Here is a 55,509-nt window from a genome sequence, read left to right on the forward strand (position 1 = left end):
TGATGGGGATGCGCGTCGTCACCGCGCTGCGCGCCGGCGAGTATGAGGTCGGGCGCTTCAAGGCGAAGAATGACGCCTTTGTCGGCGCGATGCTGCGGATGCAGGTCGCCTCCTACATGACCGGGGCGCTGCCGGGCACGCTGATGACTGGGGCGACCTCCGCCGTGATCCTCTATGGCGGCTGGCGGATCATCGAGGGCGACATGAGCATCGGCACGCTCGTCGCCTTCATGACCTATCATATGCGGCTCTTGTCGCCGATCCAGACGTTGATGGGGCTGACGTCGGGACTGGCATCGGCGCGGGTGTCGCTAGGGCGGATCTTCGAATTGTTCGATACAAGGCCCGATGTCGAGGAGCGCGCCGATGCCGCGCCGATCGGCCGGGTGCGCGGCGACATCCGCTTCGAACAGGTGGCGATGCGCTATGATCGCGATCCGGTGCTGCGTGACATGGACCTGACCATATCCGCCGGCAGCATCTGCGCGATCCTGGGGCCGAGCGGCGTCGGCAAGTCGACCATGGCCGACCTGATGGTGCGGCATGCCGATCCGACCGGCGGGCGCCTGTTGCTCGACGGGCATGATCTGCGCGACTTGCGGCTCGACGACCTGCGGCGCGAGGTGATGCTGGTCGACCAGTCGCCCTGGCTGTTCAATGACAGTATCGCCGCCAATATCGGCTTTGCCCTGCCGGATGTGCGCATCGAGGATATCGAGGCCGCCGCCCATGCCGCCGGGCTGGACGCGTTCCTGGCGCGCCTGCCCGAGGGGCTGGACACCCGCACCGGCGAGCGCGGGCTGGCACTGTCGGCGGGTGAGCGGCAGCGCATCGTCATCGCCCGCGCGCTGCTGCGCCGGCCATCGGTGCTGATCCTGGACGAACCGACATCGGCGTTGGATGGCGAGACCGAGGCACTGGTGGCGCAGCGGCTGCGCGGTGCGCTACCGCAAGCGACGATCATTCTCATCACCCACAAGCCGGCCCTGGCGCGGATCGCCGACCGGATCGTGACGATCATCGACGGGCAGGCGCAGGTGGCGCAACAGCCCGAGCCGGCTCATGCCTGATCTGCCGCCTGATGCGCTGCGCATCGCCGTGATCGACAGCGGCGTCCATCCCGATCATCCCCATATCGATGCCGCTCGGCTGTTGCCCGGCTATGCCATTGCCAGGGATGGGCGTGACAGCGAAGCTGACACAGGTGACCGGCTTGGCCATGGCACCGCCGTGACCGCCGCGATCCAGGATCAGGCGCCCGATGCGCTCTGCCTGCCGATCCGGGTGTTTCATGATGCGCTCAGCACCACGGCGCGGGCGCTGGTCGCGGCGATCGACCGGGCGGTGGCGGCACGGGTGGACCTCATCAACCTCAGCCTCGGCACGGTCAATCCGGCCCATGGCGAGGCGTTCGCGTCAGCGGCGGATCGTGCGCTGGCGGCCGGCATCCTGATCGTGGCGGCGCGCGATAATGACGGCACGCCCTGCTATCCCGGTAGTCTGGATATGGTGCTGGGCGTCAGCCTCGACTGGGATTGTCCGCGTGACGATTTTCGACTGCGGGCGGGGCTGGCCTTCGCGTCGGGCCATCCCCGGCCGATCCCCGGCGTGCCCCAGCGCCGCAATCTCCATGGTGTCAGTTTCGCTGTCGCCAACATGACCGGCCTGATCGCGCGGCAGGGGCGGGCGGGGCTGGCCCGCTGGATGCCGGCCGGCGCCCGCGCAGAGGCAGGTTGATCAGACGCCCGGTTCGCTGAGCGCAATATCCATGTCGGCAAAGGCCAGGCGCAGCAGTTCGGCCATGGCGTTGCGCGCGGCGGCCGTATCGCGCGCGGCGATGGCGCGATGCACCGCCTGATGATCGGGCAGGGGATCGCGCGGCAACAGCTTCTTGCGATGCTTGAAGGTGGTGGTCCAGCTGACCGCCGCGCCGACCGAACTGGCCAGTGCCTCCAGCGCGTCATTATGGGTGGAGGCGAGGATCGCATTGTGGAAACGCTGGTCGGCGGCGCGCCCCTCGGGCGTGGACAGGCCATAGCGTTCCATCTCGGCCAGCGCCGCGTCCATGATCGCCAGCTGATCGTCGGTGCGGCGGCGCGCGGCAAATTCGGCGGCGGCCGGCTCGATCACGCCGCGCAGCTCGAACAGGTCGCGGATGAAGGCGCGGTCGGGTTCGCCGGCGAACATCCAGGCGAGCATTTCGGGGTCGAGCACGTTCCAGCGTGCACGCGGCAGGACGCGGGTGCCGGCCTTGGGGCGGCTTTCCAGCATGCCCTTGGCGATCAGGATGCGGATCGCCTCGCGATAGGCGGTGCGCGATACGCCAAGGCGTTCCGACGCCTCGATCTCGCCCTCGAACAGGTCGCCGGGCTTGTGCTTGCCGGTCAGGATGGCGGTGCCCATGTCGCGGGCGATCGCCTGATGAATGCGGAGCGAGCCTTCGTCCGACGCGAACTTGCGTTCCGGTCCGTCCTTGCGCTCGCTCCCCATTCTACCTCCGTTGAATTTAGTCCTCAAAATCAGCCGTAGGACAATGCCGGCCACAAAGGAAGGCATCGGCCACCAGGCGCAGCGGTGCGGTGTCGGCGTCGATCGCCTTGTCCGCCACCAGCCCGACGAAGCGCCGATACATGGTCGGATATTCCTCGTCCGGCGCCTTCAACTGGACTTCGCCGTCCAGCGTCAGCGTGTTGCCGCCTTCGGACAGGAGCAGCTTGCCATTGCTGGTTTCGACCGCGATGTCCCAGGTCTGGGGACCGGTCTGGCGCCAGTCGAACACGGTATCGATCGGCGCACCCGAAGCGGTCGCCATCGCCAGCGTGGCGCCGATCGGCGCCTGCTTGTTGGACGGCACTTCCAGTTCGGCCGACAGCAGGGTGATCGGCTCGGCAACGATTTCGGTCAGGATCGACAGGGCGTTGATGCCCGGATCGAACACGCCAAAGCCGCCCGCTTCCCAGATCCAGGGCTGGCCCGGATGCCAGTGACGGACATCCTCGCGCCACTGGATCGAGATGCGCTCGACCGTGCGCGATGCCATCCACTCCTTGGCCTGGGCGACGGCGGCGGCATAGCGGCTGTGCCAGCTGGCATAGAGGGTGACGCCATTCGCCTTGGCCAGTGCGATCAGCGCATCCACTTCCGACACGGTCGCGCCCGGCGGCTTTTCCAGGAAGACATGCTTGCCGGCCAGGATCGCCTGACGGGCCGCCTGATAGCGGACCTGCGGCGGCTGGCACAGGATGACGGCGTCCATGTCGGGCTCGCCCGCCAGCATCGCGCCGAGATCGGGATAATTGTTCACCCCTTCGCCCTGCGCGTTGCGGCTGGCGACGGCGACCAGATCGATGCCGTCGATCTTGGCGATCGCGGGCAGATGCTGGTCGCGGGCGATCTTGCCCAGGCCTACGAGGCCGGCCTTGATGCTCATAGCGCCTTTACCTTGGTCTTGCCCTCGTCCGCTGCGCGCGTGAGGCCATTGCGGACCGGCAGGGTGAAGGGCTTGGCCTCGACCTCGAACACATCGCCTTCCTGCGTGGCGAAGCCATCGGAGAAGGAGAGGGTGGCGGTGCCGAAGAAATGGACATGAATGTCGCCGGGACGGCGGAACAGACCATATTTGAAATGATGATGCTCCAGGTTCGCGATCGTGTGCGACATGTTGGTCTCACCCGACAGGAACGGCTTTTCCCACACCGTCTCGCCATTGCGGACGATGCGGCTGGTGCCGCGCAGATCCTGCGGCAGGTCGCCCAGCAGCAGTTCCGGGCCGAGCGAGGCCTGGCGCAGCTTGGAGTGGGCGAGCCACAGATAATTGCCGCGTTCGGTGATGTGATCGGAAAATTCATTGCCGATCGCAAAGCCCAGGCGGACCGGCGTGCCGTCGGCGTCGATCAGGTAGATGCCGGCAACTTCGGGCTCCTCGCCACCATCCTCGGCAAAGGCCGGCATGGTGAAGTCCTGGCCCGGATCGACCAGGATCTGGCCGTCGCCCTTGTAGAACCATTCAGGCTGCGCGCCGATGCCGTCATCGGCGGGCTTGCCGCCCTCGACGCCCATCAGGAACATGCGCATGCTATCGGTCAGGTCGCCCGAGGTGGCGGCCTTGTGCATCTTGTCGCGGCCTTCGGCCGAGCCGAGATGGGTCGGCCCGGTGCCGGCGACCAGCAGATGCGCCGCATCCTCATGGTCGATCGGCGACAGCAGGGCGACGGTGGACAGGTCCACCGTATCGCCCAGCTTGCCTGCCGCAAAGGCGGCCAGGCCCTGGCCCGCCGCGATCGCGTCCAGCGCCAGCTGGCGGGTGGAGCTTGCGCCCGTCACCCGCTTCGCCGCGCCGGTCTGGTCGAGGGCAGCGACGCCGCGCGCGCCACCCTCGTTGAACTGAACCAGCGAAATGACGGTCACTGCGCCAGCTCCAGCTTGCCTTCCATGCGGCGGTTGAGCTTCCAGGGGTTGGCCGCCTGCAGCGCCGGCGGCAGCACGGCGTCGACGACGTCCTGATAGCAGACCGGGCGCAGGAAGCGCATCATGGCCAGCGTGCCGACCGAGGTGGTGCGGCCGTCCGAGGTCGACGGGAAGGGACCGCCATGGACCATGGCATGGGTCACTTCGACGCCGGTCGGCCAGCCATTGGCAAGCACGCGGCCGACCTTGCGCGACAGCGTCGGCAGCAGCTTGGCGGCATTGTCATTGTCGCTTTCGTCCATCTGCAGCGTGGCGGTCAGCTGACCTTCCATCTGGGCGATGGTGGCGATCACTTCCTCGATCGTGGCGCACTTCACCAGGATCGACGAGGAACCGAACACTTCATGCGACAGCGCCGGGTTGGTGCGGAACTGTTCGCCGCTGGTGGCGAACAAGGCCGACTGGGCCAGGTTCACGCCTTCGGCTTCGGCGCCGCGCGCCACGGTGGTGACGCCTTCCGCGCCGGCCAGTGCCTCGACGCCCTTTTCATAGGCGGCGTGGATGCCCGGCGTCAGCATGACATGGGGCTGGTTGGCCGACAGGGCCGTTGCCGCCGAAGCGACGAAGCGGTCGAGATCGGGGCTGTCGAGCGCGATCACCATGCCGGGGTTGGTGCAGAACTGGCCAGCGAAGAGGCTCAGCGAACCGACGAAGGCAGTGCCCAGCGCTTCGGCGCGGGCCGCGAGGGCGCCCGGCAGCAGCACGACCGGGTTGATCGACGACATTTCCGAATAGACCGGGATCGGCTCTTCGCGGTTGGCGGCGATCTTCATCAGCGCAATGCCGCCGCCGCGCGAACCGGTGAAGCCGACCGCCTTGATGCGGGGATCGGCGACCAGCGCGCCGCCCAGATCATTGGTGGTGCCGGGCAGGTAGGAGAAGACGCCTTCATGCAGGCCGCTGGCCTTGACCGCGGCGGCAATGGCGCGGGCGACCAGTTCGCCGGTGCCGGGGTGGGCCGGGTGGCCCTTCACGACGACCGGGCAGCCGGCGGCGAAGGCCGATGCGGTGTCACCACCCGCGACCGAGAAGGCGAGCGGGAAGTTGGACGCGCCGAACACGGCGACCGGGCCGACGGCATGGTTGACGCGGCGCAGGTCGCTGCGGGGCAGCGGGGTGCGTTCCGGCAGCGCCTTGTCGATGGTGACGTCGAGCCAGTCGCCCTGGCGGACATAGGAAGCGAACAGGCGCAGCTGGCCGACGGTGCGGCCACGCTCGCCCTCCAGGCGGCCACGCGGCAGGCCGGTTTCGCTCATGGCGGTGGTGATCAGCAGGTCGCCGATTTCCATGATCTGGTCGGCCACGGCTTCCAGGAAGGCCGCGCGGGTTTCGGGAGACAGGGTCGAGAAGCCCTCGAACGCGCTGTCGGCCAGCGCGCAGGCGTCGGCGACATCGGCGGTCGAGGCGTTGTGGAAGGCGACGTCGCCCTTGGCGCCGGTCGACGGATCGACCGCGAAGAAGGGCTCACCACCGGTGCGCTCGGCAGCACCGACCAGAATGGCTCCGTTGAACATGGATATCTCCCGAAATGTCGTGGAAAGGGGGTAATATTTGCCGGAACGGCGCGCCCATCAGATGGGGACGAGGGGACGCAATTTCGAGCATCGCTGCACGGAAATTACGTCCTGTTGCCTCCTTTGAATGACGCGCCGTTGACGGCTCTGATGATTAATGGTTGTCGCGCGGCAGGCCCATGGTCTGGGCGATGCGCTGATATTTCTCCGCGCCTTCCAGGATCGCGCCGGTGTTCATCTGACCGACGACCGACCGCTGGATTTCCTGCCAGGGGGTCTGCGAGGCGGGGTATTTGTAGCCACCATCGGCAACCAGCTTGGCCCGGCGGGCTTCCAGTTCCTCGTCGGAAATCAGAACGTTCACCACGCCCTTCTTCAGGTCCATGCGGACGCGGTCGCCGGTTTCCAGCAGCGCGAGGCCGCCCATCGCCGCCGCTTCGGGCGAAGCGTTGAGGATCGAGGGGCTGCCCGACGTGCCCGACTGACGGCCATCGCCGATGCAGGGCAGGGCGGACACGCCTTCGGTGATCAGATAGGCCGGCGGACGCATGTTCACGACCTCGGCCGCGCCGGGATAGCCGATCGGGCCGGCGCCACGCATGAACAGCAAAGTGTCGGCGGTGATGCCGACCGACGGATCGTCGATGCGGTGGTGATAATCTTCCGGACCGTCGAACACGACCGCCGGGCCTTCAAAGGCTTCGGGATCGTCGGGGTTCGACAAATAGCGCATGCGGAATTCTTCGCTGATGACGCTGGTCTTCATGACCGCTTCGTCGAACAGGTTGCCGGTCAGCACCAGGAAGCCGGCTTCCTGCTTGAGCGGCTGGCCGAAGGGACGGATGACCTTTTCATCCTCGATCTCCACGCCCTTGCAATTCTCGCCCATGGTCTTGCCATTGACGGTCATCGCGCCTTCCTTGATCAGGCCCTGGTCGATCAGCTGGCTGATGACGGCGGGCAGGCCGCCGGCGCGGTAATAATCCTCGCCCAGATATTCGCCGGCCGGCTGCATGTTGACCAGCAGCGGCACCTTGTGACCGACGGTTTCCCAATCCTTGAGCGGCAGGTCGACGCCCATGTGGCGGGCGATGGCGGCCAGGTGGATCGGCGCGTTGGTCGACCCGCCGATCGCCGAGTTGGCGACGATGGCGTTGTGGAAGGCGTCGAGCGTCATGATGTCGGAGGGCTTCAAGTCCTCATGCACCATTTCGACGATGCGCTTGCCGGTACGATAGGCGGCTTCCTGGCGGTCGCGATAGGGGGCGGGGATCGCCGCGCTGCCCGGCAGCATCATGCCCAGCGCTTCGGCGAGGGCGTTCATGGTGCTGGCGGTGCCCATGGTGTTGCAGAAGCCGGTCGAGGGAGCCGACGAGGCGACCAGCTTGATGAAGCCTTCATCGTCGATCTTGCCGGCGGCCAGCAGCTGGCGGCCATGCCAGACGATCGTGCCCGAACCGGTGCGCTCGCCCTTGTGCCAGCCATTGAGCATCGGGCCGACCGACAAAGCGATCGCCGGGATGTTGACGGTGGCGGCGGCCATCAGCAGCGCCGGGGTGGTCTTGTCGCAGCCGCTGGTCAGGATCACGCCGTCGAGCGGATAGCCATACATGGCTTCGACCAGGCCCAGATAGGCGAGGTTGCGGTCAAGGCCGGCGGTCGGGCGCTTGCCGGTTTCCTGGATCGGGTGGACCGGGAATTCGAGCGCGATGCCGCCCATTTCGCGGATGCCTTCGCGCATGCGCTCGGCCAGCACGAGGTGATGACGGTTGCAGGGCGACAGGTCGCTGCCGGTCTGGGCGATGCCGATGATCGGCTTGCCGCTGCGCAGTTCCTCAAGGCTGAGGCCGAAGTTCAGGTAGCGCTCCAGATAGAGCGAGGTCATGTCGATATTGTCTGGGTTGTCGAACCAGGCGCGGCTACGCAGCTTGGGAGTAGGCTTGGACGAATCGCTCATGTGGGCATCCTGACACTTTGAAAAGGCTTGGCACGTTGACGCGCTTGCCTCTCCGATATACTCAGACAAATAACTTTTCAAGGATACAAAGAGAAGGAAAGTGCGGTTGAACGCGAAAAATCGGGCGGGTCATCGATGAGCGAATATGCAGTGATCGGTGACTGGGGCACCAGCAATCTGCGGCTGTTCCGGGTGGAAGCGGGGCGGATCGTGGCGCGCCGCGACGGGCCGGGCATCGGCGTGGTCGGCCGCGAGGCGGAAGCCGCCTTTGCCGAGACGATCGCCCCCTGGCTGGAGGACGGCCTGCCGACATCGATCCGCCTGTGTGGCATGGTCGGCGCGCGCGACGGCTGGGTCGAGGCACCCTATGCCGATTGTCCCGCCGATGCCGATAGCTGGGCGGCGGTTGCCGTGCGCTTCGACTGGCGCGGCGCGCCGCTGGCGATCATGGCGGGCCTGGCCTGCACCGACGCCGATGGCATTGCCGATGTGATGCGCGGTGAAGAGGCGCAGATTTTCGGCGCGATGGCGCTCGATCCCCGGCTCGCCACCGGCCGTCACCTGATCGTGCTGCCCGGCACCCACAGCAAATGGACGCTGGTGGAGGATGGCCGGGTGATCCGCTTCCGCACTGTGCCGACCGGCGAACTGTTCGCGTTGCTGCGCGATCGTTCGACGCTCAGCCCCAATATCGCCGCCGCCGATGCCGATCCGGCGGAGGAAGCGGCCGGTTTCGCCGAAGGGCTGGAGCGGGCCGGCGCGGGCCGGCTGCTTGCCTCGCTGTTCGCGGCGCGGGCGATGCGGCTGCGCGCCGGGCGCTCGGCCGATTGGGCGCTGGGCTATCTGTCGGGCCTCGTCATTGGCTGCGAGATCGCCGAAGCGCGGGCCGCTTTGGCCGGCGACACCGGCGTCGTCTTGATTGGTGACGCGCGGCTTTCGGATCGCTATGCCCGTGCCCTCGATGCGCAGGGCATCGCTTCGCAATCGCTGGACGGCGACGCCTGTGCGCGGGCTGGCCTTGGCTTTCTGGAGAACTGACCGATGATCCTCGACGACCTGCTGGCCGACGGCGCGCCGCCGATCGCCGCCATTCTGCGTGGCGTAAAGCCTGAAGAGGCGCTCGATATCGCCGCCGCCCTGGTGGAAGCCGGCATCCGCGTGATCGAGGTGCCGTTCAATTCGCCCGATCCCCTGGTCAGCATCGCCGCGATGCAGCAGGCCTTTGGCGATCGCGCGCTGATCGGCGGCGGTACGGTGCTGACGGTCGAGGCGGTCGAGGCGCTGGCGGGCGCGGGCGGCCGCATCATGGTGACGCCCAATACCGTTCCCGACGTCATCGCGCGCGGCGCGGAACTCGGCCTTGAACTGCTGCCCGGCTTCATGACGCCGAGCGAGGCGTTCCGCGCGGTCGAGGCCGGCGCGCGCCGGGTGAAGCTGTTCCCCGCCGCTCAGCTCGGCCCGGCCTATGTCAAGGCGGTCAAGGATGTGCTGCCTAAGCATGTCGGCGTCTGGGCCGTGGGCGGCACCGGCGCGGACACGATCGGCGACTGGCTCGCCGGTGGCTGCGAAGGGATCGGCGTGGGCGGCGCGCTCTATCGTCCGGGCGACGATGCGCTGACCGTGCGCGCACGCGCGGTCGATCTGGTCGCCGCCTGGCAGCGCGCCAAGGCCTGACCTTTTTACTGGACCGGGCTTTCCACCCGGTCCAGCATATCGCGGATCTTCTCGCCCAGCGCCCTGTAGGTGAAGGGCTTGGTCAGCAGTTCGACCCCCGGATCGAGCCGGCCATGATGGATGATCGCGTTGCGGGCGTAGCCGGTGGTGAACAGCACGCGCAGCCCCGGCTGCTTCGCCTTGGCGGCGCGGGCAATGTCCGCCCCGGTCATGCCACCGGGCAGCACCACGTCGGTGAACAGCAGGTCGATCGGCTCGGCCGCGGCATCCAGCGCGGCGAGGGCGGTCGGGCCATCGCCCGCCTCGATCACGCGATAGCCCAGGTCGCGCAGCACCTCGACCGAATAGGCGCGGACATTCTCGTCATCCTCGCACACCAGGATCACCTCCTGCCCGGCCTGCGGGCAGGGCGGGGGCGGCGCCTGCACGATCTCCTCGGCCACCGGCAGCAGGCCATGATAGCGCGGCAAATAGATTTTCACCGTGGTGCCATGGCCGGCCTCCGAATAGACCCGGACATGGCCGCCCGACTGCTTGACGAAGCCATAGACCATCGACAGGCCAAGGCCGGTGCCGCGTCCGACATCCTTGGTGGTGAAGAAGGGTTCGATCGCGTGGGACAATGTGTCGGCATCCATGCCCATGCCGGTGTCAGACACGCAGATCAGCACATATTGGCCGGGCGTGATTTCCTGCTCGGTCGCGGCATAATGGCTGTCTAAATGGGTGTTGGCGACCTCGATCGTCAGCTTGCCGCCCTGCGGCATCGCGTCGCGCGCATTGACCGCCAGGTTGAGCAGCGCATTTTCCATCTGGTTGACGTCGATCTCGACCGGCCAGACCCGTGGGCTCTGCACCGTCTCCACCTCGATCATCTCGCCCAGCGTCCGGTGTAGCAGGTCCGACATGCCGGCGATCAGCCGGTTGGGATCGACCCGGTCGGGGGCCAGGGGCTGGCGACGGGAGAAAGCGAGCAGCCGCTGGGTCAGTATCGCCGCCCGTTCGGCCCCGGCCATGGCATTGTCGGCGGCGCGGCGCAGGCGCGGCTGGTCGTCGGGCAGGGCGCGTTGCAGCAGGTCCAGATTGCCGGTGACGATCTGCAGCAGATTGTTGAAATCATGCGCGACACCGCCAGTAAGTTGGCCCAGCGTCTCCATCTTCTGCGCCTGGCGCAACGCGGCTTCGGTTTCGGCCAGGGCCTGGGCGTCGGCGCGGTGCCGGGTCACGTCGCGGGCGACGCAATAGATGAGGTCCCCCTCGGGCACGGCCGTCCAGCTGAAGATGCGATAATCGCCCCGCTTGGTGCGGAACCGGTTTTCGAACCGCATGGTCGGATGACCATCGGCCAGATCCTGCACCTCGCCGCGCGTCCGCTTCACATCGTCGGGATGCTCCATCCATTCCGATGTGCGGCCGATCAGTTCCTCCTGCGACCAGCCCAATATGTCGGTCCAGGCGGGGCTGGCGGACAGCCAGATGCCATTGCTGTCGGCGATCAGGAAGGGGTCGCGCGCCAGCGCCCAGAGGCGGTTGCGGTCGGCCCGCGCCTCGCGCTCGGCCAGCACGCGCACCGTGGTTTCGCTGACGATGCACAGCACGCCGCCGATCGACCCATCCAGTTCGAACACCGGCGAATAGGAAATGTCGAAAAAGACCTCCTCGCCCCGGCCGCCGTCGCGCTCGATATAGAAAGGACGGTCCTTGGCATGGAAGGTTTCGCCCGTGTCCCGCACCGATTGCAGCAGCGGGCCAAGATCATCCCACAGCTCCGCCCAGCCTTCGCGGGCCGGGCGGCCAAGCACGCGCGGATGCTTGTCGCCGATCGTGGGGGCATAGGCTTCATTATAGAGGGCGCAATAATCCGGCCCCCAGAACAGCACGATCTCCGCGCGCGACGACAGCATCAGCCGCACCGTCGAGACGAGCGATGGCGACCAGTCCGCCGCCGGCCCCAGAGGCGAGGATGCGTCGATCGTCGCGGTCAGGGCGCCCATCGGCCCCTGTTCGGCGATCATGTCGGCAATGTCCCTCTGCTGGCTCATCATAACCCTGTCGTTGCAATGCGTTGGTGGGAGACGCCCGTGCGCCGATTTGTATCCCCCGGCGATGGCAGCCCCATGACCTTTTGTCCCAGTCCGTGCCTCTTGAATAGGGGGCGGCATGGGCGCATGGACCGGGCATGACACGTTCTTCCCCGACCGCGTTCAGCGCGGCTCCGCGTCCCGTTGCCATTGCCCGCTGGCTGCTCATCGTGGCGGCGCTGGTCTTCTGCATGGTGGTGGTGGGCGGCATCACGCGCCTTACCGAATCCGGCCTGTCGATCACCCAGTGGAAGCCGATCACCGGCGCGATCCCGCCCTTGACCCACGACCAGTGGATGGAGGCGTTTCGCGACTATCAGCAGATCCCCGAATATAAGGAGATCAACAAGGGCATGAGCCTGGCGGCCTTCCAGTTCATCTTCTTCTGGGAATGGCTGCACCGGCTGCTCGGCCGCCTGATCGGCGTCGCCTTTGCCCTGCCGCTGATCTGGTTCGCGGCGCGCCGGGCTATCCCGGCCGGCTATGGCTGGCGGCTGGTTGCGCTGCTGGCGCTGGGCGGGTTGCAGGGCGCGATCGGCTGGTGGATGGTGAAGTCCGGTCTGTCGGTGCGCACCGATGTCAGCCATTATCGGCTGGCCGTGCATCTGCTGACCGCGCTCTTCATCATCGGCGGGCTGATCTGGACCGCGCTCGACCTGCTGGCGCTGGCACGCAATCCCTATTCCCGGCCCGCCGCGCTGCAGCCCTTTGCGCTGGCGACCCTGCTGGTGCTGCTGGTCCAGCTGATGTTCGGCGCCTTCACCGCCGGCCTCGACGCCGGCTATGTCTCCAGCACCTGGCCGCTGATGAACGACCATCTGGTGCCCGAAGGCATCCAATGGCTCGGCTCGCTCTGGGCTACCGTCTCCAGCGATCCCTATTTGGTCCATTTCATCCACCGCTGGTGGGCCTGGGTTGCGGCGGCGATGCTGATCATCCTGGCGCGCAAGGCCAAGGCGGCGGGCCATCGCGGCGCGTCGATCGCGATCAATGCGGCGGTCGGCACGCAGGTGCTGCTGGGCATCGCCACCGTTATCAGCGGCATCGCGCTGCCGCTGGCCGTGCTGCACCAGGCGGTCGGCGCGCTGGTGGTGGCCTCGGCCGCCTGGGGCGCCCATGCGGTGGGATCGCGCCGGGCATGAGCCCTGAGCGGAACGAGTTCGTGCTGGTCTACAGCCTGTTCGGATCGGCCGAGCAGGCGCGCGCCGTCGCCCGCACGCTGGTCGAAGAGAGGCTGGCCGCCTGCGCCAATATCCTTGGCCCCTGCACATCCATCTATGAATGGCAGGGGAAGGTGGAGGAAGGCGCCGAAGTCCCGGTCCTGTTCAAGGCCAGCACCGACCGGCGCGACGCGCTGATGGCGCGGATCGCGCAGTTGCACGACTATGATGTGCCGGCGATCCTGGCGCTGCCGGTCGATGCTGCCCATCCGCCCTTTGCCGCCTGGGTCGCGGAGCAACTGGCATGAAGCGGGCGATCGCCTTCCTGTCGCTGGCGCTCGCCTCGCCGGCGCTGGCCGCCCCGATCGCGATCGGCTTCGCGCCGCCGACCGGGCAGGATCTGCTCTATCGCATCGAACAGCATAAGCCGGTCGACGGGCGCGACAGCCTGTTCCGGGCCGACCGGATATTGCGCTTCGAAAAGGCAGGGGACGGTTACATCCTGCATGTCACGCTGCGCAGCCTGGACAGCGATGCGCCCGGTGCGGGTGCTGATGCCTATCGCGCGGCCCTCTCGCCGCTGATCGGGGTGGAGCATCGCTTCCGCCTCGATGCCCATGGCAAGATTGTCAGCCTCGACAATATCGATGATGTCCGCGCGGCGATGGAAAAGGCGCTCAATGCCATGGTGGCAAAGGCGCCGGAGGGCAGTGCGGGGCAGCGCACGGCGAAGAATGTCCTGACCCTGCTGGATGGTCTCACGCCCGAGGGACGGCTGGCGCTGCTGTCGGGCGAGGTGCAGCCGTTGCTGCTGTTCGTTGACAGCGAAGTTGACGATGCCAGGCCGCGTGGCGTGCGCACCATGGCCGGCCCGCCACTGGGCCGGGCTGTCGCGGTGGAGGGCGAGTCCACCGTTGCCGCCCATGACGGCAACCGCCTGACCTTGCAGGAGGATCTGCAGGGGGAGGGTTCCCATGTCACGATGCGCTATATCGTGTCGGCGCAGACGGGACTGGTCGATGCGCAGGAGCGCAGGCTGACCCTGGGCGCCCAGACGCTGACCGAAAAGCGGAGCCTGACCGTCGCCGGCAAGTGAGTGGTATTATTTTACCCGTCGTGAAAGCCGCCGAATCTCTTGACTTGTCGGCCCCCAAACGTCATTAGCGCCCATCTTCCGGCGACCCTAGGGTAGCTGGTTCACTGTTCATTCTTGGAGAATTGGCACCATGAAGGCGCTGATGAAGACCACCAAGCCGGCAACCCCGGCAACGGTCGAAAAGAAGTGGATCCTGATCGACGCCGAAGGGCTGGTCGTGGGTCGTCTCGCTTCGACTGTGGCGAATATCCTGCGCGGCAAGCACAAGCCGAGCTTCACCCCCCATGTCGATTGCGGTGACAATGTCATCATCATCAACGCGGGCAAGGTCAAGTTCACCGGCCGCAAGCTGACCGACAAGGTTTACTACAAGCACACCGGTTATGCCGGCGGTATCAAGGAAACCACCCCCCAGAAGATCCTGGAAGGTCGTTTCCCCGAGCGCGTCCTGGAAAAGGCCGTCGAGCGTATGATCCCCCGTGGTCCGCTGGGCCGCCAGCAGATGCGCAACCTGCGCATCTTCGCCGGCACCGAGCATCCGCATGAAGCCCAGAACCCCGAAGTGCTCGACTTCGCGTCGCGCAACCGCAAGAACAAGGTGGGTGCATAATGTCCGATAACCGTCAGTCCCTGTCCGACCTCGCGTCGCTGGCCACTGCCGCTCCTGCCGCTGCCCCGGCTGCCGTCGAAGGCGAAGCGCCCGTCGCTGCCGCGCCGGTCCAGCCCTCGGCTCCGCTGCGCGCCCAGGAAATCGACGGCCTCGGCCGCGCCTATGCCACCGGCCGCCGCAAGGACGCCGTGGCCCGCGTGTGGGTGAAGCCCGGCACCGGCAAGATCACGGTCAACGGCCGTGACCAGGAAGTCTATTTCGCTCGCCCGACCCTGCGTTTGGTCATCAACCAGCCCTTCGGCGTCACCGACCGTGAAGGTCAGTATGACGTGATCGCTACCGTCAAGGGCGGCGGTCTGTCGGGCCAGGCCGGTGCTGTGAAGCACGGCATTGCCCAGGCTCTGTCGAAGTATGAGCCGGCGCTGCGCAGCGCGGTCAAGGCCGAAGGCTTCCTGACCCGCGACAGCCGCGTCGTCGAGCGTAAGAAGTACGGCAAGGCCAAGGCCCGCCGCAGCTTCCAGTTCTCGAAGCGCTAATCTGGAAGCTGGGCTTAACCAGCTGGAAATCAAGGAAAAAGGGGTCAGAAATGGCCCCTTTTTTCTTTACACGCAGCTTACACGTTTGCCCCAGAAATGCGTTGCCGCGAGTTAGCCTGACGCACGCAGCTAACACGTGCAATCGCACGCTTGTTCATGTTTTGTTCGATTATGTGCACCCCTGAGCTTACGACTTAGTCACCTTTACACGCATAGGGTGGCAAGCATGGGACATCAGCAAGACACCGTAAAATTGATGGGCGGCGCAATCGTCCTCTACAAACGCGGCGACAACAACGACGGGACTTGGCAAGCTCGCTTAGAGCTTGGTGGTGGTAAACGGACGCGGCGGAGCCTGAAAACAACAGATCAGAAGGGCGCAGAACTCGCCGCGTTGGAGCTCTACAGCAAGTTCAAGCCTCGCGCAGACGCTGACATGCCGCTCAATTCGATCAAGTTCGAGGAATTCTGGGACAAACGCTGGATTCCTTGGGTTGAGAAGAATCTCAGCATACACCGCCAGAGGCTCCATGAGGGCACTGGCAAGCGTTACATCAAGCCGTATTTCGACAACTGCGCCGTGGACAAGATCACGGTCCAAAAGGTCGAAAATTACGTTGGCTGGCGGCGTGATAAGGGGACAAAGCGCCCCGCTCAAAAGACGCTTTTGATGGAAACGGGCTTGATCCGTCAGGCGCTGGATCAGGCGGTGCGGTGGTCACTCTGCCCTGTAATGCCACGCATCAAGGTGCCGTTGCTCAAGACCGATCCCAATCGTGCCAAGCGCTTTGGATTTGATGCGGACGAATGGTTCAAGCTCGCGCAGCACATGGATGATTGGCAGCACAGCGGGCAGCACAAACTGCACAATCATCAGCGTCAGATCGTTCGATGTCTTGTTTGGTTCTACTATCTCACGGGCATGAGGCCGCGCGAAGCCGCCCTCTGCAAATGGGCCGATGTGAAATGGACCCGCGACGGTCTCGCTAAGATCACCGTTATGAACGAAACGAAGACCGGCACGCGAATTGTGTTCAGCCAGCCCGGCCTCAAGCCCTATTTGCAGGAATTGGAAAATCTTCGGAAGGACGATGGCAGCACGGAAGATGAGAAGGTTTTCCTATTCAAGCCAGGCTGGGATCCTCATCACACCTTCCGAAATTTGCTGGCCGAGGCGGATTTGCTGAAAGGGCCAGATGGCCACAACCGCACCATCTATAGCCTGCGGCATACCTACATCACGGATCGGCTGACGAACGGGAAGCAGCACGCCGACATTGCCCGCAACTGCGGAACCTCTGTGACGCAAATCCATAAGCACTATGACCATGTGCTGCCGGAACACCGCGTCAAAGAACTGACTGGATACCCAGAGGGCGAATGGGACCCCGCAACGATCCTTGCAGCGCTGCGCTTTGCGAAACAAAACGGCGGGGGGGATTTCGATTTCGATGCCCTTGTGGAAGCTGCTGGGCTTGCGGAACTGGAAAACGATCCGTGGGGCGACAAGCATCCTGCACTCAGGCGCTCTCTCCAGCCCGGCGATGGCGATTTGCCCAGCCCCGGCAGCGTGACAGCGTGAGACGCGGTTCCAGCGCTCAGACGCTCTGACAGGGCATTCTCACTAATAGCGGGGCAAGTAGCCATAACGGATCGACGCGCGCCACAGTCGACGCTTGATCGAGAGCCTCAAAATCGGAGGCTGGTATGCGGCAGAATTTGCGGGATGGTTCAGGAAAATTATTGGGGTGGCGGCAACAGATGGGGCGGCAGATCAGGGGCTATGCCGCCGATGGATCGCCAGCGGGTTGGTTCGATCCCGCGAAAAATGCCACCTATGATCGCGCTGGCCGTCGTGTCGGCGTCGGCGATCTGCTCGCCTCACTAATAGTGGGCGGCAATTAGGGCGGACACGCGGCCCACCCTATTCAGTCAATTGCATCAGGCCGCTGCCTGCTTGGCCTTTCGCTGAACCTTGCGGTCGGCAATTGCCGCCTTGGCCTGAACATCGAGTTCGCCAGCATTGATGGCTTCGATGATCGACGCGATCAGGCCGGGCAACTCGGCGAGATTTTCGACCTCCACGGCATTCATGCCCTTGGCCAGTTCGAGCGGCTTGCTGCCGTAGCGGATCTGGAAGAACATCTTGCCCTGAGCATCCGTAAACCAGCCCTTGCGGACATGGCGGGGAGCATCGACACGGACTTTTTCGCCCGCCTCGTCGGTGCGGGTGACGCGCTTGGTCGCGCTGAACGGCGTCCCGCCGATTTCCGATTCCGCGAGCGCCTTCTGTTCGTTGAGATAGCTCACCAGCTTGCCGCGCAGCATCTGCTCAGGCGTCAGGGGCGCATTGCGGGTGGCAGCGGTCAGCTTGAGGGTCTTGAGGATCGACATTTCCATTTGTTCCTTGGCCGTTATGGTCAAGGTCAGTCGATGGCATCGTCGTTCAGACGGTCGATTAGAAAAGGCCTTAATCAGGTAAATACCTAAATCTTAAACGCCTTCAATTCGGCATATTTTTGGTCGTCGTTGACCTCTGTAACCAAAAATTCCACCCATTGATCTGAGTAGGTGTAGTCATTGTGGGCCGCATGGTAGATGCAGTGATCTCGCTTGGTGTTCTCTGGCTGGGCTGCGCCTTTCCGAGGTCGCGCCGCATACTTCCGCCATGCCTGGGTATGGTTGTGCTGAGTAAAGGCCTTACCAGATTTCTGCTGCACGGCTGTTACTACGTCGCCCGGCTTGTGCGGATACATGTGATCGGCCAGCCTGTGCTGGACAAGCACGTTGCGGATGTCTTTGCCTTCGGCTGAGTCCGGCTGCACGAACTGAAAATGCGCGCGAGATTTGGTTACGGCGTCCAGCGTATAAACGACGCGGAATTGGTATTCGAGATCGCCTATTTGCGCTTCGGTCATGCCTTCCGTCAGTCGCGCATCCACGGCGTCGATGTAGGCAGGGATTTCGTAGCGATTAAGCGTGGCAAGCTGTTCAAGGTTCATCTTCGTGAACTGGATCGCAAAGGACAGGTCATGCGAGAGGGTGAGGCGTGGGCCGAACAGGTCGCAGATTGCCTTGTCAAAATTCAGGCAGCAGGCTTGGAACAAGCCAAGCCATTTCGTGTCGGCCCGGCCAAGAATTTTATGCTCAACATCATCGCGCAGAATTTTCAGGGCGCGGAGATTTTCCTTCATACCCTTGGACAGCGGGCAATCCTGCCGCCCGATCATCTGGCTCAAGAGCAATGACCGGCCATCGTTGCCGACGATCTTGACCTTCTTGCGCTCATAATATTCGTGCAAAAGATAGGTCCACGCTACGTTCGCCAGCATCGTGAACACCTCTGCCTTGAAACGTAACGCGGGGCTATTAAAAACCTGCACGGCTAGAACCATTGCTTCACGAGCACGAATTAATCTTTCATGATCGAATAAATTGAGACCAGTTTTAGTATCGTATGAATCCTTCTTTATCTTGTAAAACTCAAGCTCCTCGTCGTTTGCGGCTATGATCGCCGGATCGTTCTTTGCTTCGGTGATCCGCGCACTATTGATTGTTGCCTCGCGCCCTACGTTCACGAGAGCTTGGATATCCTGATTTCGCCAACCCTTAGCGAGGAGTGCCTTTACGATTGGCTTTTCTGTGTCAGTCAGCGCGCCCTGCTTCTTCCTCGCAACCATCAACTTGCCCCCATTGACCGCGCTTTTCGCCACGTCACTTCGAATGGTCCTTCCGTTAGCCTTCGTGGTCAAGGTCAAGCGCAGCTCTAGCCAGCCAGACGAGCAATCAACCTATGCCTGACGACTGCGATGCTCGGAAGCGCTGGACAGCGAAACGACTCTACTCGACATAGGCGTCCGGGAGGACGCGATGATTCCGACAGCGAAGACATACTGAACCGCACCGGGATTGCCGGAGGCCCTAACTCCTGAGAGGAAGGGTCTACGATGAGCAAGACGACGAACAAGTTTGCACCCGAGGTTCGCGAGCGGGCGATCCGCATGGTTCTGGATCATGAAGGTGATTATCCTTCCCGCTGGGCGGCGATCACATCGGTGGCCGAGAAGATCGGGTGTTCCGGGCACACGCTGCTGGAATGGGTGAAGAAGTCCGAGGTGGACAGCGGCAAGCGCGGCGGGGTGCCGACGGAGACAGCCGAGAAGCTCAAGGCGCTTGAGCGTGAGGTCCGCGAACTGCGGCAAGCTAACGAGATCCTTCGCAAGGCGTCGGCATATTTTGCTCAGGCGGAGCTCGACCGCCCGTTCAAACGATGATCGCCTTTATCGATGAACATCGCGATGCCTATGGGGTCGAGCCGATCTGCCGGGTTCTGCCGATCGCCCCATCCACCTATCATGAGCGCGTCGCCAAACGACGCGACCCCGCACTGCAGTCCGCACGCATTCGACGAGACGAGGCTCTGAGGCCCGAGGTTTTGCGCGTGTTTGCGGAGAATTTCGGCGTTTACGGCGTGCGCAAGGTGTGGCGGCAGATGAAGCGCGAGGGTTTCGATGTTGCTCGCTGCACCGTGCAACGGCTCATGCGAGATCTTGGCTTGCAAGGGGTGATCCGGGGCAAGCCGGTGCGCACCACGATTGCCGATAAGGCAGCACCATGCCCGCTGGATCAGGTCAATCGCCAGTTTCATGCTCCGGCACCGAACATGCTCTGGGTCTCGGATTTCACCTATGTCGCGACCTGGGCGGGGTTCGTCTATGTCGCCTTCGTTATCGACGTCTACGCCCGCTACATCGTGGGCTGGCGCGTCAGCAGAACCGCGCACGCCGGCTTCGTGCTGGATGCGCTGGAGCAGGCTATCCACGATCGGCGGCCTGTTCACCGAGGCGGCCTGGTTCATCACAGCGACCGCGGATCGCAGTACGTGTCCATCAAATATACCGAGCGTCTCGCCGAAGCTGGCATCGAGCCGTCAGTTGGAAGCGTTGGAGACAGCTACGACAATGCTTTGGCCGAAACCATCAACGGTCTCTACAAAGCCGAGGTGATCCACCGTCGAGGGCCTTGGCGGTCGTTTGAGGCCGTTGAGTACGCTACGCTGGAATGGGTGGACTGGTTCAATAATCGGCGGCTCTTGGAGCCCATCGGAAGGGACTGTCAGGATTTCCGTGTGCGGCCGGGCGGTTGATCATCAGGCCGCCATGGCTCTGATGAAACGTTCGCCGAAGATCACGGCAAATTGCGCCTTCGCCATGGTCCACTCACGTGGTGGCATCTTCCACTCTTTCTCCGACCGATTCAAGATCAGGTAGAGCAGCTTGGTGGCGGCCTCGTCGCTGGGGAAGTGTCCCCTGGCCCTGACAGCCCGCCTGAGCTTCGAGTTCAAAGCTTCGATGGCGTTCGTAGTGTAGATGATCCGGCGGACCTCGTCGGGGAACGCAAAAAACGGGATCACCTCGCCCCAGGCGCGCCGCCAGCTCTGGCCGATGGCGGGATAGCGCTGCCCCCAAGGGCCAGCCTCAAATGCTGTCAGCGCCTTTTCGGCGGCATCTGCGTCGGTGGCACGGTAAATCTCCTTGAGCGCGCTGGCGAGGTTCTTTCGGTCCTTCCAGGAGACGAAGTCCATCGAGTTGCGCAGCAGGTGAACGATGCAGGTCTGGACGATCGCATCGGGGAACACTGCGGTGATCGCATCGGGAAAGCCCTTCAGGCCGTCAACGACGGCCAGCAGGATGTCTTCAACGCCACGGTTGCGAAGCTCGTTCATCACCCGAAGCCAGAACTTGGCACCCTCATTCTGCTCGAGCCACAAGCCGAGCACCTCCTTTGCGCCGTCGGCGCGGACGCCCAGCGCAATGTGGATCGCCTTGTTGCGCACCATGCCCTCGTCGCGGATCTTGACCCGGATCGCGTCGAAGAAGACCAGCGGGTAAACCGGATCGAGCGGCCGCTGCTGCCAAGTGGCGACCTCATCGAGCACGGCGTCGGTCACCGTGCTAATCAAATCGGGTGAGACGTCGATGCCGTATAGATCGTGCAGGTGCCTGGTGATCTCGCGGGTGCTCATGCCGCGCGCGTACATCGACACGATCTTGTCGTCGAAGCCGGGAAAGCGGCGTTGATACTTGGCGATCAACTGCGGGTCGAAGCTCGACTGGCGATCGCGCGGCACGTCGATCGCCAACTTGCCGGTGTCGGTCATTACCGTCTTCCGACCGTAGCCGTTGCGCATGTTGCCGGCGCCGTCTTCGCCAGCGAGGTGGTGATCCATCTCCGCATTCAGGGCACGCTCTGTCAGCGCCTTCTTCAGCGAATCGAGCAGACCGCCCTGCTCGAAGGCGGCACTGGCAGCGCCGCCCGCCAAAAGCTGATCGAGAAGCTCATTCGGTATGGCAGGTTCTTTGCGTCGTGACATAGTGGGACTCCTTGTTGCCCATTATGCCCGGCCACACACGGAAATCCTGACAGTCCCCATCGGAAACATCCCACCGGTCGAAGCCGAGCAGCGATATTATGCCATGCTGGACGACGTCCCACTGGCAGCCTAATTTAAATGAAATGGCCTTCGGCAATCCCGGTGCGGTTCAGATTGCCATTCCCTGAGCAGCCAAATCCTTGACCCTCTCGGTATCAATTCTCGCCATTCGCCCCTTGTAAACGCCGTTGGCCTTTGCCTTCGCAATCCCTGCGCGTTGCCGCTCCCTGCGAATGTCGTTCTCGAATTCCGCCACGGCACCCAATATCGCCAGCGTCAGCTTGCCCGTGCTGCTGCTTGTGTCGATGGACTGGTGGACGCACTGGAAGGCAACGCCCTTGCGGCTAAGTTCGTCCAGTAGCTGGAACAAGTCAGTCAGTGAGCGGGCAAAGCGATCAAGCCTGCTGACCACGATGGTATCGCCCTCGCGGACAAACTGGAGCATTTCCACCAGCCCTGCGCGTGCCCTGCTGGTGCCGCTGGCCTGATCCTGAAAGATGCGCTCGCAGCCATGGGCCGTGAGTTCGTCCATCTGGACATCAAGGCTCTGGTCCGCGGTGCTGACGCGCGCATAACCGACGATCATATTTGCTCCTGTCACTTTCGGGTCTGGAGCCTGACCATCTGATGTCATTTTTGCCGGAAATCGACCTGAATGTGACAGGCGCAGCGCGAAATGCGACTGTCACGACAGGGACTACCTGAATGCGGCTTCACTCCGAGTGAAAGGCCCCCACCGTAAATCACGCCAACAAGCGCACGATGTCCGGCACGTTGTGCTGATGACAGCTGATAAATGTCCGGCTTATCCGCAACCGCACCATAGCTTCAATACGATGGTGGCCCTGATTGATAACAGGCTCGTCGGCCGTTTTATCAAATCCAAGATACGGTATCGCTACCAGCTTGCGGGCAACCATCGCGACCAAACGGTCTTTTCTCGAAGCTTGGTTCAGCCTTCCGACGAATGCGTGAAGCTTCTGGACATCAACTTCACAACGACAATAGGCCCCATCGGCATTCGCCTGAGGGTCTATAGGGGCATCATATACGACGCATCCATTCGCGACGTTCTCTTTGCGAATCCGAGCTATGCGCCGGGCTGATAATCTTGAAATGCGACGGCGTTTTGGCTGCTGCGGAACTGAAATTGCTATCCCCTTAAAAATCTGTGCGATAGTCACTGGCCGCACTCCACGCGCGTTTGGAGAGAAGCTGTTTCTTTTCGCTTACGCATTTCCCGCATCCGCTCGGCATCAGTTTTTGGCGGTTTTCGGCCTTTCGGACGACCTGCTTTTCTAAGTTCCCAATCCAATCCCGTTTCCAACTTGGCCACCGTGCAGCCGTCGAACTTGCTGGCCAGCCAAGCAGCGCTTGCACGGCTGGGAACGATCACTGCCACGGGCGCGTGGCCTTTGGGATCACGCAGGGAACATCGCATGATTGCCTGATATTCTGATTGGTAGCAGATGACCGTGCGGACCTGCGCATCAGTCAATCCCAACATGCCCAGGAATTTGGCGCTGGCGTGATTGCGGACGAGTGCGATCAAACTGACCACGGCGTCGCAGCTTTGAAAATGGGGCTTGTTCAGGCCATGGCTTACCGCAGGCAGGCGGTCATTCTGATCGAACATCGGCATTTCCGCAGCCTTGTTAACAACCCAGAGGAACCGCCGTTTCGCGAAATGGTCCTGCACAAAATGCCCGACCGCTTCCAGCAGCGTCTTGCCCGTTTGCGGATCCACCCGCCGTGAGCGCGAAATCGACCATTCATGCTCGAACAGGAAATTGACGGTGAGGCGATGGCCGTTGCCATGCTGCGTGAAGCGCAATCCCTTGGACAGTTGCGGATGCTCCACGAACTGAGCCTCACTGAGGGCTTCCCACAGAATGAAAAGTTCGGTTTCCGTCGCATTCGCACCCATAAGGGTCACCGAGCGATAGTCCGCGACAACCTCCGAGCGTAGGAGCGAGAAGAAATTCAGTTCGCCCTTTGGGCGCTTGCCGTTGAGCAGCGCGTTGTATTCCGCCGTCTCGACCATCACGGTGCGATTGTCGTCGAGCAGATGGGTGGCGATCTCGCCAAACAGGCCAAGAAGCTGGTCGCCCGTTTTGTTGACCCGCAGAGTTTCCATCTGAGACTTGGAACCGTCACGGATTTTCACCGCCGCAACCTTGTCCGTGATGTCCTCCAGATCGAGCAAGTCAGTCAGGTGATTGTGCGTCTTCGCCACGCGGAGTGAGACGTTTTCAAACACGGCGGGGATTTCATCGACGAACAGATCCCAATGGACACGATACGCATTGGGGAGGCGCTTCAAAGCCTCGTGCGTGATGAGCAGGATTTGCTCGTTGTGGGGGTCTGCCTGCTTCATATGTTCCACAATTTCAGGCGTGACAGCCTTGCCATCACCTGCGTTGTAGATCGTTTTGGCGGCAACATCAGGGAATTTGGATTGGATTTCCGCGAGGGTCTGGAGGATCAGCGCTTTGGTGGGCTGCGCGATCAACACCTTGGCCTTTTGCGTCTTCACTAAAGTGGCCGCATGGTCGATCAGTTGGTGCGTTTTTCCAGAGCCAGCGCCCGCGCTTACATAGTAAATTGTCGCGGTCGTCATGCTTCAATTCAACCCCTGAAAGATCGCCGTCATCGTTACGGCGGCACCAGCACAAAATATTGAAAACGTTACGATAATTATCTTAAATATAGGGTTTGCGTAACGCCAGAAGTTGAGGAATTGATTAAAAACGAGGCAGGTGGGAGTGCGAAATGCCTGCGCCAGCAAGGCGTTTTGCGCTTCCCCGCCGCGTTTTTATGGATCTGCGGACCGCGCTGCGCAGCAAAGCGGTTGAGCAAAGCCATTGGGGATTGAGCAATTGCGGAGGGCGCGCGTCGCAATCAGGTCATATCGCGGAAAATTCCTGCGCCCAACTCGCGTGATTTCGCATGTCTTCCGCTTCGCTCGCGCTCGCAGAAGCCAGCTTCCCGCGCGCAAGGCCTGATGTTTGGCAAGCCCAACATCACGCCAAGCCGCTTGCGGTCAGCGATTTCCAATTCCTCAATCGTAAGCTGCGGAGCAGCAATGTTGAGTTCGCGGCAGCGTTTTCCGTCTGAGTGCCGCCGTAACGGGCAACACCTTGTTAACGGTCGCTGCCTACTCTGACCGTCCGCGCCGTTCACTATAGTGGTGGCCGTCGCGGTAGCTCTTTGAATGCTCAGATAAATTCAACGCGAGAGCATGCAGCGTGTTCGAAAATGCGCGTCCGTCCACTGGCTTCGTGCCGTGATGATGGGCCGCAAGAAGAACAGGCGTTGCCACACCGCGGGGTCAAACCCGCATTCGCCAGTGGCTGCGCTGTAATGCTCAAACGATGGAGGATTTCATGAGCACAGAAGTAGTAAAGAATACCTTGTTGAATCTCGTCTCTCAGTTCACCACGCGAGTGGATGACGATGAGCTGACGATCAGGAACCTTGAGGCAAAAGGGCTTAAGGTGACTTGGGAGCAAATTCAGGAGGCGTATGGTATTGCCCAGCGCATCTTGGACCCAACGAACCAGACTGCCTATGAAGCGATCCTCGCGGATTGCGGCATTCCCAAGGCCACTGAAAAAAGCAACTGTTGGTTGCCCGTCACGAAGCTGCTGTATGGCCGTTGGAACGTCGATAAGACGGAATACGTCCTCAACCGTAGCGCTGAAAAGTATGCCTGTGCATTCAGGCATTTCGAGACCAATGGTGTCCCTGCGAGCGGCATCGCCGCATATGTTGAGGCGTTCAACGACTCTCAGCATGGCGCGCATCTCAAGGGGATTGAAGCTTTGGACCGTGCGACGAACGGCAGGGAGAAGGACAACGCGAAGATTGATCGCCTCAAGCGAATTGGTCTGAGCCGCGTCAACCCTGACGTTGTTCGCCTCAAGCGACCTGAATGCGTGCCTGCGGGCAAGCAAAACGGCCTCTTGTGGTTCGAAGTGGAAGGCGACGAGATTGTCGTGCTGGGTTACGAGGATATCAAAACCCAGCAGTTCGACCAACTCGCACTCCGCAAGGGGCGCGAGATTGAAGCTGCCAAGCGTAGGAAAGCTGACGACGAAGTCGATGCAATCGCCAACGGAGGCAGTTCCAATGAGGTATCTCAGGCTGCGTAAAAGCGCCAAGGGGGTGGTGGCAGCAATGTCGCCATCCCCTTTTTCGCGTCCTCACTCTTCGTGAAACACGTCCTCGCAGCATGTGTGCCGATCAGGAATTATCTACATAGTAAAAGGTCGCGACGAGCGATCACTCTTTCGCCGAGCTTTCCGCAATATTCTGGTTTCCATCGACATTGCCGAAATGCGCCGTAGGCATGAAGAATGGGATTCTGCCTTGCAGGCTTGAACCTGACCGGCTCAAAAATCGGATTAGGATGCGGGCTTTGGCAATGGCTTGATGTAGGAAATCTGGCGAGTGCGCTCCGCCTCCTTGCGGCGCTTGTCCTGATCTTTCACAGATTGCAGCGCCTGCTTAGCCAATTCGACCTGGCGCTTTTTCGCGGCCACCAAAGATTGCGCGGGCGTCATAGGTTTCTTTGGTTTGCGCGGCTTCTTTGGCTTGGTCGTGGCGAACTCGTAAAATCTCATGCCGTATTTATACGGTCGCGAGATAATATATTGAAAAATATAGATATTTCAGAGAATAGATTACACGTTCGTTACACGTGTTGCCATGTTAACTATCTATGTAGTTGTTTTTAAAAAATAATATTTCAGACTCGGATCAGCGAAGAGCTAATCCGCTTCGCGACTGCCGCGAATTTCGAGAAGGGGTCGGTTTTCCGGCCCCTTTTTCTTTGCGCGTGATGCTTCCCCTTGAGCGCTTCGTCGCGATGCCATAGCCTTCGGTCAAACGGGGCTTAGTGCAAAAGGAAGTTCGGGGGGAAATGAGACAGTTCGGGTGGTTGGCGGCTTCGGCGGCCATGACGGTTGTGGCGCCTGCCTTTGCCGGAGAGGTGCCGCTGTATCAGCCGGCGCCCGGCTGGATCGACAAGGCGGCGATGCCCAAGCTGGCGGCCGATGGCGATCCGCCCTCGATGATGATCCTCGACAGCCAGCAGCGGGTCGAGAAGGGCCAGCTGTGGAACTATGCCGACATCGCCACCCGCGCCGGTTCGGCCGAGGCGCTGACCCAGCTCTCTTCGCTGACGCTGCCCTGGGCGCCGGACAAGGGCGACCTCATCATCCATGAACTGTCGATCCTGCGCGGCGATCAGCTGATCGATGCGCTGGCCAGCGGCAAGAAATTCACCGTGCTGCGCCGCGAGCAGGGGCTGGAGGCGCTGCAGATCAGCGGCATCCTGACCGCGACGATGGCGGTCGAGGGGGTGCAGGTGGGCGATGTCGTGCGGCTGCGCTATTCGACCACCAGCAAGGATGATGCGCTGGGCGGTCATGTCCAGAATGTCTCGGCCCTGCCGGCCGCGCCGCTGCGGCTGGGCTATGGCCGGGTCCGCCTGCTGTGGGACGATGCGGATGCGCCGCGCTGGAAGCTGCTGGCGAGCGGCGTCGATGCCAAGCCGGTCAAGAAGGGCGGCCTGACCGAGCTGAGCTTTGCCGTGCCGCTGGCCAAGCAGCCGGAAATGCCGGCCGACGCGCCGACCCGCTTCACCCATCCGCCGCTGTTCGAACTGTCGACCTTCGCCAGTTGGGCCGATGTGTCGAAGACGATGGCGCCGCTCTATGCGACCGATGGGCTGATCGCTGATGGATCGCCGCTGGCGGGCGAACTGGCCAAGCTCAAGGCGCTGCCGGGATCGCCGAAGGAAAAGGCTGCGGCCGCGCTGCAACTGGTGCAGGACCATGTCCGCTATCTGATGGTCGGCATGAATGGCGGCAATTATGTCCCGCAAAAGCCGGCCGAGACCTGGACGCTGCGCTATGGCGACTGCAAGGCGAAGACGCTGCTGCTGCTTTCGCTGCTGCGCGGGCTGGGGATCGAGGCGGAGCCGGTGCTGGCCAGTTCGACCCTGGGCGATTCCGTGCCGGAACGGCTGCCCACGGCCGCGGCCTTCGACCATGTGCTGGTGCGTGCGGTGATCGATGGCCAGTCCTACTGGCTCGACGGCACGGGCCTGGGATCGCGGCTGGAGGATATCGGCGATACGCCGCGCTTCGGATCGGTGCTGCCGGTGCGCACCGCCGGCGCTGAACTGATGCCGATCCAGACCCATGCCAATGCCCGGCCGACGATCGACGTCAGTGTCGAGGCTGATGAAAGCGGGCATGAGAAGCTGCCGACCGTGTTCGATGCCAGGGCGGTGCTGCGCGGGCAGATAGCCACCATGATCAGCACCGGTCTCGGCCAGATGGATGCCAAGCGGCGCGACGAGATGGTGCAGGGCTTTTTCAGCGAGCAGGTCGGCACCGCCCAATATAGCCAGGTCGGCGTCACCACCGATGCAGCCTCGGCCACCGTCACCTTCACTGCCCATGGCGTCACCAGTTCGCCCTGGAAGCTCAGCGATCGGCGCTATCGCCGCGACGCCGGCAAGCTGATCGACGAGATCAGCTTCACGCCGGACCGGGCACGCCCCGCCTGGCTGGCGATCCCGGTGGCGACAGGCGCGCCGATCGGCATCCGCTATCATCTGCGCCTGCGCCTGCCCCAGGGCGGCAAGGGCTATGCGATCGAGGGCGAGCAGGGCCTCAGCAAGACGGTGGCCGGCTATGACCTGCGCCGGACCGTTCAGCTGAAGGACGGGGTGCTGGATGTCGAGGAGCGGACCGACGCCACCGGCGTCGAGATCGCGGCCGATCGCCTGCCCGACGAGCGCGATGCGCTGGCCACGGTGCAGGCGATGTCGCCGCATGTGATCGGCCCGGCCAAGCCGACCTATTTCTGGGATTACAGCCCGGCGACCATCGCCGCCTGGCCGCAGTCCAAGGCGGTCGAGGCGACCTTTGCCAAGGCGATCGCCGCCGATGCGGAGGACGCGACCGGCTATTCCAGCCGCAGCAATTTCCGCTGGGGCATCGGCGATTACAAAAATGCGCTGGTCGACCTGGACAAGGCGATCGGGATCAAGCCCGATGTCGACCTCTATCTGCAGCGCGCCTATCGCAGGTTCCAGACTGGTGACGTGACCGGCGCGCTGGCCGACGGCCGGATGGCGCGCCAGCTCGACCCGGCGTCGGGCGCGGCGGTCGGCACGGTCGCGACCTATCTGGCGGAAAGCGGCAAGCTGGACGATGCGATCGGCATGGTCGACGCAAAGATCGCGATCGGTGGCGAGGCGCGGGACGGCTATCGCAGCTTCAAGGCGACACTGCTTGGCACCTATGGCGATCCGGCCAAGGCAATCGAGATCATCGATGCGCAACTGGCGGAAAAGCCGGGCATGACCGGGCTGTTTAACGAGCGTTGCTGGGTCAAGGGATCGCGCAATGTCGAGCTGGACAGTGCGATGCAGGATTGCACCAAGGCGGTGGAGCTGAGTTCGGGCAGCATGGCTGCGCTCGACAGCCGGGCGATGCTGTGGTTCCGCATGGGTCGGTTCGATGATGCGTTGCGCGACCTGGATGTCGTCGTGGCGCAGGAGCCGGGCAAGGAGCCGAGCCGCTACATGCGCGGCATCGTGCTGCACCGGCTGGGCCGGGCGAGCGAGGGGGACGCGGAAATCGCGGTCGCCCGCCGCATCGATCCGCGCATCGACGCCGTCTATGCCCGCTACGGGATCAAGCCCTGATTTTGTCGTGACGCCCGCGTTTCGATGGAAACCTTTCCTCCTGTCCGATGGTTGACAGGGGGAAAGCCACTTCCAAGGAGAAACCATATGGGTGAACTGACCGACAAGGTGAAGGCCGCGGGCAACAAGGCCGCCGGTGCCACGAAGGAAGCGATCGGCAAGGCCACGGATAATGAACGCCTGGAAGCCGAAGGCAAGCTGCAGAAGGCGAAGGGAACGGCCCAGGATGTGGCCGGCTCGGTCAAGGGTGCGCTCGGCGACAAGATCTGACGCCCCACCGTCTGCACGAACGAAGAGGCTCCGTCGACAGGCGGGGCCTTTTTCGTTTCTGTCCTATCTGGTTAAGGCCGTGCTATAAGAACGGGGCCGCTTTCCGATAGGATCGCGGCCCCGCAATATTATGTCAGAATGTGCGGGAAATGTGCGAAGTTAAGCCTGTTCCGCCAGATAGGCCTTCACGTCGCGGCGCAGTTCGCCGGCGCACAGATAGAGGGCGATGACATTGGGGATCGCCATCAGGAAGAAGCTGCTGTCGACGATGCCGACCACCCGGCCGAGGTCGATCGCGGCGGCCGGGGGCAGGGCGACGACATAGAGGATCTTGTAGACCCACTGGGCGCGCGGCCCATTGCCGAACAGATAGCCCCAGGCCTGAAGACCATAGAAGCCCCAGGCGACCAGTGTCGAATAGGCGAAGAGGAAGACGACGACGGCGAGCAGCCAGGGGAACCAGGGCGACACCTTGGCAAAGGCGGCCGACGTGATGGCGATGCCCTCCAGCCCGTTATTCCAGGTGCCGGCGACGACGAGCGCCAGCCCGCCCAGCGCGCAGACGATCATCGTGCCGAGCAGCGGCTCCAGCAGCGCGACAAGGCCTTCGGACACTGGATGGCGCGCCCGTGCCAGGCTGTGCGCCATGACGGCGGACCCGACGCCCGCCTCGCTGGCGAAAACCGCGCGGCGCATGCCCGCGACAAAGGCGCCGATCGCGCCGCCGGTGGCCGCATCGCTGGAAAAGGCGCCGTGCCAGATCAGCGCCAGCGCGCCGGGAATGGCGTCGGCATGGAGGATCAGGATCGCCGCGACGCCGCCCAGATAGACGGTGACCTTGAGCGGGGTCAGGCGCTTCGACACTTCGCCCAGCCAGGCCGCGCCGCCCATCGTCACCAGCGCGACGGCCGCCGCGATGAACACGCCATAGGCCCAGCCATTGGTCATGCCGGTGACCACCTTCACCTGGGCGAAGCTCTGGTTGACCTGCACCATCGGGATCGCGCCGAACAGGGCGAAGAAGGCATAGGCGCCGCCCAGAACCAAGCCGATCTTCGGCCAGCCGCGCGCTGCGCCGACTGCCTTGAGCACATACATCGGCCCGCCATGGACATGGCCCCGCTCGTCGAAGACGCGATATTTGAGGCCCAGCGTGACCTCCGCCATCTTCACCGTCATCGCGAACCAGCCGATGATGAACATCCACAATATCGCGCCCGGCCCGCCCATGGTCAGCGCCACCGCGACGCCGGCGATATTGCCAAGGCCAATGGTGCCGGACAGGGCGGTGGACAGCGCGCCCCACTGGCTGACATCGCCCTTCGCCTCGCCCTCATGCGGTTGGGTGCGCAGGATGCGGATCGCCCGGCCGACCTGGGTGACATTGGGGAAGCCGAGCCAGATGGTGAAGAACAGCATGGGGAGCGCGAGATAGAGCACGATCAGCTCGATCTGCGCGCCGAACAGGGGAACCTTGAAGAAGACCGCGCTGGACAGCGCGTCGACGGCGGCATTGAAATTTTCCATGCGGCGGCGATGCCGGGACAGCGGTGGAAAGTCGATCAAAGATTGCTATGGGGGAGGTGAGTTTTACCCATAGCCGCTCCGGGACAGGATCGCATGAGCAGACAATATTTCGGCACTGACGGTATTCGTGGTCGCACCAACCAGTGGCCGATGACGCCGCAACTGGCGATGAAGGTCGGCATGGCCGCCGGCACCCATTTCCAGCGCGGCAGCCATCGCCACCGGGTGGTGATCGGCAAGGATACCCGCCTGTCGGGCTATATGGTCGAAAATGCGCTGGTCGCGGGCTTCACCGCGGTTGGCATGGACGTGGTCCAGTTCGGCCCGATCCCGACGCCGGCCGTCGCCATGCTGGCCCATTCGATGCGCGCCGACCTGGGCGTCATGATTTCGGCCAGCCACAATCCCTATTATGATAATGGCATCAAGCTGTTCGGCCCGGATGGCTACAAGCTGTCGGACGAGGATGAGCTGATGATCGAGGCGCTGCTGAATCAGGATGTGCCGCTGGCTGCGTCTAAGGATATCGGCCGCGCCCGCCGGGTCGAGGACGCGCGTGGCCGCTATATCCATGCGGTCAAGTCCAGCTTCCCCGCGGACCTGCGGCTCGACGGCCTCAAGATCGTGGTCGATTGCGCCAATGGCGCCGCCTATCAGGTCGCGCCGTCGGCCTTCTGGGAACTGGGCGCGGAAGTGGTTGCGGTCGGCGTCACGCCCAACGGCACCAATATCAATGACGGCTGCGGATCGACCGCGCCGCTGCTGTGCCAGGAAACGGTCGTCTCCTCCGGCGCCGATATCGGCATTGCGCTGGACGGCGATGCCGACCGGCTGATCGTGGTCGATGAAAAGGGCCAGATCGTCGATGGCGACCAGATCATGGCGCTGATCGCGTCCAATTTCGCCCGCGCCGGCACGCTGCGCGGTGGCGGGCTGGTGGCGACGATCATGTCGAACCTGGGCCTCGAACGTTTCCTGACCGGGCAGGGCATCGGCCTGGAACGCACCAAGGTGGGCGACCGCTATGTGCTGGAGCGGATGCGCGAAGGCGGCTTCAATGTCGGCGGCGAACAGTCCGGCCACATGATCCTGTCGGACTATGCGACGACCGGCGACGGCACGGTGGCGGCGCTGCAGGTGCTGGCCGCCTTGGTCCGCTCGGGCAAGCCGGCGAGCGAGACGCTGCACCAGTTCGATCCGGTGCCCCAATTGCTCAAGAATGTCCGCTTCGCCGGCGGCAAGCCGCTGGAGGATGAGACGGTGCAGCGCGTGATCGCCCAGGCCGAGGCGGAACTGAACGGGTCGGGCCGGCTGGTCATCCGCCCGTCCGGCACCGAACCGGTGATCCGTGTCATGGCCGAAGGCGACCGCGAGGATCAGGTCAAGGATGTGGTCGAGCGCATCTGCGCAGCGGTCGAGAAGGCGGCGGCCTGATGCTTGAAATGCGGCCCGATTGCGAACGCTGCGGCACCGACCTGCCGGCCGATGAGCCCGGCGCATTCATCTGTTCGTTCGAATGCACTTATTGCGCGCCCTGTGCCGAGGCGCTGGACGATCGCTGCCCCAATTGCGGCGGCGAACTGATGGACCGGCCGACCCGGATGGGCAAGGCGCTGGCGAACAACCCCGCCTCCACGGAGCGCAAGTTCAAGGGATGAGCGTGCCCCGCATTCTCATCATTGCCGGGTCGGACAGCGGCGGCGGTGCCGGTATCCAGGCGGATATCAAGACGGTCACGCTGCTGGGCGGCCATGCCATGACCGCGATCACCGCGATCACCGCGCAGAACACGCTGGGCGTGCAGGGCGTCCACCCGGTGCCGACCGAGATGGTGCTGGCGCAGATGGACAGCGTGATCAGCGACATCGGCGTCGACGCGGTCAAGATCGGCATGATCGGTTCGGCGCAGACGGCGGCAGCGGTGGCCGAGCGGCTGGCATTGCTGGAGCATGTGCCGATCGTCTTCGATCCCGTCATGGTCGCGACCAGCGGATCGCCGTTGGCCGACGACGCGACCATCGCAGCGTTCGAGCGGCTGATGGCCATCGCCACGCTGGTGACGCCCAATATCCCCGAGCTGGCGGCGCTGGGCGGCGAGGAAATCGCCATCCGTTTCGCCACCCATGTGCTGGCCAAGGGCGGCCATGGCGAGGGGCCGATGCTGACCGACCGGCTGATCGGACCGCAGGGCGTGCGCAAGGCGTGGAGCAATGCGCGGATCGACACGCGGCACAGTCATGGCACCGGTTGCACCCTGGCGAGCGCGATCGCGACTGGTCTGGGGCAGGGGCTGGACCTGATCGAGGCGGTCGAGCGTGGCCGCAAATATGTGCGCGAGGCACTGGCGCTGGCGCCGGGGCTTGGCGCGGGCCATGGCCCGATGGGCAATCCCTTCGGCTTCCACGCCTATGCCTGATTTTGCGCATGAACTGATCCATCATCCCGGCCTTGTCGCCGGGGTGGACGAGGCCGGACGCGGGCCGCTGGCGGGGCCGGTGGTCGCGGCGGCGGTAATCCTGCGGCAGGAGGATTGCCCCGAGGGCCTCAATGATTCCAAGAAGCTGACCGCCAAGCGCCGCGCCGCGCTGGAGGGGGAGATCAAGGCCCGCGCGCTGTGCTGGGGACTGGGCATCGCCAGCGTGGCCGAGATCGACGAACTCAACATATTATGGGCGACGATGCTGGCCATGACCCGCGCGGTCGAGGCGCTTTCGCAGGAGTGCAGCCATGTGCTGGTCGATGGCAATCGCTGTCCCAACTGGCGCTGGCCCTCGACCGCGGTGGTGGAGGGCGACGCCAAATGCCTGTCGATCGCCGCCGCGTCGATCCTGGCCAAGGAAGAGCGCGACCGGATCATGATCGCGGCCGCCGCCGAACATCCGCATTATGGGTGGGAGAGCAACAAGGGCTATGGCAGCGCCAAGCATATGGCGGCGCTGCGTGAGCATGGGCCGACGCCGCTGCACCGGCGCAGTTTTTCGCCGGTGGCGCAACTGCTGCTGATCTGACGATGCTGTCCCGTCGCGGGGCGGGATGGGGATGATTTGAGGGCTGGCGCGGGTGTGGCGCATGCTTAAGAAGGGATTCATGTCCTTCGCCCGTTCCGGCCTTTCCTGCCTGTTCCTGCTTGTCGGCGCGCTGTCGCTGCCGGTGCAGGCGGCTGCGCCGGTCAAGCGCGCGCGGCCGGCGGCCAAGGTTGGTGCGCTGGCGCCGGGTGGCTATCGCTGGCTGGAGGACGGGCCGCTCGACGGGCCGATCCATCTGGTCATCAGCATCGATCGGCAGATGGCCCATGTCTATAGCGGCGACCGGCTGGTCGGCATGGCGAGCGTGTCGACTGGCATGGCCGGGCACAGCACGCCGACCGGCGACTATCCGATCCTGCAGAAGAACCAGTGGCACCGCTCCAATCTCTACAGCAATGCGCCCATGCCCTTCATGCAGCGGCTGACCTGGGACGGCATTGCGCTGCATGCCGGGCATAATCCGGGCTATCCGGCCAGCCATGGCTGCATCCGCCTGCCCTATGCCTTTGCCCAGAAGCTGTTCGGCATGACCAGCCTGGGTGGGCTGGTGACGGTGACCAGGGATCGGCTGCATCCCTCGCTGCCGATCGAGCAGATGGCGGCGGCGGATTCCATGGCCAAGGTCGCTGCGCCGGCCCCGGCAAAGCCGGTGCTGGATATCGACCCGATCATCTTCGTGCCGAGGGTATCGCGGAGGTAAACGGTCAGCGCTGGGCCAGTGCCGAACGCCGCATCGAATAGCCGAAATAGAGCAGGGCCGCCGCACCAACCCAGACCGCGAACAGCGCATAGGTGTCGGCCGGCAGGCCGAAGATCAGATAGGCGCAGAAGAGCGTGCTGGCGATCGGCAGGACCGGATAGAAGGGCACCTTGTAGCCGCGCGGCAGGTCCGGCCGGGTGCGGCGCAGGATGATGACGCCGATCGACACGGTGGCAAAGGCGATCAGCGTGCCCATGCTGGTGAGGTTGACCAGCACGTCCAATGGCACGAAGGCGGCGAGCAGGGCGACGCCGATCGCGACGATCCACGTATTCTGGCGCGGCACATGGCGCACCGGATCGACCCGGCAGAAAAAGGCGGGCAGCAGCCCGTCGCGACCCATGGCATAGAGGATGCGGGTCTGGCCGTAGATCACCACCAGGGTGACGCTGAAGATCGAGGCGATGGCGCCCAGCGACAGGATCACCGCCGGCCAGCCCGCGCCGGTGAGGTTGTGGAGGATGACGGCCAGGCCCGCTTCCTGCCCGGCAAACTCGGTCCAGGGCTGGGCGCCGATCGCCGCGACCGCGACCAATATATAGGCGGCGGTGACGATCAGCAGCGACAGGATGATGGCAAGCGGCAGGTCGCGGCGCGGATTGCGCACTTCCTCGCCGGCGGTCGAGACCGCGTCGATGCCGATATAGGAAAAGAAGATGGAGGAGGCCGCAGCGCCGATGCCGGCCATGCCCTTGGGCGCGAAGGGGTGGAAGTTGGTCGGCTGGAAATGGGCGAGCGCGACCACCACGAACAGCGCCAGCACGGCGAGCTTGGCGATCACCAATATGGCGTTGGCGGTGGTCGATTCCCGCGTGCCGCGCAGCAGCAGGATGAGGCAGAGGCCCACCAGCAGCACGGCGGGCAGGTTGACGATACCGCCCGCACCGGGTGGCCGGGCGATGATGTCGGGCAGGCGCCAGCCGGTGCTGATCGAGAGAAGCTCGTTCAGATATTGCCCCCATCCCACGGCGATGGCGGAGGCGGAGACGCCATATTCCAGCAGCAGGCAACTGCCGATCAGGAAGGCGGCAAGTTCGCCCATGGTGGCATAGGCATAGGAATAGGAGGAGCCCGACGCCGGCACGGCCGAGGCCATTTCGGCATAGCAGAGCGCGGTGAGCGCGGCGGTGATGCCGGCGATGACGAAGGACAGGGTGACCGCCGGCCCCGCTTCGGGCACGGCGGTGGTCAGGGCGACGAAGATGCCGGTGCCGATGGTCGCACCGACGCCCAGCATGGTCAGCTGGAACAAGCCGATATTGCGGGCGAGTGGTTTCGTATCGGGATCATCGCCGATGAAGTCGAGCACCGGCTTGCAGCGCAGCAGCGCGATCAGGAGCGGATGGCGGGGCGATCGGTTCGTCATGCTCCGCCGCTGTCATGCCGTGCGCGGGAAGGCAAATGAATATCGTGTGAGATTGGACCGGCGGACCGGTGAGGGCGCGCGATTGTCGGCGTGTCGCCGCTGGGCTAGGCATGGGGGTGTTGGCCGCCGACCTGTTCGGCTTGGGATGGATGATCGAGCCTTGATGGATCAGAAGCGATTGCCTGGCGCGCGGAAATGGGCGCGATCCATGCTGATGGTTGCAGCGGCGATGCTGCTGCCGGCGATGGCATCGGCAGCGGATGTGCCGAGCGGCGGCACCATATCTGTGTCCATGCAGGAGGATGCGAGCGGGCAGGCGGGCGCGGCCGACGCCTTTGTCGATGCGGCCACCCTGGCCCTGTCGGACAAGGGCTTCACCTTGCTGGACGATGGCCATGCCGCGCTGGTCATGGAACTGGTGATCCGGGCGTCCGAGGTCGGGACCGGGACCGGCAAGGTCGAGAAGAGCAATTCCGACCTGATGCCCGGCGGCGTGTCGGGCGCGGTGGGATCGAGCTTCTCGCTGGCGGTGCCATCCGGCAAGACGCGCCATGTGGCGCTGGAGCGCACCGAGCTGGAGATGCGCCTGCATCGGCGCGGCGACGCGGCGGTGATCTGGAGCGGCAGTGCGGTAACGGTGCGCCCGGCCGACAAGCGGGCTAGTGCTGCCATGGCGCTGTGCAACGCGCTGCTGCGCGCCTATCCCGAGCAGCCCGAAACGGTGATCGGCGTTCCCTAGATTTTCGCGATCACCTCTTCGCCGATGCGGGCGGCATTGTCGCACCATTCGGAACGGCTGCGACCCCTGACCGTGATGCCGCAGGCGGTGACGCCCAATTCCGCATAGGTGCCGATGCGGTCGACGATCTGCTGGTTGGAGAGATCCTCGCCCGGTTTGTTGACGCCGCCCAGGATCACGTCGGGCAGGTTTGTGCGGCCGACCTGTGCCGCATAGTCGCGCATATAGGCGATGCCGGCCTGAAGATCGGCCTCATTCTCCATCGCGGCGGTGCGGGTGGTGGCGCTGTTGACGCCGCCACCGGCGGTGAAGAAGGGGTTCCAGCCATCGGCGAGATCGACCACGCGGCGGATGGCGCGCTTGGCATTGCCGCCGACATAGAGGGGCAGGCCGGGCTTTTGCGGCGATCCGGGGATGATGCGGTTGCCGAACGCCTGATAGCCGGTGCCTTCGAAGGCGAACTCCTCACCGGTCGTGGCGGCGCGGATGGCGCGCAGATATTCGTCCATCAACTCGTTGCGCTGGTCGAAATCGACGCCGAGCGCACGATATTCGCCCTTGAGATAGCCCGCGCCTACACTGAGCGTTACCCGGCCGCCGGCGAAGGCGTCGAGCGTGGTGATATCGCGCGCGACGATGAAGGGATTGCGATAGGGCAGGACGAGGATGCCGGTCTGCAGCCGCAGGGTCGTGGTGTGGGCGGCGAGCAGGGCCAGCATGACGAAGGGTGACTGGGCGTGATGGCCACCGGCGTCGAGCCAGCGGCCGGTGGGCACCGGATGGTCGGTGACGAGGCCGGCGTGGAAGCCGGCCTGCTCGATCGTGCGGCCGATTTCCGCGACCGCCGCCATCGTGCCGAACTCGTCGGGCAGATCGGCATGGTCGAAGGGCAGGGGGACGTTGATCTTCATGCGTCGGACACTCCATGCGGTTCGACCAGCACCCATTGGCTGGCGGCATTGCGGACCCAGCCGGACGAGGCCCAGCTGCCGCCGTCGACCGGCAATATGGTGCCGGTGATGTAGCTGCTCATCGGCGAGGCCAGGAACAGGGCGGCCTGGCCGCATTCGCTGTCGATGCCGGGCCGTTGCAGCGGGATGCGGCGGGCGGTGGCATCGGCCATGGCGGGGGGCACGGGGAACCAGGTGGCTTCATCGACAGGGCCGCGGGGATTGCCGCGCGTGCCCGGCGTCGTCGTGAAATCGGGCGCGATCGCGTTCACGCGGATGCCATGATCGGCCAGCTCCAGCGCCATGGTCCGGGTGAAATTGTTCATCCCCGCCTTGCACGCGGCATAGACGGCATAGCCCGGCGCAGCGCGCGATCCTTCGATGCTGGAGACGTTGATGATGGCGCCGCCGCGCCCGCCCGTGATGATGTGCGGCACGGCGGCCGAGGTGGCGGCGAGCATCGAGACGAGGTTGAGGTCGATATGGCGGCGCCAGCTATTCTGGCTCTGGTCGAGAAAGGCCTTCCGGCTGACGCCGCCGACATTGTTGACGAGGATGTCGATCCGGCCAAAGCGGGCCTGGGCCGCGTCGACCATCGCCGCGACCTGATCGGGTTGGGCCATGTCGGTCGGGATGGCGAGGCAGGCGCGGCCATGCTCCGCAACGCGGGCCGCCACTTCCGCGCCGCGTTCGGGGAGGATGTCGGCGATGACGACGTCGGCGCCGGCCTCCGCCAGGGCGAGCGCGATGGCGCGGCCGATGCCCGCGCCGCCGCCGGTGACGATGGCGACCTGATCGGTGATGCGGCACTGGTCTGGCGCCATGGCGCGATCCTCTTCCCCTTTTGACCGTCAGTTCGCGGCCAAGGGGGAAGGGGAGTCAATCGCGTGCCCGGTCATATCGACCGGGCGATGGCGCTTATTGGGCGGTCCAGCCGCCGTCGATCGAGAGATTGGCGCCGGTGATCTGGGCGGCGGCGTCGCTGCAGAGATAGAGGGCAGTGGCGGCGACCTGTTCGGCGGTGACGAACTGCTTGGTCGGCTGGCCGGCGAGCAGCACGTCGTTCATCACCTGCTCGCGGGTCATGTTCCGCGCCTTCATCGTGTCGGGAATCTGGTTTTCCACGAGCGGGGTCCAGACATAGCCGGGCGAGATGCAGTTGGCGGTGATGCCGAAGGTAGCGACTTCCAGCGCGACCGTCTTGGTGAAGCCGTTGAGACCATGCTTGGCGGTCACATAGGCGCTCTTGAAGGGGGAGGCGACCAGCGAGTGGGCCGAGGCGGTCTGGATGATCCGGCCCCACTTCTTGTCCTTCATGTACGGAATGGCAAGGCGCGTGGTGTGGAAGGCGGCGTTGAGGTTGAGCGCGATGATGAGGTCCCATTTGTCGAGCGGGAACTCCTCGACCGGGGCGACATGCTGCATGCCGGCATTGTTGATGAGGATGTCGACGCCGCCGAAGGCATCGGCCGCTTCCTTCATCATCGCCTCGATCTGGTCCACCTTGGTCAGGTCATGGCCGCTGTAGAGCGCCTTGGCGCCCGAGAGGGCTTCGAGGCCCAAGCGCTCCTTCTCGATCGAGTCCGCGTCGCCAAAGCCGTTGATCACGACATTGGCGCCTTCGCCGGCCAGCGCCTTGGCATAGCCAAGCCCGATGCCCGAGGTGGAGCCGGTGATCAGGGCGGTCTTGCCAGCGAGGGACTTGCTCATGCCATTTTCTCCTTGAGATGATCCGGCGCGTCGAGATCGAAGGTCGCGCTCTTTCCGTCGAGAATGTTGCGGGCGATGAGGTCGCCCTTGTGCATCACTTCTTCCACCGCCTCGCGACCCTGGCTCCAATGGTCGAGCATGGTCGCGCGGGAAAATTCGAAATCCTTCGCGCCGCTTTCCCAGGCGCGGGTGCGGTAGATGAGGTGGACGATGTTGACCGATCCGCCATCGAGCATGTCGCGCAGCTTCTGCGCCTCCGGCCCGTCCTGCAGTTCGGGCGGCAGCTTGTCGAGCAGCGCCTTGATCGCGCCATGCTCGCGGCGCAGGCGCAGATACTGGTCGGTCACCTGGCGGGTGCGGCTGCTATACTGGATGTCCTTCATGCGCGAATAAACATCGGTCATCTGCCGCGGCATCGGCCCTTCGGCCGGGAAGAGATCGACCTGGAAGACGAGCATGTCGTCGGTCTGGTGGTTGAGCACATGGGCGAGCGGCGTGTTGGAGACGATGCCGCCATCCCAATACCAGCGCCCATCGATCTCGACCGGGGGCAGGCCCGGCGGCAGCGCGCCCGAGGCCATGATATGGCGCGCGTCGATGCGGGTGTTGCCGCCCGGTCCGCGCGTGTCCCAATAAGCGAAATTGCCGGTCTCGACATCGACCGCGCCGACCGACAGGCGGACCGGCCCGTCATTGAGCAGATCCCAGTCGACACAGGCGTCGAGCGTGTCCTTCAAGGGCGCGCTGTCATAGAAGCTGATCGCGCCGGCCGATCCTTCGGGCATCAGCGGCGCGGGCCACAGGCGCGGGCGGAACATGCCCGGCACGCCCAGCGTCGCGACCGTGCCGGCGGCCATCAGATGGGCGGCCTCGCGGATATGGTCGATTTCCGGCAGGATCATGTTGGGCATGCCGCCCGAGACGGTCAGCCAGAATTTCTTGAGCTGGCTCAGGCGCCGGTGCGGTGGATTGCCAGCGATGATCGCGGCATTGACCGCGCCGATCGAAATGCCCGCGACCCAGCTGACATCGACCCCCAGTTCATCGAGCCGCTGATAGACGCCAGCCTGGAAGGAGCCGAGCGCGCCGCCCCCCTGCAACAGCAATGCGACTTCGCGGGGGAGGGGGAGGGGCGTGGTGGCGCGGCGGCGCGGTCGGGATTCGGTGTCGGCCATGTCGCACTGCAATATAGGTTTTGGTCCGGCCATTCCAACTTAATGTCTCGTAACAAACTCGTTCCCGTCGATGGAACGTGCATCGTCAGCCGATGGTTTGCAGCCAGCCGGTTATGCAGTAGGCACGGGAACAGGATGCGAGGGAGGCCAGGGTGCGGCTCGACGACGAACAGGAAAGCAGCAATTTCGAGGTGCAGGACGGACGCGGCGGCGGTTTCGGCGGCGGCGGCGGGATGGGCGGCCTGGGATTGCTGCTGCCGCTGATCGGCAGTCGCTTCGGCTGTGGCGGCATCGTCGTTGTGCTGATCATCCTGGCGGTGATGGGCGTCAATCCGCTCAGCCTGCTAGGCGGGGGTGGCGGCGTGCAGCAGCAGGCGCCGCAGAGCGCGCCGGCGGGTAGCCAGGATGCGAGCAAGCTGACCGAAATCCAGCATTGGTCGTTGAAGGTGCTGGGATCGACCGAGCGGGTCTGGGGGCAGATCTTCAAGGAAGCCGGCCAGACCTATCAGCCGACCATCCTGTCCTTCTATGCGCAGAGCGGCACGTCGGGCTGTGGCGCGGCACAGAGCGCGATGGGGCCATTTTATTGCCCCAACGACCAGAAGGTCTATCTCGACACCGATTTCTTCACCGAATTGCGCGATCGCTTCGGCGCGCCGGGCGATTTCGCCCAGGCCTATGTGATCGCGCATGAGGTGGGCCATCATGTCCAGGATCTGGAAGGCACGCTGGGCCAGGTGAACCAGCAGCAGCGCCGCGTCAGCGAGGCGCAGGGCAATGCATTGCAGGTGAAGGTGGAGTTGCAGGCCGATTGTTATGCCGGCGTCTGGGCCAAGCGCACGGGCCTGATGGAGCCGGGCGACCTGGAAGAGGGGATGAAGGCGGCGCAGTCGATCGGCGACGATACGCTGCAGAAGTCGGCCGGGCGGCGGCCCGTGCCCGAAAGCTTTACCCATGGCACCAGCGAGCAGCGCATGAGCTGGCTGCGCAAGGGGCTGGACAGTGGCGATCCGGCCCAATGCGATACGTTCAAGGGGACGCTGTAACGCCGGTCAGAGGGAATCGGGCGCCGGCTCGCTCTGTTCGGGCGAGACGGCGGGGTGAGCGGAAGCCGTGTGGGCGAGGCCCATGCTGGGCTGGCCGGCGTCTGCTACCGGTTCTCCGGCGGGAGGGGCGACGTAGCTCTGCGATGCGATAGGGGCGGGCGGTGGTGGCGCCACGGCCGCTGGCGCTACGTCCATTGCAGCAGGAGTAGCTGCCGGCTGGGCGACCGGCTGCTGATGCGGCGCGAAATTCTGCAGCGCCAGGACGATCATCGGTGCGACCACCAGCGTGCCGCCGGCAAAGACCTTGTACATCATCGATTGACCCGCATTCCCGCCTGAAAATGGAAAGAGATTCGGGCCTTAGCGGCAAGACATGAAAAAATGTCTGCGCTTTATTGGTTAATGCTGATCAAGCTTCGCCAGCAGCGCCAGCATATCGTCCGGCAGAGTGTCGCGCTGCGCGGAGAAGCTGGACCGCAGCGCCTTGCCCACGCCTTCATAGGGCAGGGGCAGGGCGACATTGACGACGCGACCGCCGCCGCTGTCCCGTCCCGGTGCCGATCGGCCAAGAGGTTTGCGCTGCATTTCCATGAGAGACAGAACGGCCATGTAAGCCAAAAGTTTCTGGATTTCGTCGCATTCGGACGCGATATCGCCGTCAACAAGGAGACGGAAGCGTGACGGACTGGATCGACCTGAAAGCGCGGATACGCGCGCATTCGCCCTTTCTGGCGCGGCAGATGGACCGCTATCCGGCGGTCGTCGCGCTGCTGGCGGCGGGCGATTTCGACGCGGCGATGGCGGCGGCGCAGGCGCAGGGCGTGCCGGAGGATGGCGTGGCCAAATCGCTGCGGCGGCGGCGCGGCGCGATCGCGCTGGTGACGGCGGCGGCGGACCTGGCCGGGGCCTGGGACATGGACCGGGTGACCCGCACCCTGTCCGACTTTGCCGACCAGGCGCTGGAGGAGGCGCTGGGGGCGACCTTCGCCGAACGCTATCCAGATGCCGTGCCACAGGGCTTCGTCGTGCTGGCGCTGGGCAAGCATGGCAGCCGCGAACTCAACTACTCGTCCGATATCGACCCGATCCTGCTCTATGACCCCACCACCCTGCCGCATGGCGAGCGGGAGGATGTGGCGGACGCGGCGGTGCGGATCGGCCGGCGGGTCAGCGAAATCCTCAATGCGCGCGATGGCGATGGCTATGTCTTTCGCGTCGACCTGCGGCTGCGGCCATCCCCCGAAGCGACGCCGATCGCGCTGCCGGTGGAGGCGGCGATCGGCTATTATGAATCGACCGCGATGGGCTGGGAACAGGCGGCCTTCATCCGCGCCCGGTCGGCGGCGGGCGAGATGGCGCTGGGCGATTATTTTCTGCGCCAGATCCGTCCTTTCGTGTGGCGACGCAGCCTGGACTTCGGGGCGATCGACGCGATCACCGACATCAGCCGGCGCATCCGCGACCATTATGCGCAGGGGCAGGCGTTCGGGCCGGGCTATGACCTGAAGCGCGGGCGCGGCGGCATTCGCGAGGTGGAGTTTTTCGCCCAGGTCCATCAACTGATCCATGGTGGGCGCGACCCGTCATTGCGGTCGGGCCATACGCGCACGGCGCTGCGGGCGCTGGCGGCGGCGGGGGTGATCGAGGCGGAGGTGGCCGCGCGGCTGGACGAAGCCTATATCCTGTTCCGCACGATCGAGCATCGCCTGCAGATGGTCGAGGATCGCCAGACCCATGAATTGCCCAAGAACCCGGACTCGCTCGACAATGTTGCGCGCCTGCATGGCTTGGCGGACGGGGCGGCATTGCTCGACCTGCTGCGGCCCCATGTCGAGTGGGTCGGCGCCAATTATGACCGGCTGACCGCCGCGCCCGACGATGGCAGCCTGTCGCATGACGAGGACAGGCTGAAGGCGCAGCTCAAGGAGATGGGCTTTGCCGATGCCGACTGGGCGGCGGCGCGGGTCGCCCATTGGCGCGACGGCACGATCCGCTCGCTGCGCAGCGGCGCGTCGCGCGAGGCGTTGGAGCGGCTGTTGCCGGTGCTGATGCCCGCGCTCGCCACCGCGCCCGATCCGGGCCGGGCGCTCAACCGGCTGGACGACATGATCGGCCGGCTGCCGAGCGCGATCAACTTCTTCAAGCTGCTGGGCGCGCGGCCGGGGCTGGTCGAACTGCTGGCGGAGATATTGAGCCATGCGCCCGCGCTGGCCGATGTGCTGAGCCGCCGGGTCGAGCTGCTCGAAGGGCTGATCGATGCGTCGGCCTTTGACCCAGTACCGCCGGTCGATGTCCTGGCGCAGCAATTTTCCGCGCTGGAGGCGGGCGAGGATTATCAGGCGCTGCTCGACCGGGTGCGGCAGCGGGTGAATGATCGCCGCTTCGCGCTGGGCGTGCAGATCGTGCGGGGCGGCGATCCGCTGGAGGCCGGGCGCGGTTATGGCCGGGTGGCGGAAGCCGCGATCGAGGCGCTGGCGGGCGCCACCGTGGCCGAGTTCGAGAGCGCGCATGGCAAGGTGCCGGGCGGCGAGATGGTGATCCTGGCGCTGGGGCGGATGGGCGGCGGGGTGCTGACCCACGCATCGGACCTGGACCTAGTTTACCTCTTCACCGGTGATTTTCTGGCGGAATCGGATGGGGCGCGGCCGTTGGGCGCTACCCAATATTTCAACCGCCTCGGCCAGCGGATCACCAATGCGCTGTCGGTATCGACGGCGGCGGGGCCGCTTTATGAGGTGGATACGCGGCTGCGGCCGTCGGGCGCGCAGGGGCTGCTGGCGGTCAGCCTCGACAGTTTCGCCAAATATCAGCGCGAGGAAGCCTGGACCTGGGAGCATCTGGCGCTGACTCGGGCGCGGCCGGTGTTCGGATCGGCGCAGGCGCGTAGCGCGCTGGAGGCGATCCTGACCGAGACGCTGCAACGGCCGCGCGACTTCGACGAACTGGCGCGGCAGGCGGTGAAGATGCGTGGCGACATTGCCCGGCACAAGCCGCCGGCAAGCGAGCTGGACGTCAAGCTGGTGCCCGGCGGGCTGGTCGACATCGAGTTCCTGATCCACATCAGCCAGTTCCATTATCGCCTGGGGTTCGACCCGGATCTGGGCGAGGCGCTGGCCGAGCTGGTGGCGGCCGGCCATCTGCCTGCCGCGTTGATCCCGGCGCAGGAGCTGATCACCCGGTTCTTGATCGTGTCGCGGCTGGTATCGCCCAAGTCGACCGAGCCGCCAGAGGCGACCCGGCCGCTGGTGGCGCGGGCCTGTGGCGCGGCCGATTGGGACGCGCTGCTTGAAAGCTATGCCAAGGCCCGGCAAAGCGTCGGCGACGCATGGCGCGCACTGGCCGCGCCCTATCAGGAGGATCAAGATGCTTGAACAGGGAGCGATGCTGCCCGACGTGGCGCTGAAGGATGCGGATGGCGCCGATTTCAGCCTGGCGCGCTATCGCGGCAAGCCGGTGGTGGTCTATTTCTATCCCAAGGCGGATACGCCCGGCTGTACTAGCGAGGCGAAGGATTTCACCGAACTGGCGAGCGACTTCGCGGCGCTGGGCGTGGCGGTGGTCGGCGTGTCGAAGGACAAGCCGGCCAAGCTCAAGAAGTTCGGCGACAAATATGGGCTGGCGGTGACGCTGGGGTCGGACGAGCCGGGCACGGCCTGCGAGGCGTTCGGCACCTGGGTCGAAAAGTCGCTTTATGGCCGCCAATATATGGGGATCGCGCGGGCGACCTTCCTGGCGGACGCAGACGGCAAGGTCGTGCGGGTCTGGCCCAAGGTGAAGGTCAAGGGCCATGCCGCCGAGGTGCTGGAGGCGGCGAAGGCGCTTTGATCCTGCCACCTGCCATCGATTCCGTGGGCGCGGGGTGCGCCCATGTGCTCCATATCGCCGATCCGACCGCCAAGCTGATGGCGGCGCGGGCGGTGGCGCGTAGCTGGCGACTGGGCCGGCTGGTGCATCGGTTCGACGTGGCGATGCCCGATCGGCCGGCCCGGCCCGATGCGCCCGAACTGCTGCCGCCGGGGCAAATGCCCAAGCGCAGCAAGATGGGCACGGATCGCGGGCGGATCGCGATGCTGCACGCGCTGGCGCATATCGAGTTTGTCGCGATCGACCTGGCGTTCGACCTGATCGGGCGCTTTGGCGGCGAATTTCCGGCAGGCTTCACCGATGAATGGATGCGGGTCGGCGCGGACGAGGCGATGCATTTCGCGCTGCTCGACCGGCGGCTGCGGCAATTGGGCAGCCATTATGGCGCGTTGCCCGCGCATGACGGGCTGTGGCAGGCGGCGAGCGAGACGGCGGGCGATGCGCTGGCGCGGCTGGCCGTGGTGCCGATGGTGCTGGAGGCGCGGGCACTGGACATCACGCCATCGACGATCGCGCGGTTCGAGGGGGTGGGCGACCATATATCCGCAAGGATGTTGCAGCGGATCATGACGGATGAGATTCGCCATGTGTCGGCCGGGACGACATGGTTCAACCAGGCGACGAACCGATTGGGCCTAGACCCCGTCAAACATTACCAAATCCTTGTGAAACGCCATTTTCGGGGAAGCGTTAAGCCACCGTTCAACGACTCGGCGCGTCGGCAGGCCGGTTTGACGCGGGATTTCTACGACGCGCTTGCAAGCTGAGCGGCGATTTGCAGTCTGCATCCAGCGGGGGCGATTTAGGTCGCCATTTTATTGAACATGGGGAACCCACGAGAGGCAAAAGCCTTCGCGGGCATAAGTCGGGGTCGGCATGTTGATTCTTCGTACTGTGAATGCGCTGGGTGCGCGTTGGTTCCAATCGGCCAGCAAGACGGCCAAGATTTTCGGGATGGTCGGCATGGTAGGCGTGATGTGCGCCGCAGCTCCGGCCAACGCCAAGGATGAAGATGATCCATATGGCGACGCCTCGGAAATCAATACCAGTGCGCTCGGCCCGGCCGATGTCGGCTTCTCCAACATCTTCTCCAGCCTGCAGCGCATGGACGGCAACGCCAAGACCGCGGCCTATATCCCCTCGGGCCGCCCGGTCGAGAAGCTGTCGCTGACCTCGAACTTCGGCGTGCGTTCCGACCCGTTCAACCGCAGCGCCCGCATGCACAAGGGGATCGATATCCCCGGCCCGATCGGCACCCCGATCCACGCGACCGCCGATGGCATCATCAGCCGCGCCGGCTGGGCCAGCGGTTATGGTAACCTGGTCCAGATATCGCACGGCAATGGCATGGAAACCCGCTACGGCCATATGTCCAAGCTGCTGGTTGCGCCCAACAGCTACGTCCATCGCGGTCAGGTGATCGGCCTGATGGGGTCGACCGGCCGTTCGACCGGCAGCCACCTCCATTATGAAGTTCGCGTCGATGGCGCGGCGATCAACCCGATCCCGTTCGTCGCCGGTCCCGACTATCTGATCGCGATGAACACCAAGCCGCCGGTCGCCATGGGCGGCCCGACCAAGGCGGACGAAAAGGCCGTCGACTGATCGACCGCTTTTGATCCCGACTTTTCCAAAGCCCCGGCGCCCATGGGTTGCCGGGGCTTTTGCTTGATCCTATCTAGGCGCCATGGCCGATATTGACCTCACCCCCTCCGCTGCCGCGCGCGTCGCGGCGATCGCCGCCAAGCAGGGCAAGCCCGCCATATTGCGGCTGGCCGTGGAAGGCGGCGGCTGTTCGGGCTTCCAATATCGCTTTGGCCTAGCCGAGCAGGTGGAGGCCGAGGATCTGGCGGTGGAGCGCGATGGCGTGACGCTGGTGGTGGACGATGTCAGCCTGGATCTGGTGCGCGGCTCCGCGGTCGATTTCGTGTCGGACCTGGGCGGCGCGGCGTTCAAGGTGACCAATCCCAACGCGACCGCCGGTTGCGGTTGCGGCACCAGCTTCTCGGTCTGATCGGCGCATTGGCTTGTAGACGCAGCCCACTTCTCTAAAGGGAGGTGGACAGCGAAAGAGACAGGTCCATTATGCGTATCGCCACCTTCAACATCAACGGCATCAAGGCGCGGCTGCCGCGCCTGCTGGAATGGCTGGACGAGACCCGGCCCGACATCGCCTGCCTGCAGGAAATCAAGACGTCCGACGAGACCTTCCCGGTCAAGGATATCGAGGATGCCGGCTATGGCGTGATCTGGCACGGGCAGAAGGGCTTTAACGGCGTGGCCATATTGGCGCGCGGCGACCAGCCGGTGGAGGTACGCCGCGGCCTGGAGGGCGAGCCCGAGGACGAGCAGAGCCGTTATCTGGAAGCCGATGTGAAGGGGGTGCGGGTCGCCAGCATCTACCTGCCCAACGGTAATCCCCAGCCGGGGCCGAAATTCGATTACAAGCTGCGCTGGATGAAGCGGCTGCGGGAACGGGCGGCGGAAATCTGGGCGGAGGAAGTGCCCGCCATCCTGGCCGGCGACTATAATGTCATCCCGCGCGACGTGGATATCTATTCGCCCAAGGCGATGGCGGACGATGCGCTGATGCAGCCCGAAAGCCGGGAGGCCTATCGCCGGCTGCTGGGCGACGGCTGGACCGATTCGATCCTGACCCGCCATCCGGCCGGGGGCGTGTGGACCTATTGGGACTATCAGGCCGGAGCCTGGCCGCGCGACGCGGGCTTCCGCATCGACCATCTGCTGCTGAGCCCGGCGGCGGCCGACCGGCTGGTTGATGCCCAGGTCGACAAGGCGTTTCGTGGCCGGGAAAAGGCGAGCGACCATGCGCCGACCTGGGTCGAACTGCGCGATATCTGAATTTAATCCGGATATTATTGACTCTATTATATCCGGGTAATAAATCCCGTGTCGAAGGAGATTCGGCATGGACCGCACATTGACGGCCTTTTCGGGCGACTATTGGATCGCGACCGGCGACGAGGATGAAGTGCGCGCGGCGCTGCGCGCCATGGGGGATGACGCGCAGAATATCCTGCTGTTCGACGATCGCACCGGGCGGCAGGTGGATATCGACCTGCAGGCCGATGCGGCGCCGCGTGCCGGGCCAAGGGGGCGGGGGCGACCCAAGATGGGGGTGCAGGCGCGCGAGATCACCCTGCTGCCGCGCCATTGGGACTGGCTGGCGGCGCAGCCGCGCGGCGCCTCCGCCACGTTGCGCCAGCTGGTGGAGGACGCAGTGAAGGCGAGTGCGGACAAGCCGTCGCCCCGCGCGGCGATGGACGCGGCCTATCATTTCCTGACCGCGATGGCGGGCGACCGGCCCGGCTATGAAGCGGCGATCCGCGCGCTCTATGCCAGGGACAGGGCGGCGTTCGACCTAGCGGCGGAAGGCTGGCCCGGCGCGATCCGGGCGCATGGTCTGGCGCTGGCGGAGCCGGCCTTTTCCGCCTAGCCTGCGCATCGCAATGATCGGAGAGGCTGGATGGCGGACGATTTCCTTCAGGGCATAGTGCATAAGGCGGCCGACGACATGCAGGCGGCGATCCGGGCCGATGCCGGCATCTTCGCGCTGTGGCAGGGGCTGACGCCGCTTGGCCGCAACGAGTTCATCTGTTGGGTCGAGGATGCCAAGCAGGCCGCAACCCGCGCGCGGCGCATTGCACGCACTGTCGAGGAATTGCAGGAGGGCAAGAAGCGGCCCTGCTGCTGGGCCGGCTGCATCCACCGCACCGACAAGGTGCCGAGCCGCTGGCAGCAGGCGGTGCTGATCGAGGGGAAGAGGAAGCGGCGCTAGGCCGGCGTGGGGGTTGGGTGGGAACAAGACATTCCTCCCCGGCATGGGGAGGGGGACCGCTCGCGTAGCGAGTGGTGGAGGGGCACAGGCCGGATAGCGCAGCGCTAAGAGGCACCTGCCCCCCCCCGTCAGCGCTTCGCGCTGCCACCTCCCCGTTCCGGGGAGGAATGTCCACTTCTGGTCGTTGCCGGTCAAAGCCAACCTCGTCATTACGAAGGCGACTGAAGGGGTGATAAGAAAGCTAGGTTTTTAGCCAAATTTTGGGTGATTTGGGGCGGCAGTTTCACCATTTCCCACGCCAGACCCACTCGCAGCAGAGCTCCGGCCTGGGCCGCTTCCTACTGAAAGCGCTTTGACAGCAAAGGTTTCCGAAATCTGACCCGCGCTATACCCGGAAAAGCTAGGCCGTAGACTCATAAACGCGGAGCCAAAGCCGCATCGAAGCCAACTGGACCATCGCTAGGAAGTTCTCGGCCAACTTGTAGTATCGGGTGGCGACGCGGCGGAAGTGCTTCAGCTTGGAGAAGAAGCGCTCGATTAGGTTGCGCTCGCGATAGAGCCACGTGCTGAAGTATGGTTTCGACCGTCGATTGGCCTTTGGCGGAATGTTGGCAAACGCTCCTTTTTCGCGGACGAACGCCCGGATGCGATCGGCCTCGTATGCCTTGTCCGCCAGCACGATTGTTCCGGCGCCAACATGGTCGAGCAGTGCGTCAGCGGCTTGGCCGTCATGGCTTTGCCTGGCGGTAAGGCTCAGTCGGATCGGGAGGCCTTGTCCATCGACGACCGCATGGATTTTCGTCGTGAGCCTGCCTCGGGAACGACCGAGACAATGATCTCGATCCCCCCTTTTTGCCGTCGCGGCTTGCTGGTGGGCGCGAACGGAAGTGCTGTCGATCATCTGGATGTCGCCGTCGTGAGCGGCGGTGATGGCGTCCATCATCCGATCCCACACGCCTGATTTTCGCCATCGGACAAAACGGTTGTAGTAGGTGGTTCGCGGGCCGTAGTGCTCGGGCAGGTCGCGCCATGGTGCTCCTGAGCGCAGCACCCAGAAGATACCGTTCAGCACACGACGATCATCGACCCGACGCACTCCTCGCGGCTTGTTGGGTAGAAGCGGTTCGATAACGCGCCATTCAAAGTCGGTCAGGTCATATCGGCTCATTGATCGCTTGAATCACAAACATTTGGATGATGGAATGTCCGTCATGCAGATTACAGAAAAGCAGCACGATGACGGATGGCGGGTCATCAAGCGCGCGCTAAGTCCGAGCGACCGGGAAGCGCGATCGTTCGCCCAGAACGCTGAATGGCACATCAAATTCCGTCTGGAAAAATGGCAACGATACTACGAGCCGTCGTCGGACGATCTCAACGCTCCCGTTGAAGGCGGGCTCTGGATCGGTGAGTATTCCGGCCGTTACCCATCGCTTTCAGCGGCAGAACGAGACGCCGCTGCATCCGTCATATGGTTTGAAGCCGCCGATCATTTATGAGTTCACGACCTAGACGTCTGCACTTGGACATGCTTACAGGCCGTTGCTATGGTCGCAAGTTGGTCGCTTTCGGACCATTCTCCCCTGCAAGGGGAGGTGGCTGGCCGTAGGCCAGACGGAGGGATATCACCCTCTCAATAGGGTGATACCCCTCCACCACTTCGTGCTCCCCCTCCCCTTGCAGGGGAGGATTTTACCGCTGCTCTTGGTCGCTTGTCGCCTGCCTGAACGTGGCCGTGCGGCCTTAGCGTTTCGTCTGGCGCGCCCAGCGGGCGTCGATCTTGGCTTGGGCGTCAGCGCCCTCGGCGTGGCTGACCAGGGAGAGGCCGCGCAGGGTCAGCTTGTGGCCGGACAACCATTTGCCGGCGATGCCATAGCCGATGTCGTAGACGGCGGAATCGCTGTGGGTGTCGCCATTGACGACAAACTGGGTGACGATGGTCACCGGCAGTTTCTCGTCGCCGATGCTGTCGTCGGGCAGCTTGGCGGCATTGCGCGCCTTTTTCAGCGCATCCTCGAACCAGCCGGCCTCGATCCGCGGTTCGCCGGTCGTGTCGACCGGGGCGATGCCGAGCGCCCTGGGGAAATGGATGGTCTGGCTCTGCACCAGCTGATCGGGGTCGGCGGGCTTGAGCGTCAGGCGGCTGTCGCCATCGGCCGCGGCGTTGAGCACCAGCCGGGCGGCGCGGGCGGAGGCCTTGCTGCTTTCGGCGGCCTTGCTGGCGCGCTCGTCCTTCTTGTCGGCCCAGTTGAGATAGAGGGTGAGGGCGGAGATCAGCACCGCCGCCACCGCCAGCAACTCACCCAGCGTGATCCAGCGACGGCGGATGCGGGCGGCTTCCTCCTTGCGGGTCTCCTGCTTGGCTTCGGGGCTGTCGCTCATCGGGTCAGGCCGTCTGGGGCGGGACTTCGAACTTGTCGATCACCCATTCCTCGGCCTGCGCCTCGCCGATCCATTCCTGCATCCAGGGATGGGCGATGATCGCGCGCATATAGGCTTCGGCAAAGCGGGCGACCGGCAGCTGATAGGTGATGAAGCGGGTAACGACCGGCGCGAACATCAGGTCGACGGCGCCGAACTCGCCGAACAGGAAGTCGCCCTCGCCACCATAGCGGGCGCGGGCCTGGGCCCAGAGCTGCATGATCCGGCTGATGTCGTGGGCGACGGCCTCCGACGGCGGGACCGGATCATAGATCTGGCGGATGTTCATGCTGTGCTCGCGGCGGAGCGCGGCGAAGCTGCTGTGCATTTCGGCCGCCATCGAGCGGGCCATGGCGCGGGCGCCCGGATCGGTCGGCCAGAACTGGTCGCCCCCGGCCTTTTCATTGAGATATTCGACGATGGCCAGGCTGTCCCACACGACGATGTCGTCGCCATCCCACAGGATCGGCACCTTGCCGGAGGAGGGGGCGAACTCATCGCCCTCGCGACGCTTTTCCCATTCCTCGTCATAGAGGGGGACCACCACTTCCTCGAACGGAAGGCCGGAGAGCTTGCACGCCAGCCAGCCGCGCAGCGACCAGCTCGAATAGGCCTTGTTGCCAATGAACAGCTTCATCATGGCCATGTCTTAGCCGGGCGGGCTTCGATAAGTCGAGAGCCGATAGAGAGGGCTTTCCACTTCGCGTCGAAACGCCTAAGGGGCGGCCATCCCCGGGGGGCCGCTCATGCGCGGCTGAGAGGTGGTCAGCAGACCACGACCCGCTGAACCTGATCCGGCTGATACCGGCGTAGGGAGGGCAAGGCGGCAGGTCCGTCGTCCCTCCTGTGGAGTGGACGTGAGATGAAGACTGCCCGATTGCCCCATGTTGGAAGCGCCTGCCTGACACTGGCCCTGCTGATGATTGCAACGCCCGCGATGGCGGAGGATGAACTGGACCAGTCGACCAATATCCAGGTCGTCGGCCATCCCGACCCCGAAGGCTTGCTGCCCGATCAGAGCGCGCCCAAGGCGGTCAGCGCGATCTCCACCGACTTCATCATCAAGCAGGCGCCGACGCTCAACGCGTTCCAGCTGGTCAACCTGCTGCCCGGCGCCAATGTCTCGTCCAGCGACCCCTATGGCCTGTCGGCATCGTCCAGCCTGACACTGCGCGGCCTGGGCCAGGACCAGATCGGCGTATTGATGGAAGGCGCGCCGCAGAATGACATCGGCTATTATTATGCCTATCCCTCCCAATTTGCCGATGCGGAGAATGTGCGGCAGGTGATGCTGGCGCAGGGCGCGGCAGACATTGACTCGCCGGTGGTCGCGGCGGCCGGCGGCCTGTTGTCGCTGACGCTGGATGATCCCAGGGCGGAGGCGGGCGGCCTCGTCAACCTGTCGGTCGGTTCCTATGACGAGCGGCGCATCTTTGCGCGGATCGACACGGGACGGATCGGATCGACCGGGCTGAAGGGCTTCATTTCCTATTCCAACAACCGCGCCGACAACTGGCGCGGGGCAGGCCATGACCAGCGCCAGCATATCGATGCCAAGCTGCTGAACGAATGGGGCGAGGGCAACCGGGCGAGCATCGCCTTTTCCTTCAACGACGCCAAGACATCGACCTATCCCAGCCCGAGCAAGGCGGACTGGGAAGCCTCCGGCCGGGGCTATAATTTCGACGAGACCTATAGCGAGGGGAATACCAACTACTGGCGCCTCTATCGCGCGCCGTTCCGCAATTTCTATGTCGCGGCGCCCGTCCACCTGAAGCTGAGTGACACGCTGAGCTTCGACAGCAGTGCCTATCTGCAGATGGGGCATGGCAATTCGCCCTATGGCACGCAACTCGCCACCACCGGCAATTATCTGGGCACCGAGGAACTGACCCAGCCGATCGACCTGCCCGGTGCGGTCGATGGCGTCGCCACGGTGATGGGCAACTGGACCGGCAAGCAGTTCCGCGTCGGCGACGTTAGCAAGCTGACCTTGCAGGCCGGCGCGCATCGGATCGTCGCTGGCCTGTGGTTCGACTATGGCACCGACCGGGTGACGCAATCCTATACGTCGATCGATGCCGATGGCCGGCCGGTCGACCAGTGGGGCTATCAGGACAAGGCGATCCGCACCGCCGACGGGCGGCTGCTGGCCTATGAAAATCAGCGTACGGAGACGGTCACCAAGGGCTTCTTCCTGGCCGACAGCATTGCGGTGACGCCCAAGCTGGGCATCGACATCGGTTTCAAGGGCGTCAACCTGCTACGCAACGGGCGCAATTATCTGCCCGGCCCGCAATCGACGGTGCGGATCGACAGCTTTGCCGCGCTGCCGCGGGCGGCGATCCATTATCAGCTGGACGACCGGCAGCAGCTGTTCGCCAACATCACCACCAATTTCCGCACGCCCAACGAGTTCGCACTCTACAACAGCTATTATGGCGGCGAACTGGTGAGCCAGGGCACCGACGGCTTGAAGAACGAATATTCGATCTCGCAGGAACTGGGCTATCGCTATATCGGCCCCAGCCTGTCCTTCTCGCTGACCGGTTTCCATTATCATTTCCGCAACCGCCAGGTGGCGACGGTGATCGACAGCGGCGGCGCGCTGGTCAATTCGACCATCAACGCCGGCAGCCAGAGCAGCTATGGCCTGGATGGCGAGATCGACTATCGCCCGGCCAAGGGGATGAGCATCTATGCCTCGGCCGAATATCTGCACACGCGGCTGAACGACGATCTGGCGATCAACGGCGATTATCTGCCGACCAGGGGCAAGCGGGCAGTGTCGGCCCCCAGCTTCCAGTTCGCGCTGGGCAGCACCTATGATGATGGCCGACTGTTCGGCAGCAGCGCGCTCAAATATGTCGGCCGCCAATATGCGACCTTCATGAATGACGAGAGCATCAAGGGTTATGCCACACTGGACCTGTCGGTCGGCGTCCATCTGGCCGGGCTGATCGATGCGCAGGTGATGGACCTGCGCATCAACGCGATCAACGTCACCAATCCGCGTGTCCTGTCGGGCGTCTATGCGATCAGCACCAACGCGCAGGACACGGTCGGGCGCAACGGCACGCTGATCGCCGGTTCGGCGCCGACCTATTATGTCGGCAGCGGGCGCGCCGTGGTGGCGACGCTGTCGCGCGCCTTCTGACGATGAGCGCCGCCGCCCCGCATCTGGTCCATGGCATGGGGCTGGCGCTGGAGGCGCCGGCCTGGCCGGCGATCACGGCGGACGAGGCAGCGGCGGTGCTGGCCCATTTTCCCGACGCTGGCCGGCTGGCGGCGCTAGCCTGGCATTCGCCGCGCCCCTTTTCGGCGGCGGCGCTGGTCGAGACGGATCGCGGCCCGCTGTTCCTGAAGCGGCATCACCAGAGCTTGCGGATGCCGGCGGCGCTGGCCGAGGAGCATGGCTATATGGAGCATCTGCGCGGTGGCGGGCTGGCGGTGCCCGATGCGCTGCGCGCCGCCGATGGCGCCGGCGCGGTTGCGCTGGGCGAATGGAGCTATGAGCTGCATCGCCAGGCGCCGGGTATCGATCTTTATCGCGATCGCCAGTCCTGGACGCCATTCCTGTCGCCCGATCACGCCTTTGCGGC

At 64.3% G+C, this 55,509-nt stretch carries 57 protein-coding genes, 1 riboswitch and 1 other annotated feature (2 of these 59 running past the window's edge); of the genes, 33 read left to right on the plus strand and 24 right to left on the minus strand.

What is annotated here, in order from left to right; translation table 11 throughout:
• Positions 1-1,070 carry the 3' portion of an ABC transporter ATP-binding protein gene (locus VHN57_RS01075; protein WP_423282373.1) on the plus strand. Its footprint begins 631 nt before the window's first position, so the window shows 1,070 of its 1,701 coding nt (coding positions 632-1,701); its start codon lies off the left edge, out of view; it ends in the stop codon at positions 1,068-1,070.
• On the plus strand, positions 1,063-1,737 hold the full coding sequence (gene qhpE, locus VHN57_RS01080) for a subtilisin-like serine protease QhpE (protein ID WP_278986285.1): 675 nt from the start codon (positions 1,063-1,065) through the stop codon (positions 1,735-1,737). Before VHN57_RS01075 ends, qhpE begins: the two co-directional genes overlap by 8 nt.
• Here the strand turns inward: qhpE and VHN57_RS01085 are convergent, their stop codons facing one another.
• The 5 genes from VHN57_RS01085 to VHN57_RS01105 all read right to left on the minus strand — a co-directional run bounded on the left by VHN57_RS01085 (position 1,738) and on the right by VHN57_RS01105 (position 7,938).
• On the minus strand, positions 1,738-2,490 hold the full coding sequence (locus VHN57_RS01085) for a FadR/GntR family transcriptional regulator (protein WP_278986286.1): 753 nt from the start codon (positions 2,488-2,490) through the stop codon (positions 1,738-1,740).
• Positions 2,491-2,506: 16 nt separating this feature from the next.
• Positions 2,507-3,430: a Gfo/Idh/MocA family protein gene (locus tag VHN57_RS01090; RefSeq protein ID WP_278986288.1), complete on the minus strand. Its 924-nt coding sequence runs from the start codon at positions 3,428-3,430 to the stop codon at positions 2,507-2,509.
• A complete protein-coding gene (araD1, locus tag VHN57_RS01095) occupies positions 3,427-4,407 on the minus strand; it encodes an AraD1 family protein (protein WP_423282375.1) in 981 nt (326 codons plus the stop codon). The genes VHN57_RS01090 and araD1 overlap by 4 nt, the downstream gene beginning before the upstream one ends.
• On the minus strand, positions 4,404-5,981 hold the full coding sequence (locus VHN57_RS01100; protein ID WP_097382389.1) for an aldehyde dehydrogenase (NADP(+)): 1,578 nt from the start codon (positions 5,979-5,981) through the stop codon (positions 4,404-4,406). Before VHN57_RS01100 ends, araD1 begins: the two co-directional genes overlap by 4 nt.
• 154 nt (positions 5,982-6,135) lie before the next feature.
• A complete protein-coding gene (locus VHN57_RS01105) occupies positions 6,136-7,938 on the minus strand; it encodes an IlvD/Edd family dehydratase (protein ID WP_278986292.1) in 1,803 nt (600 codons plus the stop codon).
• A 135-nt stretch (positions 7,939-8,073) separates the two neighbouring features.
• On the opposite strand from VHN57_RS01105, the gene VHN57_RS01110 reads away from it, so the two are divergent.
• Entirely contained in the window at positions 8,074-8,976 is a 903-nt protein-coding gene (locus VHN57_RS01110) for a 2-dehydro-3-deoxygalactonokinase (protein ID WP_278986294.1), read from the plus strand.
• 3 nt (positions 8,977-8,979) lie between these two features.
• On the plus strand, positions 8,980-9,612 hold the full coding sequence (locus VHN57_RS01115; protein ID WP_278986296.1) for a 2-dehydro-3-deoxy-6-phosphogalactonate aldolase: 633 nt from the start codon (positions 8,980-8,982) through the stop codon (positions 9,610-9,612).
• Between the two features lie 5 nt (positions 9,613-9,617).
• Here VHN57_RS01115 and VHN57_RS01120 read toward each other — a convergent pair whose 3' ends face one another.
• A complete protein-coding gene (locus VHN57_RS01120; protein ID WP_423282379.1) occupies positions 9,618-11,657 on the minus strand; it encodes a hybrid sensor histidine kinase/response regulator in 2,040 nt (679 codons plus the stop codon).
• A 134-nt stretch (positions 11,658-11,791) separates the two neighbouring features.
• Between VHN57_RS01120 and VHN57_RS01125 the strand changes: the two genes are divergently transcribed.
• From VHN57_RS01125 to VHN57_RS01155, 7 genes are all read left to right on the plus strand, one after another.
• Entirely contained in the window at positions 11,792-12,835 is a 1,044-nt protein-coding gene (locus VHN57_RS01125; protein WP_278986299.1) for a COX15/CtaA family protein, read from the plus strand.
• Positions 12,832-13,161, plus strand: a complete 330-nt coding sequence (gene cutA / locus VHN57_RS01130; RefSeq protein ID WP_278986301.1) for a divalent-cation tolerance protein CutA — start codon at positions 12,832-12,834, stop codon at positions 13,159-13,161. The genes VHN57_RS01125 and cutA overlap by 4 nt, the downstream gene beginning before the upstream one ends.
• Positions 13,158-13,949, plus strand: coding sequence for a hypothetical protein (locus VHN57_RS01135; RefSeq protein WP_423282382.1), 792 nt, complete (start codon positions 13,158-13,160; stop codon positions 13,947-13,949). Before cutA ends, VHN57_RS01135 begins: the two co-directional genes overlap by 4 nt.
• Before the next feature lie 130 nt (positions 13,950-14,079).
• A complete protein-coding gene (gene rplM, locus VHN57_RS01140; RefSeq protein WP_004210974.1) occupies positions 14,080-14,559 on the plus strand; it encodes a 50S ribosomal protein L13 in 480 nt (159 codons plus the stop codon).
• Complete coding sequence (gene rpsI, locus VHN57_RS01145; RefSeq protein ID WP_004210975.1) at positions 14,559-15,095, plus strand: 30S ribosomal protein S9; 537 nt, start codon at positions 14,559-14,561, stop codon at positions 15,093-15,095. The genes rplM and rpsI overlap by 1 nt, the downstream gene beginning before the upstream one ends.
• A gap of 226 nt (positions 15,096-15,321) precedes the next feature.
• Positions 15,322-16,677 (plus strand): tyrosine-type recombinase/integrase, encoded by a 1,356-nt coding sequence (locus VHN57_RS01150; RefSeq protein WP_423282385.1) that lies wholly within the window; start codon positions 15,322-15,324, stop codon positions 16,675-16,677.
• 179 nt (positions 16,678-16,856) lie between these two features.
• Positions 16,857-17,000 carry a hypothetical protein gene (locus VHN57_RS01155; RefSeq protein WP_423282387.1) on the plus strand — a complete coding sequence of 48 codons (144 nt, stop codon included), beginning with the start codon at positions 16,857-16,859 and terminating at the stop codon, positions 16,998-17,000.
• A gap of 36 nt (positions 17,001-17,036) precedes the next feature.
• Here VHN57_RS01155 and VHN57_RS01160 read toward each other — a convergent pair whose 3' ends face one another.
• Positions 17,037-17,495: a DUF6641 family protein gene (locus VHN57_RS01160; protein WP_423282389.1), complete on the minus strand. Its 459-nt coding sequence runs from the start codon at positions 17,493-17,495 to the stop codon at positions 17,037-17,039.
• A gap of 86 nt (positions 17,496-17,581) precedes the next feature.
• Positions 17,582-18,853 (minus strand): DUF3644 domain-containing protein, encoded by a 1,272-nt coding sequence (locus VHN57_RS01165; protein WP_423282391.1) that lies wholly within the window; start codon positions 18,851-18,853, stop codon positions 17,582-17,584.
• A 189-nt stretch (positions 18,854-19,042) separates the two neighbouring features.
• On the opposite strand from VHN57_RS01165, the gene VHN57_RS01170 reads away from it, so the two are divergent.
• Positions 19,043-20,241, plus strand: a protein-coding gene (locus VHN57_RS01170; RefSeq protein WP_423282393.1) for an IS3 family transposase whose coding sequence is annotated in 2 segments (ribosomal slippage) — positions 19,043-19,331 and positions 19,331-20,241 — 1,200 coding nt in all. Because the reading frame shifts where the segments join, the coding sequence is not laid out codon by codon here.
• Positions 19,324-19,440: a sequence feature (AL1L pseudoknot), on the plus strand. (Overlaps the previous gene by 117 nt.)
• 3 nt (positions 20,242-20,244) lie before the next feature.
• On the opposite strand, the gene VHN57_RS01175 is transcribed toward VHN57_RS01170, so the two are convergent.
• The 4 genes from VHN57_RS01175 to VHN57_RS01190 all read right to left on the minus strand — a co-directional run bounded on the left by VHN57_RS01175 (position 20,245) and on the right by VHN57_RS01190 (position 24,148).
• Positions 20,245-21,468 (minus strand): IS256-like element ISSpwi2 family transposase, encoded by a 1,224-nt coding sequence (locus VHN57_RS01175; RefSeq protein ID WP_014082638.1) that lies wholly within the window; start codon positions 21,466-21,468, stop codon positions 20,245-20,247.
• A 169-nt stretch (positions 21,469-21,637) separates the two neighbouring features.
• A complete protein-coding gene (locus tag VHN57_RS01180; protein ID WP_423282396.1) occupies positions 21,638-22,114 on the minus strand; it encodes a recombinase family protein in 477 nt (158 codons plus the stop codon).
• A gap of 157 nt (positions 22,115-22,271) precedes the next feature.
• Positions 22,272-22,712, minus strand: coding sequence for a hypothetical protein (locus tag VHN57_RS01185; protein WP_423282398.1), 441 nt, complete (start codon positions 22,710-22,712; stop codon positions 22,272-22,274).
• The gene (locus VHN57_RS01190) at positions 22,709-24,148 is read right to left on the minus strand and encodes a DEAD/DEAH box helicase family protein (protein WP_423282400.1); all 1,440 of its coding nucleotides are present in this window, start codon (positions 24,146-24,148) and stop codon (positions 22,709-22,711) included. The genes VHN57_RS01185 and VHN57_RS01190 overlap by 4 nt, the downstream gene beginning before the upstream one ends.
• 766 nt (positions 24,149-24,914) lie before the next feature.
• Between VHN57_RS01190 and VHN57_RS01195 the strand changes: the two genes are divergently transcribed.
• Positions 24,915-25,682, plus strand: coding sequence for a hypothetical protein (locus VHN57_RS01195; RefSeq protein WP_423282402.1), 768 nt, complete (start codon positions 24,915-24,917; stop codon positions 25,680-25,682).
• Positions 25,683-25,934: 252 nt separating this feature from the next.
• On the opposite strand, the gene VHN57_RS01200 is transcribed toward VHN57_RS01195, so the two are convergent.
• Positions 25,935-26,093, minus strand: coding sequence for a hypothetical protein (locus VHN57_RS01200; RefSeq protein ID WP_423282404.1), 159 nt, complete (start codon positions 26,091-26,093; stop codon positions 25,935-25,937).
• A 395-nt stretch (positions 26,094-26,488) separates the two neighbouring features.
• On the opposite strand from VHN57_RS01200, the gene VHN57_RS01205 reads away from it, so the two are divergent.
• Together VHN57_RS01205 and VHN57_RS01210 are read left to right on the plus strand one after the other, a co-directional pair.
• Positions 26,489-29,254, plus strand: a complete 2,766-nt coding sequence (locus VHN57_RS01205) for a DUF3857 domain-containing protein (RefSeq protein WP_423285954.1) — start codon at positions 26,489-26,491, stop codon at positions 29,252-29,254.
• Positions 29,255-29,341: 87 nt separating this feature from the next.
• Positions 29,342-29,524 (plus strand): CsbD family protein, encoded by a 183-nt coding sequence (locus VHN57_RS01210; protein WP_004210977.1) that lies wholly within the window; start codon positions 29,342-29,344, stop codon positions 29,522-29,524.
• Between the two features lie 159 nt (positions 29,525-29,683).
• Here VHN57_RS01210 and VHN57_RS01215 read toward each other — a convergent pair whose 3' ends face one another.
• Positions 29,684-31,051 carry an alanine/glycine:cation symporter family protein gene (locus VHN57_RS01215; RefSeq protein WP_278986543.1) on the minus strand — a complete coding sequence of 456 codons (1,368 nt, stop codon included), beginning with the start codon at positions 31,049-31,051 and terminating at the stop codon, positions 29,684-29,686.
• Positions 31,052-31,144: 93 nt separating this feature from the next.
• On the opposite strand from VHN57_RS01215, the gene glmM reads away from it, so the two are divergent.
• From glmM to VHN57_RS01240, 5 genes are all read left to right on the plus strand, one after another.
• A complete protein-coding gene (gene glmM / locus VHN57_RS01220; protein WP_423282407.1) occupies positions 31,145-32,485 on the plus strand; it encodes a phosphoglucosamine mutase in 1,341 nt (446 codons plus the stop codon).
• On the plus strand, positions 32,485-32,709 hold the full coding sequence (locus VHN57_RS01225) for a DUF1272 domain-containing protein (protein ID WP_010337632.1): 225 nt from the start codon (positions 32,485-32,487) through the stop codon (positions 32,707-32,709). The genes glmM and VHN57_RS01225 overlap by 1 nt, the downstream gene beginning before the upstream one ends.
• Positions 32,706-33,467: a bifunctional hydroxymethylpyrimidine kinase/phosphomethylpyrimidine kinase gene (thiD, locus tag VHN57_RS01230; protein ID WP_125997715.1), complete on the plus strand. Its 762-nt coding sequence runs from the start codon at positions 32,706-32,708 to the stop codon at positions 33,465-33,467. The genes VHN57_RS01225 and thiD overlap by 4 nt, the downstream gene beginning before the upstream one ends.
• On the plus strand, positions 33,460-34,059 hold the full coding sequence (locus VHN57_RS01235; protein ID WP_278986547.1) for a ribonuclease HII: 600 nt from the start codon (positions 33,460-33,462) through the stop codon (positions 34,057-34,059). Before thiD ends, VHN57_RS01235 begins: the two co-directional genes overlap by 8 nt.
• Before the next feature lie 79 nt (positions 34,060-34,138).
• Positions 34,139-34,777 carry a L,D-transpeptidase family protein gene (locus VHN57_RS01240; RefSeq protein WP_048939017.1) on the plus strand — a complete coding sequence of 213 codons (639 nt, stop codon included), beginning with the start codon at positions 34,139-34,141 and terminating at the stop codon, positions 34,775-34,777.
• Between the two features lie 4 nt (positions 34,778-34,781).
• On the opposite strand, the gene VHN57_RS01245 is transcribed toward VHN57_RS01240, so the two are convergent.
• Positions 34,782-36,203 (minus strand): APC family permease, encoded by a 1,422-nt coding sequence (locus VHN57_RS01245; protein WP_278986549.1) that lies wholly within the window; start codon positions 36,201-36,203, stop codon positions 34,782-34,784.
• Positions 36,204-36,411: 208 nt separating this feature from the next.
• On the opposite strand from VHN57_RS01245, the gene VHN57_RS01250 reads away from it, so the two are divergent.
• Entirely contained in the window at positions 36,412-36,942 is a 531-nt protein-coding gene (locus tag VHN57_RS01250; protein WP_278986551.1) for a hypothetical protein, read from the plus strand.
• On the opposite strand, the gene VHN57_RS01255 is transcribed toward VHN57_RS01250, so the two are convergent.
• From VHN57_RS01255 to VHN57_RS01270, 4 genes are all read right to left on the minus strand, one after another.
• On the minus strand, positions 36,939-37,853 hold the full coding sequence (locus VHN57_RS01255) for an LLM class F420-dependent oxidoreductase (RefSeq protein WP_278986552.1): 915 nt from the start codon (positions 37,851-37,853) through the stop codon (positions 36,939-36,941). The two genes, VHN57_RS01250 and VHN57_RS01255, sit on opposite strands and share 4 nt — an antisense overlap.
• A complete protein-coding gene (locus VHN57_RS01260; RefSeq protein WP_278986553.1) occupies positions 37,850-38,716 on the minus strand; it encodes an SDR family NAD(P)-dependent oxidoreductase in 867 nt (288 codons plus the stop codon). The genes VHN57_RS01255 and VHN57_RS01260 overlap by 4 nt, the downstream gene beginning before the upstream one ends.
• A 94-nt stretch (positions 38,717-38,810) precedes the next feature.
• Positions 38,811-39,602, minus strand: coding sequence for a 3-hydroxybutyrate dehydrogenase (locus VHN57_RS01265; RefSeq protein ID WP_278986554.1), 792 nt, complete (start codon positions 39,600-39,602; stop codon positions 38,811-38,813).
• Entirely contained in the window at positions 39,599-40,777 is a 1,179-nt protein-coding gene (locus VHN57_RS01270) for a patatin-like phospholipase family protein (protein ID WP_004210996.1), read from the minus strand. The genes VHN57_RS01265 and VHN57_RS01270 overlap by 4 nt, the downstream gene beginning before the upstream one ends.
• A 152-nt stretch (positions 40,778-40,929) precedes the next feature.
• Between VHN57_RS01270 and ypfJ the strand changes: the two genes are divergently transcribed.
• On the plus strand, positions 40,930-41,823 hold the full coding sequence (gene ypfJ, locus VHN57_RS01275) for a KPN_02809 family neutral zinc metallopeptidase (RefSeq protein ID WP_214866031.1): 894 nt from the start codon (positions 40,930-40,932) through the stop codon (positions 41,821-41,823).
• Positions 41,824-41,829: 6 nt separating this feature from the next.
• On the opposite strand, the gene VHN57_RS01280 is transcribed toward ypfJ, so the two are convergent.
• Both VHN57_RS01280 and VHN57_RS01285 read right to left on the minus strand, forming a co-directional pair.
• Complete coding sequence (locus VHN57_RS01280) at positions 41,830-42,138, minus strand: hypothetical protein (RefSeq protein ID WP_287430991.1); 309 nt, start codon at positions 42,136-42,138, stop codon at positions 41,830-41,832.
• Positions 42,139-42,222: 84 nt separating this feature from the next.
• On the minus strand, positions 42,223-42,414 hold the full coding sequence (locus tag VHN57_RS01285; protein ID WP_270092435.1) for a hypothetical protein: 192 nt from the start codon (positions 42,412-42,414) through the stop codon (positions 42,223-42,225).
• An 86-nt stretch (positions 42,415-42,500) separates the two neighbouring features.
• On the opposite strand from VHN57_RS01285, the gene VHN57_RS01290 reads away from it, so the two are divergent.
• The 8 genes from VHN57_RS01290 (at position 42,501) to VHN57_RS01325 (ending at position 49,486) form a co-directional block, all read left to right on the plus strand.
• Positions 42,501-45,194: a bifunctional [glutamine synthetase] adenylyltransferase/[glutamine synthetase]-adenylyl-L-tyrosine phosphorylase gene (locus VHN57_RS01290; RefSeq protein WP_278987771.1), complete on the plus strand. Its 2,694-nt coding sequence runs from the start codon at positions 42,501-42,503 to the stop codon at positions 45,192-45,194.
• Entirely contained in the window at positions 45,187-45,648 is a 462-nt protein-coding gene (bcp, locus tag VHN57_RS01295) for a thioredoxin-dependent thiol peroxidase (protein ID WP_278987772.1), read from the plus strand. The genes VHN57_RS01290 and bcp overlap by 8 nt, the downstream gene beginning before the upstream one ends.
• Complete coding sequence (locus tag VHN57_RS01300) at positions 45,645-46,454, plus strand: ferritin-like domain-containing protein (protein ID WP_278987774.1); 810 nt, start codon at positions 45,645-45,647, stop codon at positions 46,452-46,454. The genes bcp and VHN57_RS01300 overlap by 4 nt, the downstream gene beginning before the upstream one ends.
• 109 nt (positions 46,455-46,563) lie before the next feature.
• Complete coding sequence (locus tag VHN57_RS01305; protein WP_004211009.1) at positions 46,564-47,292, plus strand: M23 family metallopeptidase; 729 nt, start codon at positions 46,564-46,566, stop codon at positions 47,290-47,292.
• Between the two features lie 82 nt (positions 47,293-47,374).
• Positions 47,375-47,701, plus strand: coding sequence for an iron-sulfur cluster insertion protein ErpA (erpA, locus tag VHN57_RS01310; protein ID WP_004211010.1), 327 nt, complete (start codon positions 47,375-47,377; stop codon positions 47,699-47,701).
• A 71-nt stretch (positions 47,702-47,772) separates the two neighbouring features.
• On the plus strand, positions 47,773-48,549 hold the full coding sequence (xth, locus tag VHN57_RS01315; protein WP_004211011.1) for an exodeoxyribonuclease III: 777 nt from the start codon (positions 47,773-47,775) through the stop codon (positions 48,547-48,549).
• Between the two features lie 67 nt (positions 48,550-48,616).
• Entirely contained in the window at positions 48,617-49,144 is a 528-nt protein-coding gene (locus VHN57_RS01320; protein WP_423282415.1) for a DUF2239 family protein, read from the plus strand.
• 30 nt (positions 49,145-49,174) lie between these two features.
• Positions 49,175-49,486, plus strand: coding sequence for a YdeI/OmpD-associated family protein (locus tag VHN57_RS01325; protein WP_423282417.1), 312 nt, complete (start codon positions 49,175-49,177; stop codon positions 49,484-49,486).
• 400 nt (positions 49,487-49,886) lie between these two features.
• On the opposite strand, the gene VHN57_RS01330 is transcribed toward VHN57_RS01325, so the two are convergent.
• Positions 49,887-50,654: an IS5 family transposase gene (locus tag VHN57_RS01330; RefSeq protein ID WP_278987515.1), complete on the minus strand. Its 768-nt coding sequence runs from the start codon at positions 50,652-50,654 to the stop codon at positions 49,887-49,889.
• 34 nt (positions 50,655-50,688) lie between these two features.
• Here VHN57_RS01330 and VHN57_RS01335 point away from each other — a divergent pair, with 34 nt between their 5' ends.
• Positions 50,689-50,985: a hypothetical protein gene (locus tag VHN57_RS01335; protein ID WP_423282419.1), complete on the plus strand. Its 297-nt coding sequence runs from the start codon at positions 50,689-50,691 to the stop codon at positions 50,983-50,985.
• Positions 50,986-51,229: 244 nt separating this feature from the next.
• Here the strand turns inward: VHN57_RS01335 and VHN57_RS01340 are convergent, their stop codons facing one another.
• Both VHN57_RS01340 and VHN57_RS01345 read right to left on the minus strand, forming a co-directional pair.
• The gene (locus tag VHN57_RS01340; protein ID WP_278987517.1) at positions 51,230-51,868 is read right to left on the minus strand and encodes a hypothetical protein; all 639 of its coding nucleotides are present in this window, start codon (positions 51,866-51,868) and stop codon (positions 51,230-51,232) included.
• Between the two features lie 4 nt (positions 51,869-51,872).
• Positions 51,873-52,547 carry a glutathione S-transferase family protein gene (locus VHN57_RS01345; protein ID WP_083575487.1) on the minus strand — a complete coding sequence of 225 codons (675 nt, stop codon included), beginning with the start codon at positions 52,545-52,547 and terminating at the stop codon, positions 51,873-51,875.
• An 83-nt stretch (positions 52,548-52,630) separates the two neighbouring features.
• A riboswitch (TPP riboswitch) is annotated at positions 52,631-52,740 on the plus strand.
• A 29-nt stretch (positions 52,741-52,769) separates the two neighbouring features.
• On the opposite strand from VHN57_RS01345, the gene VHN57_RS01350 reads away from it, so the two are divergent.
• On the plus strand, positions 52,770-55,064 hold the full coding sequence (locus tag VHN57_RS01350) for a TonB-dependent receptor (protein WP_278987520.1): 2,295 nt from the start codon (positions 52,770-52,772) through the stop codon (positions 55,062-55,064).
• A gap of 2 nt (positions 55,065-55,066) precedes the next feature.
• A protein-coding gene (locus VHN57_RS01355; RefSeq protein ID WP_278987521.1) for a phosphotransferase enzyme family protein crosses the window boundary here: on the plus strand, positions 55,067-55,509 show its 5' end (the start). The gene runs 700 nt beyond the window's last position; 443 of the gene's 1,143 nt are visible here — the first part of the coding sequence; its start codon is at positions 55,067-55,069; its stop codon lies off the right edge, out of view.

Origin of the sequence: Sphingobium salicis subsp. salicis (genome assembly GCF_049472635.1) — a bacterium.
GTDB lineage: Bacteria > Pseudomonadota > Alphaproteobacteria > Sphingomonadales > Sphingomonadaceae > Sphingobium > Sphingobium yanoikuyae_A.

Coding starts and splice junctions, on each gene's coding strand:
- VHN57_RS01105 (WP_278986292.1), bottom strand. CDS start 7,938: ATGAGCGATTCGTCCAAGCCTACTCCCAAGCTGCGTAGCCGCGCCTGG.
- VHN57_RS01225 (WP_010337632.1), top strand. CDS start 32,485: ATGCTTGAAATGCGGCCCGATTGCGAACGCTGCGGCACCGACCTGCCG.
- VHN57_RS01160 (WP_423282389.1), bottom strand. CDS start 17,495: ATGGAAATGTCGATCCTCAAGACCCTCAAGCTGACCGCTGCCACCCGC.
- VHN57_RS01330 (WP_278987515.1), bottom strand. CDS start 50,654: ATGAGCCGATATGACCTGACCGACTTTGAATGGCGCGTTATCGAACCG.
- rplM (WP_004210974.1), top strand. CDS start 14,080: ATGAAGGCGCTGATGAAGACCACCAAGCCGGCAACCCCGGCAACGGTC.
- cutA (WP_278986301.1), top strand. CDS start 12,832: ATGAGCCCTGAGCGGAACGAGTTCGTGCTGGTCTACAGCCTGTTCGGA.
- VHN57_RS01085 (WP_278986286.1), bottom strand. CDS start 2,490: ATGGGGAGCGAGCGCAAGGACGGACCGGAACGCAAGTTCGCGTCGGAC.
- VHN57_RS01235 (WP_278986547.1), top strand. CDS start 33,460: ATGCCTGATTTTGCGCATGAACTGATCCATCATCCCGGCCTTGTCGCC.
- VHN57_RS01190 (WP_423282400.1), bottom strand. CDS start 24,148: ATGACGACCGCGACAATTTACTATGTAAGCGCGGGCGCTGGCTCTGGA.
- VHN57_RS01340 (WP_278987517.1), bottom strand. CDS start 51,868: ATGAGCGACAGCCCCGAAGCCAAGCAGGAGACCCGCAAGGAGGAAGCC.
- VHN57_RS01090 (WP_278986288.1), bottom strand. CDS start 3,430: ATGAGCATCAAGGCCGGCCTCGTAGGCCTGGGCAAGATCGCCCGCGAC.
- rpsI (WP_004210975.1), top strand. CDS start 14,559: ATGTCCGATAACCGTCAGTCCCTGTCCGACCTCGCGTCGCTGGCCACT.
- VHN57_RS01120 (WP_423282379.1), bottom strand. CDS start 11,657: ATGATGAGCCAGCAGAGGGACATTGCCGACATGATCGCCGAACAGGGG.
- VHN57_RS01270 (WP_004210996.1), bottom strand. CDS start 40,777: ATGGCCGACACCGAATCCCGACCGCGCCGCCGCGCCACCACGCCCCTC.
- VHN57_RS01155 (WP_423282387.1), top strand. CDS start 16,857: ATGGGGCGGCAGATCAGGGGCTATGCCGCCGATGGATCGCCAGCGGGT.
- VHN57_RS01250 (WP_278986551.1), top strand. CDS start 36,412: ATGCTGATGGTTGCAGCGGCGATGCTGCTGCCGGCGATGGCATCGGCA.
- VHN57_RS01260 (WP_278986553.1), bottom strand. CDS start 38,716: ATGGCGCCAGACCAGTGCCGCATCACCGATCAGGTCGCCATCGTCACC.
- VHN57_RS01255 (WP_278986552.1), bottom strand. CDS start 37,853: ATGAAGATCAACGTCCCCCTGCCCTTCGACCATGCCGATCTGCCCGAC.
- VHN57_RS01350 (WP_278987520.1), top strand. CDS start 52,770: ATGAAGACTGCCCGATTGCCCCATGTTGGAAGCGCCTGCCTGACACTG.
- VHN57_RS01115 (WP_278986296.1), top strand. CDS start 8,980: ATGATCCTCGACGACCTGCTGGCCGACGGCGCGCCGCCGATCGCCGCC.
- VHN57_RS01245 (WP_278986549.1), bottom strand. CDS start 36,203: ATGACGAACCGATCGCCCCGCCATCCGCTCCTGATCGCGCTGCTGCGC.
- VHN57_RS01280 (WP_287430991.1), bottom strand. CDS start 42,138: ATGATGTACAAGGTCTTTGCCGGCGGCACGCTGGTGGTCGCACCGATG.
- VHN57_RS01175 (WP_014082638.1), bottom strand. CDS start 21,468: ATGTCACGACGCAAAGAACCTGCCATACCGAATGAGCTTCTCGATCAG.
- VHN57_RS01200 (WP_423282404.1), bottom strand. CDS start 26,093: ATGACGCCCGCGCAATCTTTGGTGGCCGCGAAAAAGCGCCAGGTCGAA.
- VHN57_RS01205 (WP_423285954.1), top strand. CDS start 26,489: ATGACGGTTGTGGCGCCTGCCTTTGCCGGAGAGGTGCCGCTGTATCAG.
- VHN57_RS01110 (WP_278986294.1), top strand. CDS start 8,074: ATGAGCGAATATGCAGTGATCGGTGACTGGGGCACCAGCAATCTGCGG.
- VHN57_RS01320 (WP_423282415.1), top strand. CDS start 48,617: ATGGACCGCACATTGACGGCCTTTTCGGGCGACTATTGGATCGCGACC.
- thiD (WP_125997715.1), top strand. CDS start 32,706: ATGAGCGTGCCCCGCATTCTCATCATTGCCGGGTCGGACAGCGGCGGC.
- xth (WP_004211011.1), top strand. CDS start 47,773: ATGCGTATCGCCACCTTCAACATCAACGGCATCAAGGCGCGGCTGCCG.
- VHN57_RS01195 (WP_423282402.1), top strand. CDS start 24,915: ATGAGCACAGAAGTAGTAAAGAATACCTTGTTGAATCTCGTCTCTCAG.
- bcp (WP_278987772.1), top strand. CDS start 45,187: ATGCTTGAACAGGGAGCGATGCTGCCCGACGTGGCGCTGAAGGATGCG.
- VHN57_RS01265 (WP_278986554.1), bottom strand. CDS start 39,602: ATGAGCAAGTCCCTCGCTGGCAAGACCGCCCTGATCACCGGCTCCACC.
- VHN57_RS01125 (WP_278986299.1), top strand. CDS start 11,792: ATGACACGTTCTTCCCCGACCGCGTTCAGCGCGGCTCCGCGTCCCGTT.
- VHN57_RS01240 (WP_048939017.1), top strand. CDS start 34,139: ATGTCCTTCGCCCGTTCCGGCCTTTCCTGCCTGTTCCTGCTTGTCGGC.
- VHN57_RS01345 (WP_083575487.1), bottom strand. CDS start 52,547: ATGATGAAGCTGTTCATTGGCAACAAGGCCTATTCGAGCTGGTCGCTG.
- VHN57_RS01215 (WP_278986543.1), bottom strand. CDS start 31,051: ATGGAAAATTTCAATGCCGCCGTCGACGCGCTGTCCAGCGCGGTCTTC.
- VHN57_RS01305 (WP_004211009.1), top strand. CDS start 46,564: ATGTTGATTCTTCGTACTGTGAATGCGCTGGGTGCGCGTTGGTTCCAA.
- VHN57_RS01210 (WP_004210977.1), top strand. CDS start 29,342: ATGGGTGAACTGACCGACAAGGTGAAGGCCGCGGGCAACAAGGCCGCC.
- VHN57_RS01335 (WP_423282419.1), top strand. CDS start 50,689: ATGTCCGTCATGCAGATTACAGAAAAGCAGCACGATGACGGATGGCGG.
- VHN57_RS01135 (WP_423282382.1), top strand. CDS start 13,158: ATGAAGCGGGCGATCGCCTTCCTGTCGCTGGCGCTCGCCTCGCCGGCG.
- VHN57_RS01180 (WP_423282396.1), bottom strand. CDS start 22,114: ATGATCGTCGGTTATGCGCGCGTCAGCACCGCGGACCAGAGCCTTGAT.
- VHN57_RS01285 (WP_270092435.1), bottom strand. CDS start 42,414: ATGGAAATGCAGCGCAAACCTCTTGGCCGATCGGCACCGGGACGGGAC.
- VHN57_RS01325 (WP_423282417.1), top strand. CDS start 49,175: ATGGCGGACGATTTCCTTCAGGGCATAGTGCATAAGGCGGCCGACGAC.
- erpA (WP_004211010.1), top strand. CDS start 47,375: ATGGCCGATATTGACCTCACCCCCTCCGCTGCCGCGCGCGTCGCGGCG.
- VHN57_RS01150 (WP_423282385.1), top strand. CDS start 15,322: ATGGGACATCAGCAAGACACCGTAAAATTGATGGGCGGCGCAATCGTC.
- qhpE (WP_278986285.1), top strand. CDS start 1,063: ATGCCTGATCTGCCGCCTGATGCGCTGCGCATCGCCGTGATCGACAGC.
- VHN57_RS01100 (WP_097382389.1), bottom strand. CDS start 5,981: ATGTTCAACGGAGCCATTCTGGTCGGTGCTGCCGAGCGCACCGGTGGT.
- glmM (WP_423282407.1), top strand. CDS start 31,145: ATGAGCAGACAATATTTCGGCACTGACGGTATTCGTGGTCGCACCAAC.